Origin of the sequence: Streptosporangium subroseum, from assembly GCF_900188345.1 — a bacterium.
In the GTDB taxonomy this organism is placed as follows: Bacteria; Actinomycetota; Actinomycetes; order Streptosporangiales; family Streptosporangiaceae; genus Streptosporangium; species Streptosporangium subroseum.
The window spans coordinates 78,252-135,922 of record NZ_FZOD01000011.1 but is presented as its reverse complement, the minus strand read 5'-3'; the positions used below and the strand labels follow the sequence as shown (position 1 = coordinate 135,922).

At 68.7% G+C, this 57,671-nt stretch carries 49 protein-coding genes and 1 pseudogene (1 of these 50 only partly in view); 19 read left to right on the top strand and 31 right to left on the bottom strand.

Translation table 11 applies throughout. The features are described 5' to 3' along the window. On the bottom strand, nucleotides 1-469 hold the beginning of the coding sequence (locus tag CHC08_RS14175; protein ID WP_089207722.1) for a phosphodiester glycosidase family protein. The gene continues 1,166 nt to the left of window position 1, outside the view; only the first 469 of its 1,635 coding nucleotides appear in the window; the start codon lies at nucleotides 467-469; the stop codon falls past the left edge of the window. A 345-nt stretch (nucleotides 470-814) separates the two neighbouring features. Next, complete coding sequence (locus tag CHC08_RS14170) at nucleotides 815-1,705, bottom strand: LysR family transcriptional regulator (RefSeq protein WP_089207721.1); 891 nt, start codon at nucleotides 1,703-1,705, stop codon at nucleotides 815-817. 94 nt (nucleotides 1,706-1,799) lie between these two features. Between CHC08_RS14170 and CHC08_RS14165 the strand changes: the two genes are divergently transcribed. Beyond that, a complete protein-coding gene (locus tag CHC08_RS14165; RefSeq protein ID WP_089207720.1) occupies nucleotides 1,800-2,729 on the top strand; it encodes a DMT family transporter in 930 nt (309 codons plus the stop codon). A 161-nt stretch (nucleotides 2,730-2,890) separates the two neighbouring features. Here the strand turns inward: CHC08_RS14165 and CHC08_RS14160 are convergent, their stop codons facing one another. After that, nucleotides 2,891-3,355, bottom strand: a complete 465-nt coding sequence (locus tag CHC08_RS14160; RefSeq protein WP_089207719.1) for a hypothetical protein — start codon at nucleotides 3,353-3,355, stop codon at nucleotides 2,891-2,893. A gap of 138 nt (nucleotides 3,356-3,493) precedes the next feature. Between CHC08_RS14160 and CHC08_RS14155 the strand changes: the two genes are divergently transcribed. The 3 genes from CHC08_RS14155 to CHC08_RS14145 all read left to right on the top strand — a co-directional run bounded on the left by CHC08_RS14155 (nucleotide 3,494) and on the right by CHC08_RS14145 (nucleotide 6,917). Further along, entirely contained in the window at nucleotides 3,494-4,414 is a 921-nt protein-coding gene (locus CHC08_RS14155) for an aminoglycoside phosphotransferase family protein (RefSeq protein ID WP_089207718.1), read from the top strand. Between the two features lie 516 nt (nucleotides 4,415-4,930). Next, a complete protein-coding gene (locus tag CHC08_RS14150) occupies nucleotides 4,931-5,869 on the top strand; it encodes a nitroreductase/quinone reductase family protein (RefSeq protein WP_245878309.1) in 939 nt (312 codons plus the stop codon). Between the two features lie 142 nt (nucleotides 5,870-6,011). Then, nucleotides 6,012-6,917 carry an alpha/beta hydrolase gene (locus tag CHC08_RS14145; protein WP_245878308.1) on the top strand — a complete coding sequence of 302 codons (906 nt, stop codon included), beginning with the start codon at nucleotides 6,012-6,014 and terminating at the stop codon, nucleotides 6,915-6,917. Between the two features lie 203 nt (nucleotides 6,918-7,120). On the opposite strand, the gene CHC08_RS14140 is transcribed toward CHC08_RS14145, so the two are convergent. From CHC08_RS14140 to CHC08_RS49545, 4 genes are all read right to left on the bottom strand, one after another. Continuing rightward, the gene (locus CHC08_RS14140; protein ID WP_089207716.1) at nucleotides 7,121-7,618 is read right to left on the bottom strand and encodes an HAD domain-containing protein; all 498 of its coding nucleotides are present in this window, start codon (nucleotides 7,616-7,618) and stop codon (nucleotides 7,121-7,123) included. Between the two features lie 208 nt (nucleotides 7,619-7,826). Next, nucleotides 7,827-10,655, bottom strand: a complete 2,829-nt coding sequence (locus CHC08_RS14135) for a vitamin B12-dependent ribonucleotide reductase (protein WP_089207715.1) — start codon at nucleotides 10,653-10,655, stop codon at nucleotides 7,827-7,829. A gap of 88 nt (nucleotides 10,656-10,743) precedes the next feature. Next, on the bottom strand, nucleotides 10,744-11,205 hold the full coding sequence (gene nrdR / locus CHC08_RS14130; protein WP_089207714.1) for a transcriptional regulator NrdR: 462 nt from the start codon (nucleotides 11,203-11,205) through the stop codon (nucleotides 10,744-10,746). Nucleotides 11,206-11,545: 340 nt separating this feature from the next. Next, nucleotides 11,546-11,815, bottom strand: coding sequence for a LysM peptidoglycan-binding domain-containing protein (locus tag CHC08_RS49545; protein WP_179282035.1), 270 nt, complete (start codon nucleotides 11,813-11,815; stop codon nucleotides 11,546-11,548). Between the two features lie 160 nt (nucleotides 11,816-11,975). Between CHC08_RS49545 and CHC08_RS49540 the strand changes: the two genes are divergently transcribed. Together CHC08_RS49540 and lexA are read left to right on the top strand one after the other, a co-directional pair. Next, nucleotides 11,976-12,506 (top strand): hypothetical protein, encoded by a 531-nt coding sequence (locus CHC08_RS49540; RefSeq protein WP_179282034.1) that lies wholly within the window; start codon nucleotides 11,976-11,978, stop codon nucleotides 12,504-12,506. 72 nt (nucleotides 12,507-12,578) lie between these two features. Then, complete coding sequence (gene lexA, locus CHC08_RS14120; protein ID WP_089207712.1) at nucleotides 12,579-13,289, top strand: transcriptional repressor LexA; 711 nt, start codon at nucleotides 12,579-12,581, stop codon at nucleotides 13,287-13,289. Nucleotides 13,290-13,349: 60 nt separating this feature from the next. On the opposite strand, the gene CHC08_RS14115 is transcribed toward lexA, so the two are convergent. Together CHC08_RS14115 and leuS are read right to left on the bottom strand one after the other, a co-directional pair. Further along, on the bottom strand, nucleotides 13,350-14,216 hold the full coding sequence (locus tag CHC08_RS14115; protein ID WP_089207711.1) for an NAD(P)-dependent oxidoreductase: 867 nt from the start codon (nucleotides 14,214-14,216) through the stop codon (nucleotides 13,350-13,352). 302 nt (nucleotides 14,217-14,518) lie between these two features. Continuing rightward, nucleotides 14,519-16,987 carry a leucine--tRNA ligase gene (leuS, locus tag CHC08_RS14110; protein WP_089207785.1) on the bottom strand — a complete coding sequence of 823 codons (2,469 nt, stop codon included), beginning with the start codon at nucleotides 16,985-16,987 and terminating at the stop codon, nucleotides 14,519-14,521. A gap of 558 nt (nucleotides 16,988-17,545) precedes the next feature. Between leuS and CHC08_RS14105 the strand changes: the two genes are divergently transcribed. Further along, on the top strand, nucleotides 17,546-19,810 hold the full coding sequence (locus CHC08_RS14105; RefSeq protein WP_089207710.1) for a hypothetical protein: 2,265 nt from the start codon (nucleotides 17,546-17,548) through the stop codon (nucleotides 19,808-19,810). Between the two features lie 75 nt (nucleotides 19,811-19,885). Here CHC08_RS14105 and CHC08_RS14100 read toward each other — a convergent pair whose 3' ends face one another. The 3 genes from CHC08_RS14100 to CHC08_RS14090 form a co-directional block, all read right to left on the bottom strand. Continuing rightward, nucleotides 19,886-21,160, bottom strand: a complete 1,275-nt coding sequence (locus tag CHC08_RS14100) for a cytochrome P450 (RefSeq protein WP_245878307.1) — start codon at nucleotides 21,158-21,160, stop codon at nucleotides 19,886-19,888. A 76-nt stretch (nucleotides 21,161-21,236) separates the two neighbouring features. Further along, on the bottom strand, nucleotides 21,237-22,469 hold the full coding sequence (locus CHC08_RS14095; protein WP_245878306.1) for a cytochrome P450: 1,233 nt from the start codon (nucleotides 22,467-22,469) through the stop codon (nucleotides 21,237-21,239). Between the two features lie 288 nt (nucleotides 22,470-22,757). Next, a complete protein-coding gene (locus tag CHC08_RS14090) occupies nucleotides 22,758-24,302 on the bottom strand; it encodes a GMC family oxidoreductase (protein ID WP_089207708.1) in 1,545 nt (514 codons plus the stop codon). Between the two features lie 174 nt (nucleotides 24,303-24,476). On the opposite strand from CHC08_RS14090, the gene CHC08_RS14085 reads away from it, so the two are divergent. Next, nucleotides 24,477-26,012 carry a long-chain-fatty-acid--CoA ligase gene (locus tag CHC08_RS14085; protein ID WP_089207707.1) on the top strand — a complete coding sequence of 512 codons (1,536 nt, stop codon included), beginning with the start codon at nucleotides 24,477-24,479 and terminating at the stop codon, nucleotides 26,010-26,012. Nucleotides 26,013-26,177: 165 nt separating this feature from the next. On the opposite strand, the gene CHC08_RS14080 is transcribed toward CHC08_RS14085, so the two are convergent. From CHC08_RS14080 to CHC08_RS50690, 8 genes are all read right to left on the bottom strand, one after another. Beyond that, complete coding sequence (locus CHC08_RS14080) at nucleotides 26,178-26,945, bottom strand: glycosyltransferase family 2 protein (RefSeq protein WP_089207706.1); 768 nt, start codon at nucleotides 26,943-26,945, stop codon at nucleotides 26,178-26,180. Next, entirely contained in the window at nucleotides 26,942-27,568 is a 627-nt protein-coding gene (locus tag CHC08_RS14075) for a class I SAM-dependent DNA methyltransferase (protein ID WP_089207705.1), read from the bottom strand. The genes CHC08_RS14080 and CHC08_RS14075 overlap by 4 nt, the downstream gene beginning before the upstream one ends. Next, on the bottom strand, nucleotides 27,565-28,305 hold the full coding sequence (locus CHC08_RS14070) for a PIG-L deacetylase family protein (RefSeq protein WP_179282033.1): 741 nt from the start codon (nucleotides 28,303-28,305) through the stop codon (nucleotides 27,565-27,567). Before CHC08_RS14070 ends, CHC08_RS14075 begins: the two co-directional genes overlap by 4 nt. Continuing rightward, entirely contained in the window at nucleotides 28,302-29,282 is a 981-nt protein-coding gene (locus CHC08_RS14065) for an acyl-CoA dehydrogenase family protein (protein ID WP_245878305.1), read from the bottom strand. The genes CHC08_RS14070 and CHC08_RS14065 overlap by 4 nt, the downstream gene beginning before the upstream one ends. 258 nt (nucleotides 29,283-29,540) lie before the next feature. Then, entirely contained in the window at nucleotides 29,541-30,800 is a 1,260-nt protein-coding gene (locus CHC08_RS14060) for a class I SAM-dependent methyltransferase (RefSeq protein ID WP_089207703.1), read from the bottom strand. Between the two features lie 13 nt (nucleotides 30,801-30,813). After that, nucleotides 30,814-32,172 (bottom strand): FAD-binding oxidoreductase, encoded by a 1,359-nt coding sequence (locus CHC08_RS14055; protein ID WP_089207702.1) that lies wholly within the window; start codon nucleotides 32,170-32,172, stop codon nucleotides 30,814-30,816. Nucleotides 32,173-32,280: 108 nt separating this feature from the next. Further along, the gene (locus CHC08_RS14050) at nucleotides 32,281-33,279 is read right to left on the bottom strand and encodes an NAD(P)-dependent oxidoreductase (protein ID WP_245878304.1); all 999 of its coding nucleotides are present in this window, start codon (nucleotides 33,277-33,279) and stop codon (nucleotides 32,281-32,283) included. A 1-nt stretch (nucleotide 33,280) separates the two neighbouring features. Continuing rightward, a complete protein-coding gene (locus CHC08_RS50690; RefSeq protein WP_089207701.1) occupies nucleotides 33,281-34,924 on the bottom strand; it encodes a serine/threonine-protein kinase in 1,644 nt (547 codons plus the stop codon). A gap of 202 nt (nucleotides 34,925-35,126) precedes the next feature. Here CHC08_RS50690 and CHC08_RS14040 point away from each other — a divergent pair, with 202 nt between their 5' ends. The 4 genes from CHC08_RS14040 to CHC08_RS14025 all read left to right on the top strand — a co-directional run bounded on the left by CHC08_RS14040 (nucleotide 35,127) and on the right by CHC08_RS14025 (nucleotide 38,060). Further along, nucleotides 35,127-36,260, top strand: coding sequence for a CaiB/BaiF CoA transferase family protein (locus CHC08_RS14040; protein WP_089207700.1), 1,134 nt, complete (start codon nucleotides 35,127-35,129; stop codon nucleotides 36,258-36,260). 310 nt (nucleotides 36,261-36,570) lie between these two features. Beyond that, nucleotides 36,571-36,807 (top strand): helix-turn-helix transcriptional regulator, encoded by a 237-nt coding sequence (locus CHC08_RS14035; RefSeq protein WP_089207699.1) that lies wholly within the window; start codon nucleotides 36,571-36,573, stop codon nucleotides 36,805-36,807. After that, the gene (locus CHC08_RS14030; RefSeq protein ID WP_089207698.1) at nucleotides 36,804-37,343 is read left to right on the top strand and encodes a hypothetical protein; all 540 of its coding nucleotides are present in this window, start codon (nucleotides 36,804-36,806) and stop codon (nucleotides 37,341-37,343) included. Before CHC08_RS14035 ends, CHC08_RS14030 begins: the two co-directional genes overlap by 4 nt. Before the next feature lie 189 nt (nucleotides 37,344-37,532). Beyond that, entirely contained in the window at nucleotides 37,533-38,060 is a 528-nt protein-coding gene (locus tag CHC08_RS14025; protein WP_143653213.1) for a hypothetical protein, read from the top strand. 77 nt (nucleotides 38,061-38,137) lie between these two features. On the opposite strand, the gene CHC08_RS14020 is transcribed toward CHC08_RS14025, so the two are convergent. Further along, on the bottom strand, nucleotides 38,138-38,605 hold the full coding sequence (locus CHC08_RS14020; protein ID WP_089207696.1) for a GyrI-like domain-containing protein: 468 nt from the start codon (nucleotides 38,603-38,605) through the stop codon (nucleotides 38,138-38,140). Between the two features lie 137 nt (nucleotides 38,606-38,742). On the opposite strand from CHC08_RS14020, the gene CHC08_RS14015 reads away from it, so the two are divergent. Next, nucleotides 38,743-40,182, top strand: a complete 1,440-nt coding sequence (locus tag CHC08_RS14015) for a GuaB1 family IMP dehydrogenase-related protein (protein ID WP_089207695.1) — start codon at nucleotides 38,743-38,745, stop codon at nucleotides 40,180-40,182. A 37-nt stretch (nucleotides 40,183-40,219) separates the two neighbouring features. Here the strand turns inward: CHC08_RS14015 and CHC08_RS49535 are convergent, their stop codons facing one another. Further along, on the bottom strand, nucleotides 40,220-40,369 hold the full coding sequence (locus CHC08_RS49535) for a hypothetical protein (protein WP_179282032.1): 150 nt from the start codon (nucleotides 40,367-40,369) through the stop codon (nucleotides 40,220-40,222). Nucleotides 40,370-40,599: 230 nt separating this feature from the next. Here CHC08_RS49535 and CHC08_RS14010 point away from each other — a divergent pair, with 230 nt between their 5' ends. Beyond that, nucleotides 40,600-41,307, top strand: coding sequence for a YflT domain-containing protein (locus CHC08_RS14010; RefSeq protein WP_089207694.1), 708 nt, complete (start codon nucleotides 40,600-40,602; stop codon nucleotides 41,305-41,307). Between the two features lie 39 nt (nucleotides 41,308-41,346). Here CHC08_RS14010 and CHC08_RS14005 read toward each other — a convergent pair whose 3' ends face one another. The 3 genes from CHC08_RS14005 to CHC08_RS13995 all read right to left on the bottom strand — a co-directional run bounded on the left by CHC08_RS14005 (nucleotide 41,347) and on the right by CHC08_RS13995 (nucleotide 44,769). Then, on the bottom strand, nucleotides 41,347-42,297 hold the full coding sequence (locus CHC08_RS14005; protein WP_089207781.1) for a carbohydrate ABC transporter permease: 951 nt from the start codon (nucleotides 42,295-42,297) through the stop codon (nucleotides 41,347-41,349). 55 nt (nucleotides 42,298-42,352) lie between these two features. After that, nucleotides 42,353-43,327, bottom strand: coding sequence for a carbohydrate ABC transporter permease (locus CHC08_RS14000; RefSeq protein ID WP_089207693.1), 975 nt, complete (start codon nucleotides 43,325-43,327; stop codon nucleotides 42,353-42,355). Between the two features lie 83 nt (nucleotides 43,328-43,410). Further along, a complete protein-coding gene (locus CHC08_RS13995; protein ID WP_089207692.1) occupies nucleotides 43,411-44,769 on the bottom strand; it encodes an ABC transporter substrate-binding protein in 1,359 nt (452 codons plus the stop codon). Nucleotides 44,770-44,960: 191 nt separating this feature from the next. Here CHC08_RS13995 and CHC08_RS13990 point away from each other — a divergent pair, with 191 nt between their 5' ends. Both CHC08_RS13990 and CHC08_RS13985 read left to right on the top strand, forming a co-directional pair. Continuing rightward, nucleotides 44,961-46,340 (top strand): GH1 family beta-glucosidase, encoded by a 1,380-nt coding sequence (locus CHC08_RS13990; RefSeq protein WP_089207691.1) that lies wholly within the window; start codon nucleotides 44,961-44,963, stop codon nucleotides 46,338-46,340. A 65-nt stretch (nucleotides 46,341-46,405) separates the two neighbouring features. Beyond that, nucleotides 46,406-47,335, top strand: a complete 930-nt coding sequence (locus tag CHC08_RS13985; protein WP_245878303.1) for a LacI family DNA-binding transcriptional regulator — start codon at nucleotides 46,406-46,408, stop codon at nucleotides 47,333-47,335. A gap of 214 nt (nucleotides 47,336-47,549) precedes the next feature. Here the strand turns inward: CHC08_RS13985 and CHC08_RS13980 are convergent, their stop codons facing one another. The 6 genes from CHC08_RS13980 to CHC08_RS13955 form a co-directional block, all read right to left on the bottom strand. Continuing rightward, entirely contained in the window at nucleotides 47,550-48,545 is a 996-nt protein-coding gene (locus CHC08_RS13980) for a LacI family DNA-binding transcriptional regulator (protein WP_089207689.1), read from the bottom strand. Beyond that, nucleotides 48,546-49,973, bottom strand: a complete 1,428-nt coding sequence (locus tag CHC08_RS13975; RefSeq protein ID WP_089207688.1) for a GH1 family beta-glucosidase — start codon at nucleotides 49,971-49,973, stop codon at nucleotides 48,546-48,548. Then, nucleotides 49,970-50,821, bottom strand: a complete 852-nt coding sequence (locus CHC08_RS13970; RefSeq protein WP_089207687.1) for a carbohydrate ABC transporter permease — start codon at nucleotides 50,819-50,821, stop codon at nucleotides 49,970-49,972. Before CHC08_RS13970 ends, CHC08_RS13975 begins: the two co-directional genes overlap by 4 nt. Then, nucleotides 50,818-51,789, bottom strand: a complete 972-nt coding sequence (locus CHC08_RS13965; protein ID WP_089207686.1) for a carbohydrate ABC transporter permease — start codon at nucleotides 51,787-51,789, stop codon at nucleotides 50,818-50,820. Before CHC08_RS13965 ends, CHC08_RS13970 begins: the two co-directional genes overlap by 4 nt. A 99-nt stretch (nucleotides 51,790-51,888) precedes the next feature. Then, nucleotides 51,889-53,187 (bottom strand): ABC transporter substrate-binding protein, encoded by a 1,299-nt coding sequence (locus CHC08_RS13960; RefSeq protein ID WP_089207685.1) that lies wholly within the window; start codon nucleotides 53,185-53,187, stop codon nucleotides 51,889-51,891. Between the two features lie 332 nt (nucleotides 53,188-53,519). Continuing rightward, a complete protein-coding gene (locus tag CHC08_RS13955) occupies nucleotides 53,520-54,290 on the bottom strand; it encodes an SDR family NAD(P)-dependent oxidoreductase (RefSeq protein WP_089207684.1) in 771 nt (256 codons plus the stop codon). Between the two features lie 151 nt (nucleotides 54,291-54,441). Here CHC08_RS13955 and CHC08_RS13950 point away from each other — a divergent pair, with 151 nt between their 5' ends. The 3 genes and pseudogenes from CHC08_RS13950 to CHC08_RS49530 all read left to right on the top strand — a co-directional run. After that, nucleotides 54,442-54,816 carry an FKBP-type peptidyl-prolyl cis-trans isomerase gene (locus tag CHC08_RS13950; RefSeq protein ID WP_089207683.1) on the top strand — a complete coding sequence of 125 codons (375 nt, stop codon included), beginning with the start codon at nucleotides 54,442-54,444 and terminating at the stop codon, nucleotides 54,814-54,816. 305 nt (nucleotides 54,817-55,121) lie between these two features. After that, complete coding sequence (locus CHC08_RS13945) at nucleotides 55,122-56,648, top strand: ATP-dependent DNA ligase (protein ID WP_089207682.1); 1,527 nt, start codon at nucleotides 55,122-55,124, stop codon at nucleotides 56,646-56,648. Between the two features lie 388 nt (nucleotides 56,649-57,036). Further along, a pseudogene (locus CHC08_RS49530) lies at nucleotides 57,037-57,671 on the top strand (hypothetical protein); the annotation flags it as partial.

Here is a 57,671-nt window from a genome sequence, read left to right as displayed (position 1 = left end):
TCGCCGCGTCCTGGGTCGGGTAGGAGCCGACCCGGATCCGTACGCCCATGAGGCCGCGCGGCGTGTCGGTGTAATCCGGCCACGGCACCCGGGTCGTGTCAGGCTCGAAGCCGGCGGCGCGCAACCGGCTCACGGTCGCCGAGGCCCAGGACTCCGTTCCCACCACGGCCCAGGCCGGGGTGCCGAACCTGGACGTGACGGCGGCCTGCACCGTGACGGTCCAGCCGGGTGTGGCCGCGGGGTTCCTGACCGTGCCGGTGCGCACCTCAACGCCCGGCGCGACGGTCCGTGTCGTCCACTGCGCCGCGGTCCCGCCGTCGTTCGAGGCGGTGGACACGGCGGGTACGGCCGGCTCTGCCGCGGCGGCCACCCCGGAGATCGACAGTGGCGCTGCGACGGCCAGCACGGCGGCCACGCCGAGCGCGAGCCGTGCACGGGAACTGCGGCCGAGGCCTGGGCGGTTGTTCATGACACATCCTTGTGGCTCGGTGAACGACCGGAGTCATCCGAAGCACGGACGATTCCGATCAAGACAATCGAGTCGAAAGTCCAACGCACCAAGACAAACTGCGGGACTGAACCAGGAATGCATCCATGGTCAGGAAGGTGAACGACTCGATCCGATGTCTCCCGGCCCTCCTCGCCCAGGATGACACCGTCGAGCCGTACGTCGCGGCCGGGCTGCGAAGACGTTGCCGTTCCCGGTCTCGCCGGCCCGCACGGACGGCCTTGCCGTGCCCGGTCTCGCCGGCCCGCACGGGCGGCCGGCCTTGCCGTTCCCGACGCCCCGCCGGCTCGCGCGGGCGGCCGACGTTCACCGCGTCGCCGCGTCCCCGAGTGCGGCGAGCAGCCCGCCGAGCGCGGACTGGCCCAGCGAGGTCTCCCGCACCGCCGCGTGGATCACCCTGAGGGGCTCCGGTCTGCGAACCTTGCGCACGACGACGGCGGGGTGGCGGTTGGCCAGTCCCATCTCCGGGATGAGACTGATCCCCAGGCCCGCGGCGACGAATCCCTGCGCCGTGGCGTAGTCCTCGCTCTCCACCACGAAGTGCGGGCTGAAACCCGCCGCGGCACAGCCCTCGAGCATGGCGTCGAGGCACGGACCGGGGCCCTCGCTGCCGACCCACGGCTCGCCGGCGAGATCGGCCAGGTCAAGGACTCGTTCCGTGGTGAGCCAGTGCCCCTTGGGCAGGACGGCGCGATAGGCATCGTCGAGCAGGTGGACGAGGTGGACACCTTCGTGGAGCCGGTCGTGGGGCCGGACCACGAGGGCCAGATCGGCCCGGCCCTGCGTCACCTCCCCCAGCGGGTCCTCGGGGTCGGTCATCTTGAGGTCGACCTGCACGCCCGGATACTCCCGGCGGAACCGGGCGAGCGCGGGCGCCACCAGGGTGGCACCGGCCGTCGCGAAGTAGCGGATCGCCAACCGCCCCGTGCGCCCGGCTCGCAGGTCGGCCAGCGCCGCCTCCGCCTCCGCCACCTGCCCGCCGATGATGGCCGCGTGCTCGGTGAGCAACCGCCCGGCCGCCGTCGGCCGTACGCCCCGGCCGACGCGCTCGAGCAGCGCGAGCCCGACCTGCTTCTCCAGCGCCGCCACCTGCTGGCTGATCGCGGACGGGGTGTATCCCAGATCCGTCGCCGCGGCGGTCACCGACCCGCTGGTGACCACCGCGCGGAGGACCTGCATGCGTCGCACATCAAGCATGTAGCACAGCTTAAAGGTGCTGAAGAAGTTTTCACTTGTCCTGTCGGGTTGTCCTCGGGCACCGTTCATGTCGAACCGAACGAGGAGGCGAAGAGTGACCACCGGCGGACGTGGCTCGTTGGCCCGCATGACCGTACTCGCGCTGCTGTGGGGATCGGGTTTTCTCTGGATCAAGCTGGCCCTGAACAACGGGCTGACCCCGCTCCAGATCGCCTTCGTTCGCTCCGCGCTCGGTGCGGCCGTCCTTCTCGCCCTGGCCCGCCTCGCACGCCAGCGCCTCCCGCGAGATCGCGTGACCTGGGGCCACCTCGTCGTGGCCGCCCTCTTCTGCAACGCTCTGCCGTTCCTCCTCTTCGGCATCGGTGAGCAGACCGCCGACTCCGGGACGGCCGGCGTGCTCAACGCGACGACTCCGCTGTGGTCCCTGCTGATCGGCATCCTCATCGGCACCGAGCGCGGACTCCGCCCAGCCCGTCTGGGCGGGCTCCTGCTCGGGTTCGCGGGTACGGTGCTGATCTTCGCCCCCTGGCACGAGGCCGGGCTTCTGAGCTGGGGTTCCCTCGCCCTGCTCGGGGCGACGGCGAGCTATGCCATCGCCTTCGCCTACATGGGACGCAAGCTCATCCGGAAGGGCGGCGCCCCTCTCGCCCTGGCCGCGGCCCAACTCGTCGCCGCCACGGGACTGAGCGCGTCGGCCCTGGCCGCCGGCGGCACGGCGCCGGTGGATCTCAATGCGAAGGCCGTGATCGCCGTCGCCATCCTCGGGGTCTTCAGCACCGGAATCACCTTCTACCTGAACTACCGGCTCATCGCGGACGAAGGCGCGACCAGCGCCGCCACCGTCGGCTACCTGCTGCCGATCGTCTCGGTGGCGCTGGGGGCGATCGTGCTCGGTGAGGAACTCGGTCTCCGTGTCATCGCGGGAATGGTCGTCGTGCTCGTCGGTGTCGGGATGACGCGGCAGAAGCGGCCGCCGTCGCCGGCCACGGAGGACCCGGCGACGCTCGCCGCACCGAGGAACTGAGAACAGGCGACGGCGTCACCCCCCGTGGCGGACAGTGTTCGAGGCATCTGACGGCCTGGGAAACGCCCGGGCCCCTGGGACTCATGACCTGGGGGCAACCCTGCCCGGCCCGTCCACAAAGAAGATCAACGGCTCGTTCGGAGAGTTCGCCGGGCTCACCGTCAGGTGACATCATCCAGCTGTTCGGCCAGCCGCTCCAGGCCACCCTTGATGAGCTGACCGTATTCGTCATCGCCAAGCGCGCCGATTCCGGCCCGCGCCTGCTGGAGGTGCTCGCGGGCGCGGCTCAGATCGCCCAGCTTGCGATAGCACTCGCTCAGGTTGAGGTGCAACGACGGATACAGGCCGGCCACAGAAAGCGGCACCCCGGCCTGCGCCACCTGCTCATCGGTGACCAGATCGGCGGCGGCGAGCGCTCGCAGATCCCACATCAGCTCCTGGTGCACGTCGTCCTGCACGTCGGCCATCGAGTGGGCCAGGACGCAAACATGCAGCGGGTCGCCTTGCTCGCCGCCGATGTCGTCCCAGATCTGCGCGAACAGGTCGCGAGCGGCTTCACGCTGACCTTGGTGGTGATGCAACTCCACCCCCTGACCGATCCGGGTCATCGTTGAGTCGGTGGTCATCGGGGGGCTCCTTCACCGTCGCGGGCGATCACGGTCAGGCTACTTGCCTGACGCGCCTTAACGACCTTCAACCGGTTCGCCTGACAACCATCGAGCGGCTGGAGCGGGTCGGCTGCCATCCGGCTACTGTTGATCCGCATGACGCACACCGGGATCGAGATCACCGCGGAGTTGGTGCGGGATCTGCTGCGTGACCAGCACCCCGACCTGGCCGATCACCCTGTGAGGCTCGGTGCGCGCGGCTGGGACAACCAGCTGTGGCGGCTCGGCGACGACCTCGCCGTCCGGTTGCCCTGGGCGACGGAGTCCGCTGACGCGCTGCTGCGCAAGGAGCACACCTGGCTGCCCGCCCTCGCCCCGCGCCTTCCTCTGCCGGTTCCCGTTCCGCAGCGCCTCGGTGAGCCCTCCGCACGGTTTCCGCGGCCCTGGATCGTCACCACCTGGGTGCCGGGCGAGCCCGCCGACCGCGCCCCCGTCACGCGCGGCGCGGAGGCGGCCGACGCCTTGGCCTCCTTCCTGACCGCTCTTCACCAACCCGCCCCCGAAGAGGTGGACACCGCCGGCCGGGGCCGCGGAGGGCCGCTGGCCGGCTCCTCCGAGTGGGTCACCCAGCAGCTCGCCTCGGCCACCGAGCTGGGGCTCGTCCCCGACCCGGACGCCGTCCGCGCGGTCTGGGACGACGCCGCCACCGCGCCCGACTGGGCCGGCCCGGCACTGTGGCTCCACGGCGATTTGCATCCGGCCAACATTCTCACCGCGGACGGCACCATCTGCGGCGTGATCGACTTCGGTGACCTGTTCGCCGGCGATCCGGCCGTCGACCTCGCCGCCGCCTGGACTCTGCTGCCGGACGGCGCCGCCGACCTCTTCCATGCCGCCTACCAGGCGACCGCGGACGCGGCGACCCTGCGCCGCGCCCGCGGATGGGCCGTGATCCGCGCCCTCGTCGGCCTCCACGTCGGCGACGCCGGCGTCCACGGCCGCCCAGGCGGCAAGCCCACCTGGGGCCCACCCGCGCACGCCGCACTGCGACGCCTCATCGCAACGACCCATCGCTGAGCAATCGCTTCCCCACGCGCCAGAGAACCGTCGCGGCGTAGACAGTGCGATCTCACGTTCGCGCACGTCAGCCGACCATTCGTCGACGCCCCGAGCAGTCCACTCCCTAGGCCAGGCGCCCGACCACACGACAAATCCAGGGAGCATCCGCAGGAGCTTGCCGACTGATCGGCGATCCCTGCGGCAATAACAAAGAGGCCCGGCCACAAGGCCGGACCTCCTCCTCCAGCAAGACGGCGAAGAGCCTTGCGCCTTGACAACGTTTGCTGAGAGGGCCTGTAATGATCTGCATGTCGCGTGTCGCCGGCCGGGAGGACGGCGGTGGCATGGAGGCGCCGTATCAAGGGATGATGTCGTGACTTCACACTTCACAGGCCGCGCCTAACCGCATCGCGCCCGCGCGCCGTCCCCGCGCCCGGTAGTGCTCAGCACCACCGCCGCATGCGAGCTCTCCTCGAACCCGACAGGCCAGTGACCGACTCACGGCCCACCGTCCTGCGTGCCCATCGAGATTCCATGCCCGCAGCCCAGTCGGCGTGCGGTGACCTCGCACCGCCCACACCGCAGTCACCCACCACCACCGCGCACACCCGCGACTTCACTCACGCCTGGAGTAGGCAGAGCATGCCCAACAACTTCAACCAGCAGATCATCGAAGAGTTCCGCGCCAACGCCGGCCGGGTCGGCGGCCCCTTCGAAGGAGGCCGGCTCCTCCTCCTGACAACCACCGGAGCCAGAACCGGCACCCGCCACACCACCCCACTCGGCTACCTACCCGACGGCGAACGCATGCTGATCATCGCCTCCGCCGGAGGCGCCCCGACCCATCCGGCCTGGTACCACAACCTCCTCGCCAACCCACGCGTCACCGTGGAAGACGGAATCTTCACCTACCCCGCGCAGGCGACCGTCCTGAAAGGCCGGGAACGAGACCACCTCTTCGCCCGCGCGGTGCAGGCCGATCCCGGGTGGGCCGACTACCAGGCCAGAGCCGGGCGGGTCATCCCCGTCATCGCCCTCACCCCCCTCGGCGGCGGACCTCCCGCCGGACCGGCCGGCGACTTCCTCACCGCGATCCACGACGCCTTCCGCAGAGAGCTCACCCTCATCCGCGGTGAACTCACCGCATCAGGACCGAACCTGGGCGCGCAACTCCGCGTCAACTGCCTGACCCTGTGCCAGGGACTTCACCACCATCACCTCGGCGAGAACGGCGGACTGTTTTCCTCCCTGGAAAAACAGCACCCCGAACTCGCCCCGGCCCTGCAACGGCTGCGCCAGGAGCATGAGGCGATCGCACGGTTGCTGACCCGGCTGCAGACCCTGATCTCCGGTGAGGGAACCGACCCCGGCACACTCCTGGCCGAGGTCGACCGGCTCACCGCGGAGCTGGAGGCCCACCTGGATGACGAAGAGCAGCACCTGGTCCCGATTCTGAACGCGATGACCACCTAAACCATCGAGCACCGCCCGCGCGTGCCGCGCGCCATCCGATGACCGCTCTCATCACCATGCCTGCCGTATCACCGGACTTCAACCACGCCGGGCAGGTGGCGGACCAGACCCCGTCACCTGCCCGGTCGAAAGGGATCGCATCTTGAACGTCACGCACATCCCCACCACACCCGACGACAGCGCCGCGGTCATGGCGGAAATGAGGACCTTGCAATCACGTCCCCCCGTCCTGCCCGCCGACGCCGACCTCACGCCCGTCCTGTCGCACACCGGAGGCATTCCCGGCGCCTGGGTTGGCGCGCCCCGCCGCCCGGCAGGCCAGGCGGTGATTGAGATGGGGGTGACGATCTACGTCCACGGGGGCGGGTTCGAATACAAAAACCCCCACCTGGAACAGGTCATGGCTTATCGCTTGTCCCAAGCGACCGGCCGGCCCGTTCTGGCGGTGGACTATCGTCTCGCCCCCGCCCACCCATATCCGGCCGCGCTCGACGACGTGGTGGCCGCCTATCGAAGCCTGCTCGACCAAGACGTGCCCGCCTCACGGATCATTCTGGCAGGTGAGTCCGCCGGGGGCACGTTGCTGCTGTCGGCGCTGCTCGTGCTCAAGCAGGCGGGCGATCCCCTCCCCGCGGCGGCGCTGGCCATCTCCCCGCAGACCGATCTCACCCTGTCCAGCCCGTCCATCGACGCAAACGACGGCCAGGACTTCGTCAACCGGGCCGTGCTCGACCACGTCCGCACCCAGTATCTGGCCGGGGTGCGACCGGACCGAGCCCCTCAGTCTCCCCTCCACGGCGAGCTCCGGGGGTTGCCGCCGATTCTGCTCGCGGTCGGCTCGAAAGAGGTGATGCTCGACGACGCGCGGCGCTTCGCCGAAGCCGTCTCCGCCGCCGGAGGAGACGTCCGTCTCGACATCTACGACGGCATGCCCCACGCCTTCCACGCGACCGTGCTCCTGCCTACCCCGCTCTCCATCGCCACCACCCTGCTGCGCCGCATCGCGGCGTGGATCAACCAAGCGCCCGTCGCGCAGGACCGGACATGATGATCATCCTGGCTCTGAACCGCGCGTTTACGGTCCCCGATGCGTCGCCAGGGCCGCTCCGGGAAACGGCCCATCCATGAGGTGACCTCGTCTCATGAGCCGCCGCCGGCAGCGCGATCGGCGGAATCTCTGTCGTCCGCGGCTGCGGGCAGCGGCTTCACCTGCCGTCGAGCAATTGTCAGATCCTGTGGATTGCGGGTGATTTACAGGGTTCGAAGCCATTGATCGAGGACTGCGAAGTCTTCGTCGGCGAGTCCCCGGTACGACTCCACGTGGTGGAGGAGAGCCCGGCCGCTATGGTGCGCGGAGACCCACTCCCTGTCGGCATCGGTGATCTCGTCGTCGACCCAGGCGAACGGGCGTCCGCCCGCCCAGTTCACCAAGGTCCGGGTCTTCCAGCAGAGCCCGAACCACTGGTCCTCACGTTCATGGTGCCGGGTTGGCTCCGGCCAGCTCACGACGGGCAGCCGCGACAGCCCAATTCGAGGTGCTATCTCGACGTTCGCCTCGTCTTCCCAGGTTGTGGCCCAGACGAGTTCGCAGGGTAGCGCCGCCAGACGACGCCCCACCCCGAAGGTGAGCCGCGCCATGTGCGAGTCCGGCGCGGTAACCCGCGATGTGCGTTGCGGGTCCTCGCCGAACGGGAGAAGCGGCCCGTCGACGTCGAGGAAGAGCAACGGACGTTCGGTAAGGCCGGTCATGCTGCGGTGACCTCGTCACGTTCGGCGAGTACGCCGCGTTCGAAGCGGGCTCCGGCACGCACCAGAGCGACCGGGTGGGGCGCGTCAACTGAGCGCCCAAGGAGGATGAGGGGTGGCGAGCGATTTGCCTCGCCACCCCTCGTGACCTGCTGCTATCGGACTATGCAGACGCAGCCGAATGCTGCATTCACCGCAACCCTGCTTGTTATCAGCTGCAGCCGCTGGTGGAGCCGCAGCCTTCGCAGACGTAGCAGCTGCCGGCGGGTCGCATCTTGGTGCCGCAGGTCATGCAGAGCGGCGCGTCGGCGGTGCGGCCCTGGTGGGACTCCAGGGAACCGACCCGTTCCGGGGCCGCCACGGCGACCACTTCCCGGCGGAGCTGCGGCTGCTCCTCTATCGGGGCGGAGGTGGCGAGCTCGGCGATGACCTCGTCGGTGTGGATCGGGGCCGGGTCCTCGCCGCGCTGCTGGGCGGAGCGCTCGGAGGCGGAGAAGATGCCGAGGGCGGCTCGATCGTCGTAGGGCAGGTGGTCCAGGGCCAGGCGACGGAAGATGTAGTCCATCACCGAGGCCGCCATGCGGACGTCCGGGTCATCGGTCATGCCGGCCGGGTCGAAGCGCATGTTGACGAACTTGCCGACGTAGGTCTCCAGCGGCACGCCGTACTGCAGGCCTATGGAGATGGCCACCGAGAAGGCGTCCATGACGCCCGCGAGGGTCGAGCCCTGCTTGGACATCTTCAGGAAGACCTCGCCGAGACCGTCGTCGGGGTAGGACGAGGCGGTCATGTAACCCTTGGCGCCGCCCACGGTGAAGCGCGTGGTGGTGCTGGGGCGCTGGTTCGGCATCCGGCGGCGGGTCGGGCGGCTGATCTCCACGACCTGGACTTCCGGCTCCGCGGGAGCGACCTTCTCCTCGTTCTTCTTGCCGGCGACGGAGAGCGGCTGGCCGACCTTGCAGTTGTCGCGGTAGACGGCCAGGGCCTTCAGGCCGAGCTTCCAGCCCTCCATGTAGACCTGCTCGATGTCCTCGATCGTCGCGGACTCGGGCAGGTTGACCGTCTTGGAGATGGCGCCGGACAGGAACGGCTGGGCCGCGGCCATCATCCGGACGTGGCCCATGGGGGCGATCGCCCGCTCGCCCATGGCGCAGTCGAACACCTCGTAGTGCTCCCGCTTGAGACCGGGGGCGTCCACGACGTGGCTGTTCTGGGCGATGTATTCGACGATCGCCTCGACCTGCTCCTCCTGGTAGCCCAGCTGCCGGAGCGCGCGCGGGATCGTCTGGTTGACGATCTGCATGGAGCCGCCGCCGACGAGCTTCTTGAACTTGACCAGGGCGAGGTCGGGCTCGATGCCGGTGGTGTCGCAGTCCATCATCAGGCCGATGGTGCCGGTGGGCGCGAGCAGCGAGGCCTGGGCGTTGCGGTAACCGTTCTTGTCACCGAGCTTGAGGCACTCCGCCCACTGCTTGGAGGCCTCCTTGTGGATGGCGCCGTCGATCGCGTCGATCGTGTGGAGGGCGTCGTTGGCCGCGCTGTGCTTGTGCATGACCCGCTTGTGGGCGTCGGCGTTTCGGGCGTAGCCGTCGTACGGTCCGACGACCGCGGCCAGCTCGGCGCTGCGGCGGTAGGAGACGCCGGTCATCAGCGAGGTGATCGCGCCGGCGACGGCCCGGCCGCCGTCGGAGTCGTAGGCGTGGCCGGTGGCCATGAGCAGCGCGCCGAGGTTGGCATAGCCGATGCCCAGCTGGCGGTAGGCCCGGGTGGTCTCGTCGATCTTCTGGGTCGGGAAGTCGGCGAAGGTGATGGAGACGTCCATCGCGGTGATGACCAGCTCGGTCACCTTCACGAAGCGCGCGACGTCGAAGGAGTCGTCGTCGTTCAGGAACTTGAGCAGGTTGATGCTCGCCAGGTTGCAGGAGGAGTTGTCCAGGTGCAGATACTCCGAGCACGGGTTGCTGGCGGTGATGCGGCCCGTCTCTGGGCTGGTGTGCCAGTCGTTGATCGTGTCGTCGTACTGGACGCCCGGGTCGGCGCACTCCCATGCCGCCTTGGCCATCTTGCGGAACAGGTCCTTGGCCTCGACCGTCTCGATGACCTCGCCGGTGAGGCGGGCGCGCAGGCCGAACCGATCGCCCTTCTCCACCGCGTTCATGAACTCGTCGGAGACGCGCACGGAGTTGTTGGCGTTCTGGTACTGGACGGAGACGATGTCCTTGCCGCCCAGGTCCATGTCGAAGCCGGCGTCGCGCAGCGCGCGGACCTTGTCCTCCTCGCGCGCCTTGGTCTCGATGAACTCCTCGATGTCGGGGTGGTCCACGTCCAGGACGACCATCTTGGCCGCGCGGCGGGTGGCGCCGCCCGACTTGATGGTGCCCGCGGAGGCGTCCGCGCCGCGCATGAAGGAGACCGGGCCGCTGGCCGTACCGCCGCTGGAGAGCAGTTCCTTGGAGGAGCGGATCCGGGAGAGGTTCACGCCGGAGCCCGAACCACCCTTGAAGATCACACCCTCTTCCTTGTACCAGTCGAGGATGGACTCCATCTGGTCGTCGACGGCCAGGATGAAACAGGCGCTGACCTGCTGCGGCGAGGCGGTGCCGACGTTGAACCAGACCGGCGAGTTGAAACTGAAGACCTGGTTGACCAGAGCGTGCTTGAGCTCATGGTCGAAGATCTCGGCGTCTTCCTCGGTGGCGAAGTAGCCGTGCTCGACGGCGGTCCTGGTGTAGACGCCCACCACGCGGTCGACGAGCTGCTTGAGGCTCCACTCGCGCTGCGGGGTGCCGACCGCGCCGCGGAAGTATTTGGTGGTCACGATATTGGCGGCGTTGACCGACCAGGACTGGGGGAACTCGACGCCCCGCTGTTCAAAGTTGATCGATCCGTCGCGCCAGTTGGTCATGACGATGTCACGGCGCTCCCAGAGCACCTCATCGTAGGGATGCACCCCAGGTGTGGTGAAGATGCGCTTCATCCTCAAACCCTTGTGCACTCGCTTGCCCCCACGTGTAACCGCGCCACTGACGGTTTCCGTCATGACTTCCCCCTTCCGGGGCTCTTGCGGAGCCCTCGAGTCGGATACATCAACAACGCGCCGCCCTGTCCCCCGGCGCACGGGGTCTGATTCAGTCCTGCTTGATGGAACGCTCTGTCCTCAACTGCTCGATCTCTGCCTCGAAGTCGGCCAGGGTCTCGAATCCGCGGTAGACGGAGGCGAACCGTAGGTAGGCCACTTCGTCCAGCTCGCGGAGTGGGCCCAGGATCGCGAGCCCGACCTCGTGAGCGGCGATCTCCGCGCATCCGGTCGCCCGGATGCTCTCCTCGACCAGCTGGCCCAGCTGGGCCAGCGAATCCTCGCCGACCGGCCTGCCCTGGCATGCCCGCCGGACCCCGGCGACCACTTTGTCCCTGAAGAATGGTTCGGTCACGCCGCTGCGCTTACTCACCATGAGCAGCACCGTCTCCTGCGTGGTGAACCTGCGCCCGCACTCCGGGCACGTGCGCCTGCGGCGGATGGCGCCGCCGTCCTCGGTGGACCTGCTGTCGATGACCCGCGTGTCAGGGTGACGACAGAACGGACAATGCACGCGGTCGCCTCCTTGACCGGCTGAGCGGCTCATCCACCTCATGCACCTCGCGGCTCTCGAATCGAGACGCCTGCGCACGCCCCTCGAATAGTCGAGATGCGGTAATGGAAACACAATCTATGGTGAAGGATGTCGCCGAAGCCACTAGATGTTGTGGTCCAACGGTAGGAGTGTCGGACCATGAACGCAAGTTAGGAAGGCCCTTTGCAGCGAAGTCGCTGATCAGCCCTCATCGCCCGGCGTGTCGCCCCCCGAAGGCCCGTCGAACGACCTCCCGACTGCCCGCGGACCTTCCGGCAATCTTTCGAACGAAACTTCGGAGACCTCTTGGGCCACCCCCTCAGGGGGCCAGGCCGTCGGGCAGGTAGAGCCGCGTCCCGGGCTGGAGCACAGAGCCGGACAGCCCGTTGAGATCCATGATCCGGCGAGCCACCCTGCCGGGATCGACCTCTCTCGTCGCCGCGTCCGCGATCTCCCGCAACGTGTCGCCCTCGTGCACCACGACCCAGGGCAGGCCCTCGTGACCGCTCCGCTCGCCCGCCGAGGCGGCGTCGATGCGGCCCCCGATCCAGAGCCCCCCCAAAGTGATCAGCGCGAGCGCCGCCACCATCACGATTCTCCCACGCCGGGTGAGGCGGAGCGGCGCGTGAGAACGCCGGGCGTTTCCCCGCGGGCCCGGCCGCGGAGGCGTCACCGCCCGGGCTCGCGGCGCCGGCACGGATCGCAGGACCCTCGCCGGTCGTGGCGTCACCGCAGGTCGTGGCGTCACGGTGGGTCGCGGCGCCTTCGAGGATCTCGATGACGGCACGGATCGCAACGTCCTCGCGGACCGTGGCGTCGGCACGGATCTCGATGACGTCACGGGTTTCGACGGTGTCGCAGATCTCAGTGGCGTCGCGGACCTCGGCGTCGGAACAGACCTCGACGGTGTCGCGGACCCCGGCGTCGGAACGGACCTCAGTGGCGTCGCGGACCTCGATGACGGCACGGCCGGCGCGACCGGCACGGCGCCCGATGGCGGCAGAGATCGCCGCACCCTCGCGGGTGGCGGTGTTTTCGATGTTTGCGGTGTTCTCGGTGTTCTCGGCGTTCTCGCGGGCTCCGGTGGCGTCGCGGATCTCGGTGACGGCACGGATCGCAGCGTCGTCGCAGTCGGCTTCAAAATGGCCCCCATCCCTTCGACCTGGCCGAACACATGTCGAAGAAAGATCGGCGAATCGAACACGATGTCGATCGAACTCCCGTACGATGTTGTACACCACGCTGGCATCGATTTCGAGGACATTCGAACAATTGTTTGAATATGATCTTCGGTCGAGGTACGGTCGCTGTGTGCGACGTAATCAATACAGACCGGGATGCGAGGAGATCGCATGAGCGAACATGATGAGAACGGTTCGGCCACCAGCGACCTGGCGGTACGTAGGCGTGACTCTCTTGGCCTCACCCCCAGACAGCGGAAGATCCTTGAGGTTATCCGCGACTCCGTGCAGCAGCGGGGCTATCCGCCGTCCATGCGGGAGATCGGCGAGGCGGTGCAGCTCACCAGCACCTCCAGCGTGTCGCACCAGTTGACGGCGTTGCAGCGCAAGGGGTATCTGCGCCGCGATCCGCACCGCCCGCGCGCCCTCGAGGTGCGCCTTCCCGGCGAGCCCGCCCTGTGGATGGATCCCAGTGCCGGCGACGACGAGGCGCCGATCAACCGCCCGACCGCGGCCTACGTGCCGCTCGTCGGCCGGATCGCCGCCGGTGGCCCGATCCTCGCCGAGGAGAGCGTCGAGGACGTCTTCGCCCTGCCCAAGCAGCTCGTCGGCGAGGGCACACTCTTCCTGCTCCAGGTGGCCGGCGACTCGATGATCGAAGCGGCGATCGCCGACGGTGACTGGGTGGTCGTGCGCCAGCAGCCCGTGGCCGACAACGGCGACGTCGTCGCGGCGATGATCGACGGCGAGGCCACGGTCAAGACCTTCAAGCGCAAGGACGGCCACGTCTGGCTGGTCCCGCACAACGCGAACTACGATCCGATCCCGGGTGACGAGGCCACCGTCCTGGGCAAGGTCGTGGCGGTTCTGCGCAAGCTCTGAGACGACGCATCCGAGGGGAGTGGGCCGCCCGGTCAGGGCCGCCCCGCTCCCCTCCGTCGTTCAGCGACGCTGCTCCCGGAGCAGCTCCACGACCGCGGTGATGTCGGAGTCGCTCCAGCCACGCCCGGCGGCTTCCTCGTAGCGCTGTTCGACCAGCCGGGCGATCGGCAGCTCAAGGCCCTTCGACTCCGCGACCTCGGCGAGGAGTCGTACGTCCTTGGCACCGAGCGGCGTCGTGAACCATCCGCGATGGTCACCCCCGATGAGGTCGTCGAGCCGGTTGTGCAGGGCGGGCGCGATCGTCGGCCACTCGAAGAGGAAGTCCCGCAGTATCGCCTCGTCAAGCTCGGCCGCCTGGCCCGTGGCCACCACTTCCGCAAGAACGGCGATGCCGGACATCATCAGATAGTTGTTCAGGAGCTTGTACGTCAGGGCGCCTCCGGGATCGCCGCCGCAGTAGTACCAGCGCGCGGTGAAGGCATCCGACCAGATCGGCTTCAGCCGGTCCACGAGGTCGCGTTCACCGCCCACCAGGCCCACGGCCTGTCCCGCGACGACGGCCTGCGGGCCTCCGACGATGGGTGCGGCCACAAATCGGCCTCCCGGCGCCAGGTCCACCAGCGCGCGGGTCGTGACCGGAGAGACGGTGCTCATGTCGGCCACGACCGGTCCGCCGGGATCCGATCCGAGATCGGCCAGCCGAGCCATGACATCACGGACCGCCTGATCATCGGCGAGCGACAGCAGCACGGCCTCGGTCCCCCGCGCGGCCTCGGCCGGCGATGGGGCCTCCGCGGCGCCGGCGTCGACGACCTCGGACGCCTTGCCCGGAGTCCGGTTCCAGACCGTGACCGCATGACCGCGTTCGAGCAACCGCAGGGCCAGCGCCCGCCCCATGTTGCCCATCCCGAATACTGATATCCGCATGTCCCATCCCTCTGTCAGCGAATGTCTTCCTCCTTTCGCGACCGGCTACGCGGGGACGGCACGAAGAGGTGCGAAGTCTTTACGACAGGGCGCCGAGGATGGGCGAGTGCGATCCGCCCGACACGCCACGACCTCGCCACCTTGGACGGCGAAGACGGCGCGGCGGGCTCGTCGTCCTCGGCTGAGATCTCAGACCGGCGGACGGAGCCGTCAGGCGTCAAGCACCCGTGCCGCGTCACGCGCCCTGCGAGACGCCGCGTGACGCGGCACGGGAAATCTCCGGAGTCCGTCCGGAGATCAGATCAAGGGACGATGTTGACCAGCTTGGGCGCGCGGACGATGACCTTGCGCGGCACGCCGGACAGGAAGGGCTGGATCTTCTCCGAGGCCAGTGCCAGAACCTCCAGCTCCGCATCGGAGATCTCCGGGGAGACCTCCAGCCGGTCGCGCACCTTGCCGGCGACCTGGACGACGCAGGTGACGGAGTCCTGGACCAGCAGGGCCGGCTCGGCCACCGGCCAGCCGGCCGTGGCGACCGTGGCGGGGTGCCCCAGCCGCTCCCAGCCCTCCTCCGCGGCGTACGGCGCGACCAGCGACAGCATGACGGCCAGGGACTCGGCGGCCTCCCTGACCGCCGGGTCGGAGGCGCCGGGGCCGGAGTCGATGGCCTTGCGGGCCGCGCTCGTCAGCTCCATCATGCGGGCCACCGCGACGTTGAAACGATGGGACTCGATCAGCCTGGTGACCTCTTCGATGGTCCGATGGACGACCTTGCGCAGGCTCAGGTCACCGGTGGCGAAGTCCGCGCCGGGAGCCGACGCCGCGCCGGCTTCGGTCATGACGCGGAACGCGCGGGCCAGGAACTTCTGCGACGCGGCCGGGGAGAGGTCGGCCCAGTCGATGTCGTCCTCGGGCGGGCCGGCGAACACCACGGTCAGCCGGACCGCGTCCACGCCGTAGGAGTCGATCTGCTCGCCCAGGTCCACGCCGTTGCCCAGCGACTTGGACATCGCCTTGCCCCGGTTGATCACCTGCCCCTGGTTCAGCAGGCGGGTGAAGGGCTCGACGAAGTCGACCATGCCCATGTCGTGCAGGACCTTGGTGAAGAACCGCGAGTACAGCAGGTGCAGCACGGCGTGCTCGACGCCACCGACGTACTGGTCGATCGGACCCCACTTGCGCAGCTTCTCCACGTCGAAAGGACCGCCCTCGTAGGTGGGGTCCACGTAACGCAGGAAGTACCAGGAGGAGTCGACGAAGGTGTCCATCGTGTCGGTGTCGCGCTTGGCCGGGCCACCGCACTTGGGACAGTCGACGTTGACCCAGTCTTCGGCCGAGGCCAGCGGAGAGACCCCCTTGGGGGTCAGGGCCTCGCCGCGCAGGTCGGGCAGGGTGACGGGCAGCTGGTCGTCGGGGACGGGGACCTCGCCGCAGTCGCCGCAGTGAATGATCGGAATCGGGCAGCCCCAGAAACGCTGGCGGGACAGCAGCCAGTCGCGCAGCCGGAAGTTGACCGTGGGCCGGCCGGTGCCCCGCTCGCTCAGGACCTCGGTGATCCTCCGGATCGCGTCGGCCTTGGTCAGGCCGTCCAGCGGGCCGGAGTTGACCATCGCGCCATCGCCGGAGGTGGCGACGCCGGTCTCCCCGGGGTCGGCCAGGCCGGTGTGCACGACCACGCGGACGGGCAGGCCGAAGGCGCGGGCGAAGTCCAGGTCGCGCTGGTCGTGCGCGGGAACCGCCATGATCGCGCCGTGGCCGTAGTCGGACAGCACGTAGTCGGCGGCCCAGACCGGCATGCGCTCGCCGTTGACCGGGTTGATCGCGTAGCGGCCCAGGAAGACGCCGCTCTTCTCCTTGTCGGTGGACAGCCGGTCGATGTCGGACAACTTGGCCACCTCGGCCCGGTAGGCCTCGAACGCCTCGCGCCGATCGTCGGTGACGATCTCCGCCGCCAGCGGCGCGTCCGGGGCGACCACGAAGAAGGTCGCGCCGTACAGGGTGTCGGGACGGGTGGTGTAGACGGTGACCGGCTCGTCACGGCCCTCGATCACGAAGTTGACGTCGGCGCCCTCGGAGCGGCCGATCCAGTTGCGCTGCATGGTCAGCACGCGCTCCGGCCAGCCGTCCTTCAGCTGCTCCATGTCGTCCAGCAGCCGGTCGGCGTAGTCAGTGATCTTGAAGTACCACTGGGTCAGCTCGCGGCGGACGACGTCGGCGCCGCAGCGCTCGCACCTGCCGCCGACGACCTGCTCGTTCGCCAGCACGGTCTGGTCGTTGGGACACCAGTTGACCAGGCCGCCCTTGCGGTAGGCCAGCCCCCGCTCGAAGAAGCGGATGAACAGCCACTGGGTCCACTTGTAGTACTCGGCGTCGCTGGTGTGCAGGCGGCGCGACCAGTCGAAGGAGACCGCGTAGCGCTTGAAGGAGTGGGCCTGGGTCTCGATGTTGGCGTAGGTCCACTCGGCGGGGTGCGCGTTACGCCGGATCGCCGCGTTCTCGGCGGGCAGGCCGAAGGAGTCCCAGCCGATGGGGTGCAGCACGTTGTAACCGCGCTGGAACCAGTAACGCGAGACGACGTCGCCGATGGCGAACACCTCGGCGTGGCCCATGTGCAGGTCGCCCGAGGGATAGGGGAACATGTCGAGCACGTAGCGTCGCTCACGCGTGTCAGCGGGGTCGTCGGAGCCCCGGAAGGGGTCGAGTTCCTCCCATCGCTGCTGCCACTTGACCTGCAGTGCCTGCGGGTCGTAGTGCTGCGCGTCACTCTGCATGTCGGCTTGCTCGCTCACGTCAATCTTCCCTCGGTATAAGTCTGTGCAGATGATCAGGCCCGTTCTGCCCCAATGGAAAAACCCTCCGCTCACGCGGAGGGCAGCCGCATCGGCGGGGACTCAGAGCCAGGAAAGCCGATGCGGCCCGGTAAGCAGCAGGGTCGCGGCATGCATATCCCAAGCCTATCGCAGTCCATCACGTCATATTCGTGGCCTGGGGAAACAAGACCGATCATGGCGAAAGGGGGACAGGCGGACCGACAGGTCGACACAATAGGAACGTTCATACATCTGGACAAGACGAGACCAGATGGCGATACACCTGTTGTGACCTCGTACGTCCCCCCGCTTACTCTCTTTACCGTGGCATATTCAGTCGAGCCAGGGCAGGGCCCGGATCCTTCGGAGGTCGGCCTGCCCATGCAGGATCCACCAACCGACCCCACCGGACTCCAGTTCAGGGGGGCGTTCGCCAGTTTCCCTGCGAACTCCCCTGTCTCACGTGAGACCATGCCCAATACCCTTAATTCGGGCACCCGCGCGGGAGGTAAGGAAAGCATGGCCTCGGAGCAGTCCAGCCAGTCCCACCCGCCTCGGGCATGGCCGGAGGCAGAAGAGCCACCGCCCACCTGGGCGCAGGATCCCCTTGGCACCAGCAGCCCCCGACTTCCTCTCCCCCAGGACGAGCCCCGAGTCGACGGCTCCTGGCAGACCTCCCCCGGCACCACTTCTCCCGGCAACGGCTGGCAGCAGGCCGCCGCACCGCAGGGAGGCAACGACGGGTGGCAGCAGACCCCCGGTCCCCAGGGAAACGGCGACGGCTGGCAACAGGCCTCCTCCGGTGCCTCTGCCCCCGGTAACGGCTGGCAGCAGGCCGGCGCCCCTCAGGGAGGCAACCCAGGCCGCCTGCCGGGAGGCGGCGACGGCTGGCAACAGGCCGCCGGCTCTCAGGGAAGCGGTGACGGCTGGCAGCAGGCCGCCGCACCGCAGGGAGGCAACGACGGGTGGCAGCAGGCCTCCGGCCCCCAGACCGACGCTTCCTGGCAGACCTCTCCCGGCAATCCTTCTCCCGGGAACGGCTGGCAGCAGGCCTCCGGCCCTCAGGGGGGTAACCCGAGCCGTCTGCCGGGAGGCAGTGACGGCTGGCAACAGGCCTCCGGTCCTCAGGGAAACGGCGGATGGCAGCAGCCCGCCCCCGGCGCTCCCTCCCCCAACGACGGCCGGCAACAGCCCTCCCCGGGCAACGGCCGGCAGGTCTCCTCCCTTGAGAACGTGTGGCTGCCGGCCACACCGGCGCAGGGAGGCAACGACGCCCGTCAGCAGGCCTCCGGCCCCCAGGGAGGTGGCCAGGGCCGCCCGCAGGCTCCCGGTTCACCGCCGGCCGAGCCCTGGCAGACCTCCGCGGCTCCGAGGGAGAACCTCGGCTCCTGGCCGCCGGCCCAGGGGGCCGAGAACGGCGCGTGGCCCCCTGCTCCTCCGGTGGAGAGCACGGCGTGGAACGCGGGTCCCCCCGCATCGCGGGATCCGCTCTTCTCCCCCCCTTCCTGGGCGAATCCTCCAGCCGAAGCCCCCGCCTCCTGGGCGAACCCCCCGGCCGAGGTCCCCGTCGCTCCGTTCGGCGGTGCTCCCTCCGGCAACGGCGCCCCTCTCGGCAACGGCAGGAGCAACGGCGGCACCAATGGCACCAACGGCGGTAACGGCGCCGGCCCCGCACCGCGGCGCAGCTACGGCGTGCCGGACAATCCCGCCATGTGGGCTCTGGCCGCCGCGACCGCCGCGGCCGCGTCGTCGGCCGCGTCGGACGTCCCCGTCTTCCCGCCTCGGGGGCCCGACGTTCCTCCCGGCAACAACCCTCATACCCAGCAGACCGTGCAGATGCAGCTCCCACAGGCTCCGCCGACACAGCCGGGCCAGCCAGGGCAGCAGGGCCAGCCGGGCCACCACCTGAGCCGGGATCCGTCCGACCCGAACAAGCCGTTTGTCACCGCGGGCCAGATCAGCGGCCCGAAGACCCCTCCGCCCGAGCGTCAGCAGGAGTTGTGGAACACGGTCTTCGGTGAGAACTACCAGGCCATGGACGAGGAAGAGGATCTCGAGGGGCAGGGCAGACCCGTCTGGGTCTTCGCCCTCGCGGGCTCCGTGGTCCTCGCGCTGATCCTCGCGCTGCTCTGGGCGTTCATCGCCGGACCGCTGGCCTCCACCGAGGAGGAGCCCACAACCTCGACGGCCAAGCCCGCGGCCACCGGCAAGAGCGCCGCCAAGCCCAAGCCGGTGGGCCGTCTGCCGCGCTTCCCCGGAGAGGCCTCGCCCGTCGCCGGCACCCTCACCGACCAGGGGGCCGGGATCACCCTGGCCAAGCTCAGCACTCCCTGGCGGCAGGACCAGCGCCCGACCGTGCCCACGGTCTTCGGATTCTCCACCCGCCAGTATCTCCCCGCGGGCCCGGACTCCACGGGCAAGACGCAGTTCGCCCAGGTGATGTCGGGGCCGCTCTCGCCCCGGCTGAAGAGCAAGTACACCTCACCGGAGAACCTCGCCCCCGTGATCAACGCGGTCGCGTCCGCCGGCCGTAAGAAGTTCTTCCCCGAGGACAACACCGCTCGCAAGACCGCCCAGCAGACCCTGACCGTCAACGGCCTGCCGGGTCAGCTCGCCGCCTATGAGATCACCTCTGGCGAGGCCAAGACCACCATGGTCGTGGCCGCCGTGAACACCGGCGCCGACCTGCCCGCGATCGTCTACATGTCGGTGCCGGACAGCAAGAAGGAGCTGCTGCCCGACATCAACACGGTCTTCAAGTCGATCAAGGCGTCGACCTCTTGACCTCCTCCCCGGTTTTGCGAACCGGGGATTCCGGCACTCGGCCTTCCAGCCGGGTGCCGGCGGGTCGCGGGTGACTCAGAACTCGCATTTCATGTGCTTGATCCCGTTGATGAAGCTGGAGTAGAGCCGTTCCGGGCTGCCACCCTCGATCTGCGGAACGCGGCGAAGCAGTTCCCGGAACATCACGGTGATCTCACGGCGGGCCAGATGGGCGCCGAGGCAGAAGTGCGGGCCCGGTCCGCCGTAGCCGACGTGCGGATTGGGGCTGCGGGTGATGTCGAAGCGGAACGGGTCGGGGAAGACGCGCGCGTCCCGGTTGGCGGCCCAGTAGTACAGGACGACCTTCTGGCCCTTGCGGTAGAGCTGGCCGTTCATCTCGTGGTCGCGAGTGACCTTGCGGCGCATGTAGTTCACCGGCGAGGCCAGGCGGACGATCTCCTCGACCGCCCCGGGGAGGCGCCCCTCCAGATCCTCCAGCAGCAGGGCGCGCTGGTCGGGGTTCTGGGTGAGGAGACGCAGGCCGTACGAGATGGCGTTGCGCGTGGTCTCGTTGCCCGCCACGACCAGCAGGATGAAAAACGAGCCGAGCTCCTGGGCGGTGAGCTGCTCCCCGTCGATGTTGGCGTTGACCAGCGATGAGATGAGGTCGCTCGTGGGGTGTTCGGCCCGCTGCGCGGCGAGGTCCTGGACGAGCTGCTGCAGCTCCATCCCCGCGGTCAGCAGCTTCTCGGCGACGGTGGACATGTCCTCGCCGCCGTATTCGGGGTCGAACCCTCCGAGGATCATGTTGGACCGGTCGAAGACCGTGCCGTAGTCCTTCTCCGGGATCCCCATCATGTCGCAAATGATCTTCAGGGGCAGCTTGGCGGCCACCTCCGTCACGAAGTCGCACCCGGACCCCTTGGCGATGAGGTCGTCCACGATCCGGGCGGCCGCCGTGTCGACGTCGGCCTCGAACTGCTTGATCATTTTTGGGGTGAACGCCCGGGAGACGATACGGCGGAGCCGGGCGTGCCTCGGGTCGTCCATATTGATCATCGAGCCGAAGTACTCGGTGAACTCCGGCGGCATGTCCGGGATGTTGGTGGCTCCGCCCTCTCCCGAGCAGAACACCTCGGGGTTGCGGCTGGCCTCCAGGATGTCCGCGTGCTTGACCAACGCGTAGTATCCGGGACCCTTCGGCGCGTAGGTGAGCTCCATCTCCTCGTAGAAGGCGGGATGCTCCAGATCTCGCAGGAGCTGGAAGGCATGCTCCCGCTCCGGCATGGGCCTGGCCCAGAAGTCGTAGTCCGACAGGTCGAAGTCGGCGGCGGAGATGATCGGCTTCCGCTCGGCTGGCGTCACGCTCATGGCGCCAATCATTTGCGAAAGCAACCACTTACGTCAATGGATCGAACCATAAGCCATGATTTAAGAGGCTATGGCTTTAGAAATCACAGTTGAGATGCTTGATGCCGTTGATGAAACTTGAACGCAGACGGTCGGGTTCACCGACGGAGCGGATCTCCGGGATCCGGGTGAACAGCTCCCGGAACATCACGGTGATCTCACGGCGGGCCAGATGGGCGCCGAGGCAGAAGTGCGGGCCCGGTCCGCCGAAGCCCAGGTGCGGGCCTTCGACACGCTGGATGTCGAAGCGGTAGGGGTCGGAGAAGACGGCCTCGTCACGGTTGGCGGCCCAGTAGTAGAGCAGGACCTTGTCGCCCTCGCGGTAGAGGTGGCCGTTCATCTCGTGGTCCTGGGTGAGACTGCGGCGCATCCAGGCGACGGGTGAGGCCAGCCGGACGATCTCCTCGACCGCTCCAGGGAGGCGCCCCTCCAGATCCTCCAGCAGCAGGGCGCGCTGGCCGGGATTCTCGGTGAACAGGTGCAGACCGTGCGAGATGGCGTTGCGCGTGGTCTCGTTGCCCGCCACGACCAGCAGGATGAAAAACGAGCCGAGCTCCTGGGCGGTGAGCTTCTCCCCGTCGATGTTGGCGCTGGTCAGGGAGGTGATGAGGTTGTCACCGCCCTCGGCGGCCAGGGAGACGACGAGGTCCTGCAGGCGCTGTCCCGCGCCGAGGAGCAGCTCGGCCGCACGGCTGATGTCCGCGATGAACTCGGGATCACCGCCCGACAGGATGATGTTGGACGCGTCGAGGACCATCTGGTAGTGCTCGGAGCCGACGCCCATCATGTCGCAGATGATCTTCAGGGGCAGTTTGACGGCCACCTCCGTCACGAAGTCGCATCCGGACCCCTTGGCGATGAGGTCGTCCACGATCCGGGTGGCCTCAACCTGCACGTCGGCCTCGAACTGTTTGATCATTTTGGGGGTGAACGCCCGGGAGACGATACGGCGGAGCCGGGCGTGCCTCGGGTCGTCCATATTGATCATCGAGCCGAAGTACTCGCCGAAGTCGGCCCCCAGGTCCTGGATGGAGGTCGTGCCCCGGCCCGAGGAGAAGACATCGGGGCGGCGGCTGGCCTCGACGATGTCGGCATGCCTCACCAGGGCGTAGAAGCCGGGCCCCGGGGCGGCATAGGCGACCGGCGGCTCGGGGAACAGGATCGGGGCCGGCTGCGCGCGCAGCAGCGCGAAGGCCTCCTCGCGTTCGGCCATCGGCCGCTCCCAGAAGGTGATGTCCGACAGATCGATGTCCGCGAGTGAAACCGTCACACCAGCCTCCGTTGGAATCTCATCCCGTTCACCGAGTCCCCCCACATGATCTTCACCTCAACCGCTCCAGGACGAGATCGCCGACCTTTCGAGGCCCCTGGGCTTGGGAGGGGCCCGGTGCCGAGAACATGTTCCACCCTGGAGCCCGGCGAAAGGAAGCCCGCCGCCCCCCGCCTGTTCCGGACACGGCGGCCCTCACGCGCTCCACGGGGACGGGAACGGCGCCGGGCGCGCTCGGTGGCATGACGACGGACGGCGGACGCCACCGTGCCGGCCCGGTCGTCACCGTCACCCGTTATCCATGATCAGATCGGCGGCCTTTTCGGCGATCATGACGGTGGGCGCGTGGGTGTGCCCGCGGTTGATGACCGGCATGACGGAGGCGTCGACGACCCGGAGGGCGTCGATCCCCCGGACCCTCAGGTCGGGATCCACCACCGAGTCGGCGTCCTGCCCCATCCGGCAGGTGCCGACCGGGTGGTAGAGGGTCTCGCTGCGCTCCCGGATCCAGCGGGCGAGCTCCTCGTCGGTCCGCGCACCCCAGTACGGGTCCATCGGCGGTCCGGCGAGCGGTCCGAGCGCCGCGGTCTCGAACAGCTCCCCGGCCTTCTTCAGCCCGGCGACCAGCCGCCGGAGGTCGGCCTCCGCCGTCAGGTACCCCGGATCGATCACGACCTCCCCGCCGTCCAGGGAGACGCGTCCGCGGCTCTCCGGCTGGAGCAGGATCACGGCGATGGTCAGGCCGTGACCCGGCGGCGGGGTGAGCCCGTGGTTGATGAAGGGACCGGGAGCGAAGATCAGCTCGATGTCGGGAGCGGGCTCGTCGGGGGAGGTGCGGATGAAGGCCACGGCCTCACCGACATTGGAGGTGAGCATGCCCCTACGGCCGACCAGGAAGCGGAGCAGGTTGCCGACCGACTCCGCGCCCGCGAGCGTGATCGACTGGGGACAGTGCAGGAAGATGCCCGAGGCCAGGTGGTCCTGGAGGTTCTTGCCGACCTGGGGAAGCTCGTGGACCGGCTCGACGCCGCCCGCCCGCAGCTCGCCGGCCGCGCCGATGCCCGACAGCATCAGCAGGTGCGGGGAACCGATCGCGCCGGCCGACAGGATGACCTCCCTGCGCGCCCGCACCACCGTGCCGTCGCCGTACTTCACGCCGGTCGCGCGCCCGTCGGCGACGAGTATCCCGTGCACGTGCGAGGAGGTCAGCACGGTGAGGTTGGGCCGCTTCGCCGCGGGCCGGAGATAGGCGTCGGCGGAGCTCCAGCGGCGGCCCCTGTTCTGGGTGACCGGGGTCTGGGAGTAGCCCTCGTTGGAGGGGCCGTTCAGCTCCGGCAGGCGGGTGAGCCCCAGCTCCCCGCACGCCTGGAGGAAGGCCGCGGTGGCGGGGTTGGGGGTGCGCAGCTCCTCGATGTGGATCGGGCCTCGCGTGCCGTACACACCGCCGTGGTTGGAGCCGACGCGGCGCTCGATCCTCTGGAAGTACGGGAGGACCTCGTCGTAGGACCAGCCGGGAACGCCCCAGCCCTCGTAGTCGGCCCTGTGCCCGCGCACCCACATCTGGGCGTTCATCGACGAGGAGCCGCCGAGCATCCGGCCTCGCGGCCAGTAGAGCTCGCGGCCGAACATCTCGGCCTGCTTGGCGGTGGTGAAGTTCCAGTCGACGTCGGTCTTGAAGAGCTTGCCGAACCCAGCGGGCATCCGGACCTCGATCTTGTCGTCGGATCCGCCCGCCTCGATCAGCGCGACCGTCACCCCCGGGTCCGCGGAGAGCCGGTTGGCCAGCACGCACCCCGCCGATCCGGCGCCTACGATCACATAGTCGTACTCCATGCCCACTGACCTTTCCTCGCACAAGACGGTCAGCTCGCCTCCCCGTAAGCGGGCTCTTACGTATCTACCCTTCCATTGCCTGCCCGTCAATTTGTAATGACAGTTACCTACCGGTAGGTATCCCGATCTGGAAATATGAGCGAAATCAAGGGCTTGCTCTGAGGAGGACGCACCATGCTCAACCTGTCGATCGTGCTGGAGGACAGCACCCGGGAGTTCCCCGACCGCACAGCACTGGTCTTCGGCGACCTGCGGCTGCCGTACTCCCTGGTCGACACCGTCGCGAACCAGGTCGCCAACCTGCTGGTCTCCCGGGGCATCGGCAAGGGCGACAAGGTCGCGCTGGCCTGCCCCAATCTGCCCTACTTCCCGTTCGTCTACTACGGGATCCTCAAGGCCGGGGCCACGGTCGTACCGCTCAACGTGCTGCTGCAGTCGAGGGAGATCGCCTACCACCTCGACGACTCCGACGCCAAGGCGCTGTTCTGCTTCGAGGGCTCCCCGGAACTGCCGCTGGGCGAGCGAGGGCGGGCGGGCTTCGAGAACGCCTCGTCGGCGGAGCACTTCTTCGTGCTGCCCGCCGCCGCGTTCGCCACGGAGTCCGAGTACGGCGAGACGCTGTGGGCGGCGCTGGAAGGCCTGCCCGGCACGTTCGAGACCGTGCAGACCTCGCCGGACGACACCGCGGTGATCCTCTACACCAGCGGCACCACGGGCCAGCCCAAGGGCGCCGAGCTCACTCACCAGAACATGCTGCTCAACGCCATGGTCTCGGATGAGATGTTCCCGCGCACCGAGGGCGGCGACGCCTACCTCGCGGTGCTGCCGCTGTTCCACTCCTTCGGCCAGACGGTCGTCATGAACGCCGGGTTCCGGCGTCACGCCACCGTCGTGCTCATGCCGCGCTTCGAGCCCGGCCCCGCCCTGGAGCTCATCCGCCGCGAGAACGTCACGCTGTTCGCGGGCGTGCCGACCATGTACTGGGCCATGCTGACGAAGATCCACGCCGACGGTGACGAGGTGCCCACCTCGCTCAAGATCGCGTCGGCGGGCGGCGCCTCCTCCCCCGTCGAGGTGCTCAGGGACTTCGAGGCCACCTTCGGCATCGGCATTCTCGAGGGCTACGGCCTGTCGGAGACCTCACCCGTGGCCAGCTTCAACCAGCTCGGCAGGCCCACCAAGCCCGGCACGATCGGCACGCCGATCTGGGGCGTGGAGATGAAGCTCGTCGACGGCGACTGGAAGACGATCGAGGGCGAGGGTCCCGGCGAGATCGCGATCCGGGGTCACAACGTGATGAAGGGCTACTACAACCGGCCCGAGGCCACCGCCGAGGTCATGAACAACGGCTGGTTCCGCACCGGCGACATCGCCACCCGCGACGAGGACGGTTACTACTCGATCGTCGACCGGGCCAAAGACATGATCATCCGGGGCGGCTTCAACGTCTACCCGCGGGAGATCGAAGAGGTCCTGATGACCCACCCCGACGTCTCCCTCGTCGCGGTGGTCGGAGTCCCGAACGACTCGCACGGCGAGGAGGTCAAGGCCTATGTCATCCGCGTCCCCGGAGCGACCGTCACCGAGGAGGAGCTGGTCGCCTGGTCCAGGGAGACCATGGCCGCCTACAAGTATCCGCGGATCGTCGAGTTCCGTGACGCGCTGCCGATGACCGCCACCGGCAAGATCCTCAAGCGCGAGCTCCGCTGAGCGCACCGCGGCCGGGGCCGTCGCCCCTCGGCCCGCGCGGACATGGCGTCGTGTTCGAGTCCCCTTTCAGCCGGTGCTCGGCACGGCGCCGTGCTCGTGGCGCCTTCTCCGCCCGTACCTGGGCGTGACATCGCGTTCGAGGACCTTTCACCCGTGCTGGGCACGTCAGCCCGTGCTGGGCATGACCTCGTGTTCGAGCCAGGTGAGGAAGTGGCCGAACCCGCCCGGTGCTCGTGCGGCGCGGCGCGCCGAGGTCACCACGGCCACGTCGGTGGTGCGCAGAACGCGTCTCCCCGCCGATTCCAGGGCGCGGACGAGAGCGTGGTCCTCACCGGTCCGCAGCGCGCTGAACCCGCCGGCCGCCAGGTAGGCGGCGGCGGTGACGCCGAGGTTGGCGCCGTGCACGTGCGGATGCCATCGGGTGGCACCGTCCGCCCCCACCCCGGCCGCCCCCTCACCGGCCATCCCGGCATCGGCCGTCTCCACGCCGACGGCGTACCGCTCGGTGTAGACGGCCTGGTACCGCGGGGAGTACTCGGCCCAGTCGGTGACCATCACGGTGCCGACGACGGCCTCCCACCCGTGGCGGGCGTGCCTGAGCTGGCGGCTGAGCCAGCAGGGCGGGACGAGGGTGTCGGCGTCGGTGGTGGCCAGCCAGACGGTCGCGGGATCCAGGGCGCGGGTCCGGTGCAGGAGTTCTTCCGCGCCCGCCCGCCGTGCCTGCCCGACATTGGCCATGGTGCCCTCCACGACGGTCGCTCCGGCCTGCGCGGCGAGGGACGCCGTGTGATCGTTGCACGTGTCGGCGACGACGATCAGGTGAACCGCCATACCGGTGATCATGCGCGCGGCCAGGTCCACCGCTGCCAGGCATGAGGGCAGCAGGTCCTCCTCGTCGCGGGCGGGTACCACGACCCCGATGGCTTGGATCACACAAGTCCTTCGGTCTCGGCCACCGAGGGAGCCGTGGAACCGCGGAGATAGACCTCGGCGAGGAAGTCCGGTTCGCGGTGGTCGACGAGGCGGGTGAGCTCGGTACGGCCGGCGAGGGCGTGGTGCACCTCTTCGCCGCTCCGCGGATACTCGGCGACGGGATGTCTCCAGTGCACCGCGAGGAGGGTGCCGCTGGGGCTCAGCGCGGCGGTCGCGAGGTCGAGCATCAGGTCCAGGTCCTCGCCGCCGAAGTAGTAGAGCACCTCGGACAGCACGATGAGGTCGAATCCGCTCTCCTGTCGCGGCCAGTCGCCGGGCATGGTGCGCCGTTCCACCCGCGTCCACGGGTAGCCGGCCGTACGCTCGGCGGCCGCCGCGACCGCGACGGGAGACAGGTCGCAGGCCAGCAGACGATCACAGCGCGGGGCGAGCAGCGCGGTGAACACTCCGATGGAGCAGCCGACCTCGAAGGCGTCGCGGTAGCGGCGGGAGGGCAGCAGCGCGGCGCTGATGGCGTATTTGCGTTCCTCGTACCAGCGGGAGGTGAACCCCCACGGGTCGGGTGAGGCCGAGTACATGTGCTCGAAGTACTCCGGCCCGAGGGTCGACGCCTCGGCCGTCATCGGAAGAGCACCTCGTGGTCACGGGTGAAGTGGGCGAGGATGCCGGGTGGGAGCACGGCTTCCAGGCCGTCGCGAGGCTCCAGCTGGCTGGCGAAGCAGCCGATGGCCGCCAGCTTGCGCGCCCGGTCCGGCGGTGGCAGGGGGATCCGCAGCGCCCGGCTCCAGGGCAGCCGCACGTCGCCGGGCCGGGCCCAGTGCCAGGTCCAGATCGGATAGAAGCAGGGCCGCAGCCCGGCCGCCACCGCGGCCCGGCCCGCGGCCTCGTGATCGGAGTGCACGTCCGCCTCCCACGGGGCCAGGCACACCTGAAACCCGGCGGCCGCCTCCTTCAACGCCTCGGTGAGCTCGCCCTCGTGGGCCGCCAGTCCCGTGTCGGGCATCCCCAGCCGCACGATCTCGACGGCGTGGGCGCCGAGCGCCTCCAGTGCGGACTCGCTCTCCTTCACCCGTCGCGCCGCCAGCGCCGGCACATCGGCGATGCCCGGGTGGGAGGCCTCTCCGTCGGTGACGGCGATCAGTCGGAGCCGTACGTCCGCGGCCGCCAGCAGCGACAGCAGCCCGCCCACTCCCAGCACCTCGTCATCGGGGTGAGCGGCGATCACCACCACGCTCTGCCAGCCGCCGTACGCGAGCGCGGGAAGGGCGCCGAGCCCCGGCCACGCGCGCCACTCGGCCTCCGGGGTCCCCGGGGCGTCGATGGGGTTGAGGGCCGGCCGGCCGGCCTGTTCCGCGTTCACCAGACCGTCCCCTGCTCGGCGATGAGCGCGCCCAGCGCGGCCAGGTCCCGTTCGGCGTGATGCTGGCGCAGATAGACCGTCAGGTCGGCGACCCTGCGCCCATGTGCCCTGTCGCGGGCGAGGGGCCCGGCTCCCAGCGCCCTGCCCACCCGGCCCATGACGTCGGTGGACACGGCCTCCACCAGTGCCTTGAGACGCAGCGAACGCAGCCTTCCCGCGTCCTTGAGATCGTGGGGATCGGCGTCGATCTCGTCGGCCGCCTCCTTCAGGGCGGCCCTGGCGGTCCGCAACGCCACGTCGGTCGCGCCCAGATGGGCCAGGGCGTGCGGGCCGACGTCCCGCTCACCTGCGGCGACCAGCAACGTCTCGGCCACTCCCCTGGCTCCTCCGTACCAGCACGCGGCGACGCCCGCACCGCCGTGGTGGAAGCCGGGTCGTTCCACGTATCCGCCCACCGGTCCTACCGGTTCGGCGCGAACCGCGTCGAAGAAGACGTCCAGGGTGTCGCTGGCGGCCATTCCCGTCGCCCCCCAGCTGTCGGCCACCGGTTCCAGGGCCTCGACCGCGACGGCGAAGAGGCGGGGGCCGTCCGGTGCCTCGGCGGTCACCAGGGCATGGGTGCACACCCGCGCTCCCGAGCAGTACTGTTTGGTCCCGCGCAGCCGCCATCCGCCTCCCTCGAAGGTCGCCGTGAGGGACGGGCCCGGAGGCTGTGCCGCCCACACGCCCCACCGGCTGTCCGGTGAGGGGCCCGGGCCGTCAAGCTCGGCGAGGATCGCGACGGCGTCGGCGTGGCCCTCGCACAGTCGCGCCAGCGACAGGTCACGCTGGGCCAGCGAGGCGAACGCCTCCCACCGCTGCATGGTCCGGCCCGCACCGGGCAACGGAAGCTCCAGCCGCCCCGACTTCACCGCGGCGACGAACTCCCCGCCGACCTCGCCGTACCGGGCGGAACTGCCTTGCTTTTCCCCGTTCACAGGCTGGGGACTACCCCGCCGAAGGCATTCCTATCACCCGGCGCGGGCGATGAAGAAGGCAGCGTTCTTCGGGTTCTCCGAATGGATCGTCAGGTCACGGGTGCGTACGGCCCCTTCCCACGAAGTCTTCGTGGGAAGGGGCCGTACGCGATCCGGGACGAGCTCGCCCGCATTCCGCCTTACCCGCTGTCCTGTAAGTCAGCGCCCTGCACGTCAGAACGAAATACGTTAAAACGCCATGTTTCAGGGCACTGTGCTTCAGGGCCAGTCGAGCGAGGGGCGGAGGGGCATGTGAGCCTTGCCTTCGGAGTCGAGTTTCACCCCGAGAAGCTGGTGGAGCTGGATCTTGTTACGTTCGAAGCCGACCACGCAGCCGGCCATGTAGAGGCGCCAGACCCTGGCCCTGCCTTCGCCGACCTCCTCAACCGCCTCGTCCCAGTGCTCGTCGAGGTTGGCGCACCAGTAACGGAGGGTCTCGGCGTAGTGCTCGCGCAGGTTCTCCTCATGGCGGATCTCAAAACCGAGATCCTCCATCTGACGGACGAGGTAACCCACCGACTCCAGCTCCCCGTCGGGGAAGACGTAGCGGTTGATGAACCCCTTGGTGTTGATGGTCTTCTCGGTGCCCGTCGGCCGGGTGATGCAGTGGTTGAGCAGCCGCCCGCCCGGGACGAGCTTGTCGTAGAGGAACTTGAAGTAGAACGGCAGCTGCTCCTTGCCGATGTGCTCGGTCAGTCCGATCGAGCTGACGGCGTCGAAGTCGGTCTCCTTGACGTCCCGGTAGTCCGTGTAGCGGACCTCGGCAAGCTCGCCGAGTCCCGCCTCGGCGATGGCCTTCTGGGCCCACTCGGCCTGCTGGCGCGAGAGGGTGACGCCCAGGGCCTTCACCCCGTACTCACGGGCCGCGTGGATGACCATGCCGCCCCAGCCGCAGCCGACGTCCAGCAGCCGCATGCCGGGCTTCAGGTCCAGCTTGCGGGCGACCAGGTCGAACTTGGCGTACTGCGCCTCCTCCAGCGTGGACTGCTCGCTGGGGAAGACCGCACAGGTGTAGGCCATGGAGGGGCCCAGCACCCACGAGTAGAACTTGTTGGACACGTCGTAGTGATGGTGGATGGCCTCGGCGTCGCGCTGCTTGGCGTGCCTGCTGCCCATCTTGGCCAGCATGCTGCGCCGCATCTCCTGCGGAGGCGGCGGCACCCGCTTCAGCAGCGGCCGTACGCCGAGAGCGCGCACCGCCGCCGCTTTCTGGCTCATCGGCAGGTCGTTCATGGTGAGCGACCACATCCGGGAGAGCAGGGCGTAGACGTCTCCGTGGATGTCGATGTGCCCGGACACGTAGGCCCTGGCAAGTCCCAGCTCGCCCGGCGCCTGTGCCAGGTAGGCTACGGCGACGGGGCTCTTCACCTCGATACTGATGTCCGAGCTGACCGGTCCAGCCTTGCTTCCGTCGTAGGCGATGAAGCGGACGTCCGCCTCAGGGCCCATGACCTTCTCAAAGATTTCTGCGAGCATCACAGAAACAACCTCCCTAGCGCCCCCGTACACACTTGTCGTAGAGGTCGAGCAACCGGCCACCCCCGTCGTATGCCCGCTTGACCGGCCAATAGGCCTTACCGTTATAAAACTTCCAGAATTCGTCCCGGGGATAGAACGAAGTGGAGTATAGAGACTTGTGCCCGTCCAGCTCGTGCACCTGGTGCTCGATGAGGCGGTTGTAGTAGCCGTCGAACTGGCCTCGGGGCAATGGGACCATCCCCCAGAAACCGAAGTTCACGTACAGCCGCCCCTGCTCCAGCGGGTAGAGAGGCCACTCGCCGTTGGACTTCAGCGGGCACATCCAGACCGGCGCCATGCCGACCTTGTCGTGGAAGAACTCCAGGAACTCGGCGCCCCGCTCGACGGGCACCTCGATGTCCTGGATGACCGACTCCTGCAGAGGCTGGCCACGCCAGCGGTCCACTCGGGCGATCACGCCGTATTTGTGGTCGAGCCCGACGAGCTTGCGATAGACGTCGGAGCGCATCCACTTGCGCGGCATCAGCGAGCGCACGAGCGCCCCCTGCACGCCGAAGGCGCGCGAGCACCAGAACCAGTCGGTGTCCCAGCGCCACAGGTAGTCGCGGACGGTCAGCCAGTCGCGAGCCCTGGTCTGGATCGACCGGTAGTAGATGCGCATGCCGGTGTAGTCCGACAGGTACGGGGCACGCTCGGCGAAGCGCCCGACGGTGATGTAGAGCTCGCCGGGGCCGAAGAACGTGCCGTCCACGAAGTCGACCCGCTCCCCCTCGTGCTCGCCGCTCTCGCAGATCTCCTTCATGGCGATCATGCACTTGTCGGCGTCGGTGAAGGGGATGTGGCTCAGCCGGACGTACGGCTGCACGGCCCTGAGCTTGATCCGGATCCGCAGCGCGTAGCCCAGCGTGCCGTAGGAGTTGGGAAAGGCGCGGAACAGGTCGCGGTGCTCGTTGTCGTCACGGGCCACGACGATCCGGCCGTCGCCGGTGAGGATCTCCAACTCCTCCACCGACTCGTGCGGCAGGCCGTCCCTGAAGCTGCTGGACTCGATGCCCAGCCCCGTCACCGCACCGCCCAGCGTGATGGTCTTCAGCTGCGGCACGACGTACGGCATGAGCCCGTGCGCCAGCGTGGCGTCCACCAGATGCTCGTAGGTCGTCATGCCCTGGACCTCGGCGGTCATGGTGATCGGGTCGACCTCAATGACCTGGTCCAGGTCCCGGGCCGACAGCTTCGCCGCCTTCGCACCCTCCCTGAACCGGAACAGGTTCGTGGTGGCCTTGGCCAGCCGAGGCACCGCGTCGGCGGGGAGGGCGGCGTAGGACTCTCTGATCTGGTCCACCGCCCGCCGGTGTGCCGACATCTGTGTCATCTGTTGCACAGTAATCACCCCCATGACCTTCATCGAAAGATCGCCCCTAGCACGGTATAACTCGGATCTCTCCGGAACCAGGCGGGGCGCGTTAAACAAGGGAAAACTCTACGGACGTGTCACTCGGGAGTGGCGCCTGACCACCGTATCCACTCCGTTGACGACGTTCGTCACCGGGCGGCCGTTCACGGCGGCCTCCAGGTTGTCCAGCACGAGGCGGATCATGCGTCCGGTGGACTGCGGGGTCACTCCGGCCACGTGTGGCGAGAGCAGCAGCCGGGGGCTGTCGCGCAGCGGATCGTCCGGCGGCAGCGGCTCGCTGTCGAACACGTCCAGCGCGGCACCGCCCAGGTGCCCGGAGTTCAGGGCGGACAGCAGCGCCGCCGAGTTCACCACCGCCCCACGCGCCGCGTTGACGAGCAACGATCCCGCGGGCATCCGGGACGGATCGACCAGCCCCCTCGTCTCCTCCGACAGCGCGATCACCACGACGAGCACGTCGGAGCCGGCGATCAGCTCGTCGAGTTCGCGGTAGGCGTAGGGCACCTCGCGTGGGGTGCGGCTCCAGTAGGAGACCTCGCACCCGTAGCCGCCGAACATCCGCGCGCAGGTCTCCCCGATCGGGCCGAACCCGACGACGCCCACGCGCGAGCCGTACAGCTCTCTGGGCCCGAGGTCCAGCTGCGGCCAGCGGCCCGCCCGGACCGCGGCGTCGGCGTCGAGCAGCCGTCTCGACAACGCGAGCGCGGCGGCGAGACACCACTCCGCCACCCCGATCGCGCTCACACCGCCCGCGTTGGACAGCGGCACGCCCGCGTCGGCCAGCGCGCCGAGGTCGTGGCCGTCCACGCCCACCGAGGGCTGCTGCACGAACGCCAGGCGCGGAGCCGCGTGGACGGCCTCGGCGTCCAGCGAGAGCTCGGCGGTCCAGTCGCCGACCACGATCTCGGCCTCACCCAGGGCGTCGAGCAGGGCAGCGCGATCGCGAGCGGCCGGCACCGACAGGCTGATCCGCTCGCCCAGCGGGCCGAGCAGTCTTCTCAGCCCCTCCTCGGGAAGCGGGGGTAGGGCGACCACCTTCCAGGCAGGGCCGGCTTCCAGGGACACGTCACTCGCCTCCGCGGGGGTGGAAACTGTTGAACACGCGGTTCATCAGGCCCTGCTGTCCGGTCCACGCCGAGGCATGGGTGGTCCAGCTGAGCACCATGATCTTATCGCCGACCGCGATGAACCTTTGCTTCTCGTGATATGTCACCCCGGCGGTGGCCCACGGCGCCCCGCCGCTGTCCTTCATCGTCCAGGTGAACTCCCACTGGAGCCCGGAGCCGTAGGCCAGGGGGATCTGCGCCGTGTCCTCGGACAGGATGTCGCTCCACCGCGCCACGTTGTCCCTGACCCCCGCCTGAAGCGACTCCATGGTGTCGAGCGAGCCGTCGAGCACCTCCACCGACATGTGCGCGGCTCCGTCGGGACGCAGCCACTGGGTGTAGCCCGTGGGAGCCCAGTCGCCGGTCCAGTCGGCCGGATACTGGATGGACCAGTTCTCCGGCGCCTTGGCCTGCCACACCTTCAGCTGCGGCCCGGATTCGGCGACCACGGTCTTCGAGGGCTTGGGGGTGGGAGAAGGACTGGGCTTCTTCGTCTTCGTCTTCTCGGGCTCGGCGGTGGACGGGGCCGTGGCCGGTTCGGTCTGCGCGACGGGCTGCGACTCCGGCGACGACACCGCCATGGCCACCGCCCCGCCTCCCACCGCCAGGACCACCACGGCCGCCACGATCAGCGGGATCCGGCTCCGGCTCCGGGGCCGCCGGCGACCGTGCCCCGAGGTGGCGGGGCTCGCCGTCGTGCCGGTGGTCCTGTCAGCCCTGTTAACCCTGGTGGCGCCGGTGCTCCCGACGCTCCGTCTCTCCCAGTCACCGGTACGGCGAGCCGGCGCCGACGGGTCACCGCTCGCCTGCGCCAGCAGCATGTCGGCCTGATCGACGGTCAGCCGGTGGGCGGGATCCCGCTGGAGCATGCCCGAGAGCACCTCCCGCATCGCCGGAGGCACCGGGCCGAAGTCGGGCTCCTCGGTGAGCAGGGCGCCGAGGGTGGAGATGGCGTCGCGGCGCTCGAAGGGACCGTGGCCCACCAGGGCCGCGTAAAGGGTGGCGCCGAGTGCCCACAGGTCGGACCAGGGACCCGCCTCGACGCCCATCGCGCGTTCCGGCGGCAGGAAGCTCGGCGAGCCCGTCACCATGCCGGTCTGCGTGAGGGAGCTGTCACCCTCGATGGTGGCGATGCCGAAGTCGGAGAGCACGGCGCGGCCCTCGGCGTCGAGAAGGATGTTGCTGGGCTTGACGTCCCGGTGCAGGATGCCCGCCTCGTGCGCCGCCCGCAGGGCCGACAGCACCTGACGGCCGATGTCGGCGACCTGCTGTACGGGCAGCTGCCCGACCTCGTCCAGCCCGCGGGCCCTGACCAGCTCCATGATGATCCACGGGCGGTCGTCCTGCTCCGCCACGTCGTAGATCGCCACGATGCCCCGGTGATTGAGCCGGGCCGCGGTCCTGGCCTCACGCGAGGTGCGAGTCAGCTGAAGCTGGTGCTCGGCCGGGGAGAGATGCGGCGGGAGCAGGACCTCCTTGACCGCGACCGAGCGGTTGAGGAGGGTGTCGTATCCCTCCCACACCACCCCCATGCCGCCTCGGCCAAGCTCTCGCAGCAATCGATAGCGCCCAGCGACCACCCGTTCACTGTGCGGATATGTCATCTCAATTACCCCTAGACCTCGTTCAGAGAGGGCGCAAGTTTCCCATACCACCTGAGCGTCACGTGGCCTCAAGACAGATGTCTTGCCAGGGAAAGCCGAATGTTGTTCTACTTGGCCGTGGGGGAGGGACCGCGGATCGCCAGGCGACCGCCTGCGTACGCCGTACCGAACCGGAGTCGGAGTCGCACTCGAGGAGATGTCGATGGAGCGCGTGACCAGAAAAGGCCCGCTGGCCGGAGTTCGCGTGCTCGAACTCGCCGGCCTGGCCCCCGGGCCGTTCGCCGGAATGATGCTCGCCGACCACGGCGCCGAGGTGTTGCGGGTGGAGCGTGTCAAAACCGTCGCCGCGGCCGGGGACAGACCCCGCGCCGACGTGATGGACCGGGGCAAACGGACGGTCGGCCTCGACCTGAAGTCTCCCGATGGGGTGGCCGCACTCAAGGAACTGGTCAGAAGCGCCGACGTGATCATCGAGGTCTTCCGGCCCGGGGTCGCGGAGCGGCTCGGCATCGGCCCCGCCGACCTGCACGCGGTCAACCCCCGCCTGATCTACGGGCGGATGACCGGCTGGGGCCAGGACGGCCCGCTGGCGCCCACCGCCGGGCACGACATCGACTACATCGCGATCTCCGGCATCCTGTCGATGCTGGGCCGCGAGGGCGAGAGGCCGACCCCGCCGATCAACATCCTGGGCGACTTCGCCGGCGGCGGCCTCATGCTGGCGTACGGCGTGCTGCTGGCGCTGCTGGAGCGGGAGCGGACCGGCGAGGGCAGGGTGATCGACGCGGCCATGGTGGACGGGGCCTCGACGCTGTTCGCGATGTTCTACCACGGCGTCCAGACCGGCGCCTGGGGCCCGCGCGGCACGAACCTGCTCGACACCGGCGCGCCGATGTACGACACCTACGAGACCTCCGACGGCAAGTTCCTGGCGGTCGGCGCGCTGGAGCCGCAGTTCTGGGCGGAGATGGTCTCGCTCATGGGCCTCACGGACCTGCCCGACCGTGGCGACAGCGCCCAGTGGCCCGCACTGCGCGAGCGGCTGGCCGAGGCCTTCAGGTCCAGGACCCGGGCCGAGTGGGAGGCGGTGTTCGACGGCACGGACGCGTGCGTCTCCCCCGTGCTGGAGATGGACGAGGCCGCCGACCATCCGCACAACAAGGCCCGCGGCGCGTTCGTCGAGGTCGGCGGCGTACGGCAGCCTGCCCCCTCACCGCGTCTGCTCGGCGCGCCCGAGCAGGATCTCTCACCCGCCACCCGGCTGGCGGACCTGTCCTCCTGGGGCCTGTCCGACGAGACCGCCGCCAGGCTCCGCGCCGCGGGAGTGCTCGCATGACCTGATCCCCGCGCCATCCCCGGTCCGAGAGCGCTCACGCGCCCCGGCCCTCTGGGCCTGGAAGATGCCCGGGCCTGGCCTGGACCTCATGGTCCGGGGAGTGCTCACGGCCTGATTCTCGCAGCTCAAGGGCGGTGTACCTGGCACAGGTACACCGCCCTTTGTCATGGGGGTTGTAGATAATGTAGTAGATGTACTACATTAATAAACATGAGTACTGCGGTAGATGTTCGCGGGCCGTGGACGAAGTACGGCGCGGCCGAGCGCCGACTCGCCGCCCAGGGCTCATGAGCGCTGGGAGACTACAGACATGGCCGCGGAAGACGTATTCAACCGGATCCCGATGCTGAGAGCCGAGCGCGGAGTGTCGCGCAAGGATCTGGCAGCCGCCCTGGGCGTCCACTACCAGACGATCGGTTACCTGGAGCGCGGCGAGTACAGCCCGAGCCTGTATCTCGCCCTGCGCATCGCCGAGTACTTCGAAGTACCGGTGGAAGTCGTTTTCTCGTTGAGGTCGTTCCCACGGCTGGGAAGTGAGGCGAAGTGACGGGCAACCTGTCGGAGCGCTGGCAGCAGGCACAGGCCAAGGCCATGGAGCACGATCTCCTGCCCGGCTGGTACGCCACCCGGGGCCGCCGGCGGATGCTCGCCGCGGCCGGCACGTTCGCGGTGGGGCTCATGTGGGTCGACGCCGCCGTGTCCTGGAGCATCGGCCCGAGCGACGACGCCGCCCGTATCAGCCTCATCCTGCTCGCGGTCATGTTCGTGATCTACATGCCGGCCGTCACGCTGCTCAACATCGCCACTCGCGGTGTCAACGAGTTGGCGGAGCGCCGGCTCGACGAGCGTCAGGTGGGTGAGCGCCTGCGCGCCATCGCCCTCGCTCACCGGATCATGCTGGGCATCCTCGTCGCGCTCGTCGCCGTGGCACTGGCGGCGGGCCTGGCCCGCGGCGGTCCCGGCTCCTCCGTGCCGACGACGACGGTCGTCCAACTGTCGATCGCGCTGGCGCTGACCCACTTCGTGCTGCCGCTGATCGTCTCGGCCTGGCGGCTGCCCGACCCGCCGCCGGACGACGAATGATCGGGGCGGCGAGAACAGGATCCCGGCGTGGAGATCCCCCCGGGGGCGGACCTCCACGCCGGTGGTGAAGGACCCGCAGCGATGCGTGGTCCGAACCCGTCCCCCGCGCATCGCCGAGTACGTCGAGACGCCGGCGAAAGTCGTTTTCCCTTCGAAGCCGTTCCCGTGATTGGACAGTGAGGCGAAACAGTGAGCGAGCTAACCCCCAAGCAGCTGGAAAACCGCTATCGCAGCTGGCCTCCGCCCACCTGGTACGCCACCCGTAGGAGCCGTCGAATCCTCGCCGGCGTGGGCGCCGCATCCGCCGGAATGATCTGGGCCAGCGCGATCGTGTGTTTCTATCTCGCGCCGAGCGTCACCGCCATGTGGATCACCTTCGCCCTGGCGGGGATCGCATCGGTGATCTACGTCGTGTTCTACAGCGCGCTCATCGGGGCCACCCGCGGCACGGTCGGCCTCGCCGAGCGCTACCTTGACGAACGCCAGTCCCGTGAACGCCAGAAGATCCAGGCCGACGCCCGTCGAGGAACTATGTGGGTCCTCATCGCACTCGGTGTGTCGCTCTCGCTCGCGGTGCCCAAGGGCGAGCTCGTCGTCCAGATCCCCTCGGCGGCGATCACCGTACTCGTGTTCGCCATGATCGCGACGCATCTGATCCTGCCGTCGCTGCTGGCGGCCTGGCGGTTGCCCGACCCGCTGCCGGACGACGAGGACTGATCCCGATCGGCATGCCGTCCGGGGCAGCGCGCCATCACGATCAGCGCATCGCCCCGATCAGCTCCCCGGAGCGCCGATCATCCCATCGAGGGGAACACCGCCACGTAGAGGTCCACGCCGTCCCGGTGATGGATCTCCACGTCGGTGGTGAAGGCACGCGGCGGGGTGCCTCCGGACTCGGTGTGCTTCCACACCTGCTGCCACGCGTCGAGCAATGCGTCCGGCATCTGCCCCCGGGCCTCCAGCTTCATCGACGGCACCCCGGACACCCGGACCGCGACCATGCCCTCGGGCAGCGCGGCGGCACTGCGCACGGCCACCCCGACGATCTGGGTGTAGGAACCGTGGTGGTCGTTCTCGTAGTCGGTCAGCACGGCGTAGAGGTTCTCGTCCACTCGGCCGGGCACGTGCGCGAAGGCTCCCGGAGAACCCGCCCGCGCCCACAGCGTGCCGAGCCGTCCCCGGCCCTGCTCCATCTCGTCGGCGTTGGAGGTCCGTACGGCATGGCCCACGACGAGCATTTCAGGCCGATCAACAACGATCACAGCTACTCCTCATGGCCACACCGTTAAATTCACGCAAACCGGATCCTAGTCCCCGCCCTGGCCAGGTCGATCCCCTTCGGGGCAGCGCAGACGAGGAACATCCGGTTTTGGTTATTCACCCGTTAAGATGGGCGAACGTGAAGTTTCTTAATGAGATGGCGCCGGCTTACGACCTGACCTACAGCGACGTGTTCATGGTCCCCTCGCTGTCCTCGATCGACTCGCGGCTCGCCGTCGACCTGTCGACCCACGACGGGACCGGCACCACCATCCCCATCGTCGTCGCCAACATGACCGCGGTCGCGGGACGCCGTATGGCCGAGACCGTCGCCCGGCGGGGCGGGATCGCCGTGATCCCCCAGGACATCCCGATCGACGTCGTCGCGAACGTCGTCGACTGGGTCAAGAAACGCGACCTGGTCCACGACACGCCACTCACGCTCACCCCGCACGACACCGTCGGTGAGGCGCTCAACCTGCTGCCCAAGCGCTCCCACGGCGCGGTCGTCATCGTCGACTGGGACAACCGCCCGATCGGCGTGGTCACCGAGAGCGACTGCTCCGGCGTGGACATGTACACGCAGCTCTCCCAGGTCATGTCCGACCACCTGCTCAGCCTGCCTGCGGGGCTCGACCCGCGCGAGGCCTTCGACCGGCTTCACGGGGGCCGGCACCGGCTCGCCCCGGTCGTCGACGACGACGGACGCCTGGTCGGCATCCTGACCCGGACCGGCGCGCTGCGGGCCACGCTGTACAGGCCCGCGCTCGACACCTCCGGGAGGCTGCGCATCGCCGCCGCCGTCGGCGTCAACGGCGACGTGGCGGCCAAGGCCGAGGAAGTGCTCGAGGCCGGGGTGGACTGCCTGGTCGTGGACACCGCCCACGGCCACCAGGAGAAGATGATCAGTGCCCTGAAGGCGGTCCGCGCGCTCAATCCCGGCGTGCCGATCGCGGCGGGCAACGTCGTCACCGCCGCCGGCGTGCGCGACCTCGTCGAGGCCGGGGCGGACATCCTCAAGGTCGGCGTCGGACCCGGCGCCATGTGCACCACCCGGATGATGACCGGCGTGGGCCGCCCGCAGTTCTCCGCCGTGCTGGAGTGCTCCGCCGAGGCCCGCCGCCTCGGCCGTCACGTCTGGGCCGACGGCGGCGTCCGCCATCCTCGCGACGTGGCCCTGGCCCTGGCCGCGGGCGCGGCCAACGTGATGATCGGCTCCTGGTTCGCCGGCACCTACGAGTCTCCCGGCGACACGCGCACCGCCGCAGACGGCCGCAAGTACAAGGAGAACTTCGGCATGGCCTCGGCCCGCGCCGTGAAGCTGCGCACGGCTGACGACTCCCCCTTCGACCGGGCCCGCAAGGCGCTGTTCGAGGAGGGCATCTCCACCTCCAGGATGTATCTCGACCCGGCCATGCCCAGCGTCGAGGACCAGATCGACGCCATCGTGGCCGGCCTGCGCTCCTCCTGCACCTACGCGGGCGCCTCCGACCTGGAGGAGTTCCACGAGCGCGCGGTGGTCGGCATCCAGAGCTCGTCCGGCTACACCGAGGGTCTGCCGCTCCACCAGAGCTGGTGACCTCGGGGGCGGCGGCGCCCGGCGCCGTCGTCCCCACTCACCCGCAGGAAGGGGGCTCCATCACGCGTCTGCGGTCGCGAGGGTCGTCCGGGGACAGCGGTCTCGCCCGGTAACGGGTGAGACGGCACAGGGCGATCAGCCCCATGAGCGCGAGTACTGCCTCGATCACCACGATGAATGCGATCATTCAAGCTTCCTTCGCGGGCCCGGCCCCTGATGTCCCTTATACATCCATCGCAGGCACCATTTCGTAAGAACCTTAACAGTGGACAATCCCATTTGTCGCGTAATGTCCACTTTTGTTCTTACTGTCTTTCAAGATTTTCGCGCGACGCCAGATCCACGGTGGGACCGCGCATCGACACCCCTCCGGGGGGTAGTCCGCAAGTCGGACCATCACCCACCCTGGAGAGGCACATGGACATGGCAAACATGCCCACGAATCTGGACGCGCAGGTCGTCGTCGACCGTAGGGTCCTGTCCGGCTACGACAACTATCTGGCCGCGCAGCGGACCGTGGACACCCTCTCGGACGCGGGGTTCCCCGTCGAGAACGTGGCGATCGTCGGTAGCGACCTGAAGCTCGAGGAGACCGTCACCGGCAGGATGACCAACGGACGGTCCGCGCTCGCCGGAGCGGGCAGCGGCGTGATCTTCGGCGCCGTGGCGGGGATGTTCCTCGGGCTGTTCACCTCGACCACGCTGTCGTTCGTCGTACTCGTGCTGTGGGCGGCGCTCTGGGGCGCCGTGATGGGCGCCGCGTTCGGGTTCATCAACCACCTGTTCACCGGTGGCAAGCGCGACTTCGCCTCGCGCAGCGCGATCGTCGCCGGCCGCTACGACGTGCTGGTCGCGGCCTCGCACCTCGACCATGCCCGCGCCATCCTGGACGGGACCCCGGGTCCCGCCGACACCGTGGTCGTCGAGGTCCCGCGGTCCGCCGGAACGTACGATCCCGCGGCCGCGCAGCCGACCGCTCCAGACCACCCCTTCCCTTCGCAGCCAACCGCTCCGGACCTCCCCGCCCCCGAGCGGGGGATCACACCGGAACGCCCCGCCCCGACGCAGACGATCACGCCGGAGCAGGCCGTTCCCGCACAGCCGGCCACGTCCGACAGCCCCTGACCGTGAGGGGGCGGCGGATCCTTCACGGGCTCGCCGAGCTCAGCCCTTGACGCTGCCCGCCAGCAGGCCTCGGACGAAGTAACGCTGCATCGACAGGAAGACGGTCAGCGGGATGATCACCGAGACGAACGCGCCCGCGGTCAGGCGCTGCCACTCGTTGCCGCGGGTGCCGGCCATCTGCGCCAGCCGTACCGTCATGGGAGCGCTGTCGGGGGTGCCGCCGGCGAAGATCAGGCCCACCAGCAGGTCGTTCCAGACCCAGAGGAACTGGAAGATCGCGAAGGTGGCCAGCGCGGGGAGGACCAGCGGAAGGACGATCTTGCGCAGGATCACTCCGTGGCTGGCGCCGTCCACCCTGGCCGCCTCCATGAGCTCGCCGGGAAGCTCGGACATGAAGTTGTGCAGCAGGAAGATGCCCAGCGGCAGGGCGAAGCAGGTGTGTGCGAACCAGACCTGGATGAAGCGGGCCGGCCCCTCCAGGTTCCAGGCGGGTGACAGCTGGAGGCCGAAAATCTCCACGCCCTGGGAGAAGAAGGACAGCAGCGGGACGAGCGACATCTGCAGTGGCACGATCTGGAGTGCGAAGACGCCGATGTAGATCCACTCGCGTCCACGGAACGGCAGCCAGGCCAGCGCGTAGGCGGCGAAGGCGGCCAGGGCCAGCGGGAAGAGCACCGAGGGGACCGTGATGACGACCGAGTTGATCAGGAAGCTCATCATCTGACCGGAGGACGAGGAGGTGCCGAACAGCACCTCCCGGTAGTTCTCCAGCGTGAGCTGCGGATCGGCGAAGAACGTCCACCAGCCGGTGGTCTTGATCTGGTCCTCGGGACGCAGCGAGGACAGCAGCAGGCCGAAGGTCGGGGTGGTCCACAGGACCGCGATGACGATCGCGACGGCGCTGGCGATCCTGCCGCTCAGACGCCACCGGACACGCTGCGGCGCCGTCGTGGTCTTCGCCCGCGCCGTGGTCTGGGCCAACGTGGTCACGCTGCCTCCTTCGTCGGCCACGTTCCCGTAGCACTGTGCCTGCCGGTTCGCTCACTCATCGGGCGGCCTCCCGGCGCTGGCGGATCTGGTAGACGACGATGGGCAGCACGAGGACGAACAGGAAGACCGCCAGCGCCGCTCCCTTGCCGGTCTCGCCGTACCGGAACGCCTGGTTGTACATCTCGTTGGCGATGACGCTGGTGTCGAACTGGCCGCCGGTCATGGTCCGGACGATGTCGAACAGCTTCAGCGTGCCGATCGACTGGGTGACCAGCACCACGACCACGGCGGTGCGGATGGAGGGCAGCGTCACCCGGAAGAACATCTGCAGCGGGCTCGCCCCGTCCAGCTTGGCGGCCTCGACGATCTCGGCGGGGATCCCCTTGATCGCCGCGGAGAGCACGACGGTGGCGAAACCGGCCTGGATCCAGACCATCACCACGATCAGGAACAGCGTGTTGAACGGAGGATCCTGGAGCCACTGCTGGGGCTCCCCGCCCACGGCGACCACGAGCTGGTTGAGCAGGCCGATCTGATCCTGGTCTCCGGAGCGGTAGGCGTAGACGAAGCGCCAGATGATGCCCGCGCCGACAAAGGAGATCGCCATCGGCAGGAAGACCAGCGACTTGGCGATCGACTCGAAGCGCGTACGGTCCACCAGGACCGCGTAGACCAGCCCGACCGAGGTCACCAGCAGCGGGACGAGCAGGACCCAGACGAGCGTGTTGCGCAGGACGGTCACGGCCTCGGGCTGGGTGAACATCCAGGCGTAGTTGTCCAGACCCACCCACTGCCTGCTGTCGCCGCTCATGAACGACAGCAGGGTCGTTCGGATGGCGGGAATCACCAGGCCGATGCCGAGAAGCAGGAGCGCGGGCAGGAGCAGGATCGTCGCGTGAATCCAGGCCCGCCGCCGCATCGGGGCGCGGTCGACCAGTATCAGGACCACCGCGACCACCACGAGGAAGGCGGCGACGCCGATCAGCAGTTGGACGAGTTTGGGTTGTTCGGCGGCGAAGTCGAAGTCCATCGGAGGGATCTCCCGGAGGGAACGGGCCAAGACGGACGATGTGTCCGGTGCCGGTCACCCGGCACCGGACACATCGCTATATATCAGGACTTAGGCCAGGAAGCTTCGATGTAATCGAGGACCGTCTTGGTGTCCTTGCCGTTGATCCAGTCGGTCATGCCCTTCCAGAAGGTGCCGGCGCCGACCGCGGCCGGCATCAGGTCGGAGCCGTCGAACCGGAAGACCGTGCTCGGGTCCTGGAGCATCTCCATGGAGAGCTTGTCGATCGGGTTCTGGGCGTTGGCCGGGTCGACGCCCTTGCGCGCGGTGACGTAGGTCGCCAGCTTCATGCGGGTGGTGGGGAACTCCGCGCCGGCGAGGTAGGCCTGAACGGCCTGGACCTCGGGACGGTCGGTGAAGGCCGCCACGAACTCACCGGCGCCGAGGACCGGCTTCTTGGAGGGGTCGTTGCCCGGCAGGTAGAACGCGAACACGTCGCCGTCCTCACCGACCTTGGTGCCCTCGGGCCAGAAGTTGGCGTAGAAGGACGCCTGGCGGTGCAGGGCGCACTTGCCCTCGGTGATCGGGACGCCGCCCTCCTGGAAGGCGGTGCTGACGATCGACTTCACCGGGCCGTAACCGCCGTTGACGAACTTCTCGTTCTTGAGGATCGCGCCGACCTTGTCCACGGCCGAGACGATCTTGGGGTCGTTGAACGGGATCTTGTGGGTCACCCAGTCGTCGTAGCCCTCGGGACCGATCTCCCGGAGCAGGATGTCCTCGATCCAGTCGGTGGCCGGCCAGCCGGTCGCGTCACCGGACTCCAGGCCTACGCACCACGGCTTGATGCCGGTGCCGGCGATCGTGTTGGTGAGCGTCATGAGCTCGTCCCAGGTCTTGGGGACGGCCCAGCCCTTCTCCTTGAACATGCCCGGCGAGTACCAGACGAAGGACTTCACGCTGGCGCCCAGCGGGGCGCCGTAGAAGACGCCGTCGACGGTGGAGTACTTGGCCCAGTCAGCCGACCAGCCCTCCTCGGCCAGCTTCTTCACCTCGGCCGAGGCCGGCTTGAGCTTCCCGGCCTTGGCGAAGCGCTCCAGCAGACCGGGCTGCGGGAAGAACGCGATGTCCGGCGGGTTGCCGCCGTCGGCACGCACCTGGATCTGAGCCTCGAACTCGCCGGTGCCCTCGTAGGTGATCTTCATTCCGGTGCACGTGGCAAATGGCTTCCAGGCTTCCTGGAAAAGGTCGGCCTCGGCATCGCGGATGGGGGAGTAAATGCTGACGGTCTTGCCCGCGTGGTTGCCGTATTGGGTGAAGGCGGCGCATTCGGGGGCCGCGCTGGCGCTGCCGCCACCCGCCGATGGCTTGGCATCCGTGGAGGCGCAGGCACTGGCGACCAGAGCGAGTCCGATGGTGCCCGCTGCCAGAGCGACGCGATGAGGCCGTGAGAGGAGTGACATGAACCTTCCTCCATATACGTTGCCGGGGAGTGTGAGAGCGCTCTCTGGAAGAATTGTCTGCACACAACGCGATGTCAATAACTGTGATATTACGGTTACGGGCCCATTTTTCTTGACACGCTCCTTACGCTAACGTGATGCTCCAGAGAGCGCTCTCACATGACTGCGAAACAGAATGGGGCGGTGAGGACATGACCATGTCCGCCCAAAAGTCCTACAATCTTCAGGACTCCGGCGTACTGAGGTTTCCCGAGGGCTTCGTCTGGGGCGCCGCCACCGCGGCCTACCAGATCGAGGGCGCGGCCCGGGATGACGGCAGGGGACCCTCAATCTGGGACACCTTCTCCCGGACCCCCGGCAAGGTGCACGCCGGCCACACCGGCGACGTCGCCTGCGACCACTACCACCGCTATCCCGAAGACGTCCGCATCATGGGCGACCTGGGCCTGCACGCCTATCGTTTCTCCATCTCCTGGCCTCGCATCCAGCCGGACGGCGCGGGCCCGGCCAACCCTCGCGGCCTGGACTTCTACGACCGCCTGGTGGACGAGCTCCAGGGCGGCGGCATCACCCCGATCGTGACGCTCTACCACTGGGACCTGCCGCAGACCCTGGAGGACCGGGGCGGCTGGACCAACCGGGAGACCGCCGAGCGGTTCGCCGAGTATGCCGCGATCATGTATTCCCGTCTGGGCGACCGCGTCGAAACCTGGACCACGCTGAACGAGCCCTGGTGCTCGGCCTTCCTCGGCTACGCCTCGGGCATCCACGCGCCGGGCCGTACCGAACCCGAGGTGAGCTTCGCCGCCGCCCACCACCTGCTGCTCGGCCACGGACTCGCCGTCCAGGCGCTGCGCGCCGCGGGCGCGAGCCAGATCGGCATCACGCTCAACCTCGCCCCCGTCCTCAGCGACGACGCCGAGGCGGCGTCCATCGTGGACGGCCTGCAGAACCGGATCTTCCTGGACCCGGTGCTCCGCGGCGAGTATCCCGCCGACGTGGTGGAACGGGCCGGCCGCTTCACCGACTGGTCCTTCGTCAAGGACGGCGACCTGGAGATCATCAGCCAGCCGATCGATCTGCTGGGCGTGAACTACTACAACCCGCAGACCGTGACCGGCCGCGCCGGCGAGCCCGCCAACCCGGTCTACCCGGGCAGCGAGGGAGTCGCCTTCCCCGGCGCCGACGCGCCGAAGACCGCGATGGGCTGGCCGGTGCAGCCGTTCGGGCTGACCGATCTGCTGGTAAGGCTGTCGCACGACTATCCGGGCACCCCACTGATCATCACCGAGAACGGTGCGGCCTTCGACGACGTCGTGGAGGACGGCCAGGTGCACGACGTCGGCCGCCTGTCCTACCTGGACGGGCACCTGCGCGCCGCGCACGCCGCCATCGAGGCGGGCGTCGATCTGCGCGGTTATCTGGTCTGGTCGTTGCTGGACAACTTCGAGTGGGCCGAAGGGTATCGCAAACGTTTCGGTGTCGTACATGTCGACTACAACACCCAGCGCCGCACACCCAAGGACAGCGCCCTGTGGTATCGCGAGGTCGTCCGCCGGAACGGGCTGTGAGGGCCCGTCCGACTCTGGAGAAAGTGGCCGCCCGGGCAGGAGTTTCCCGGGCGACCGCCTCTCGCGTGATCAACGGCTCCACCCGCGTGGCACCGCAGATCCGCGAGGCGGTGAACCGCGCCGTGGAGGAGCTGGGCTACGTCCCCAACCAGGCGGCGCGGAGCCTGGTCACCCAGCGGGCCGACTCGATCGCCCTGGTCTTCCCCGAGCCCGCGACCCGCGTCTTCTCCGACGACCCGACCTTCGCCGGGATCATCCGGGGAGTCAGCATGGAGATCGAGAAGGCCGACAAGCAGCTCGTGCTGATGCTCACCGGTCTGGAAGGCGGCTACCAGCGGGTCGAGCGCTACGCCACCAACGGGCACGTGGACGGCGTGATCATCGCGTCGATGCACGGAACCGATCCGCTGCCGGCGATCCTGACCCGGCGCGGCGTCCCGGTGGTCTGCAGCGGCCGGCCGGGCGCGCCCAACAGCCTCCCGTACGTGGACATGGACAACTCGGGGGGCGCCGAGCGCGCCGTCGCGCATCTGGTGGAGCAGGGACGCCGCCGGATCGCGACCATCGCCGGACCGCAGGACATGATCGCCGGGATCGACCGGCTCAACGGCTACCGCGACACCCTGCGTGACTCCGACCGCCGCTCGATCATCGCGGTCGGCGACTTCACCCGCGAGTCCGGGGTGATCGCGATGCGGCAGCTGCTGGCCGACGACCCCGAGATCGACGCGGTGTTCGTGGCGAACGACCTGATGGCGCTGGGAGCGCTGCGGACCCTGCGGGGTGCGGGCCGCCGGGTGCCCGACGACGTCGCCGTCGTCGGTTTCGACGACATCCCGGCCGCGGCCTACGCCGAACCGCCCCTGACCACGGTCAGGCAGTCGACCGTCGAAATGGGCCGCCGGCTCGCGCGCATGGTGCTGGATCTGGAGGAGAAGGCACAGCTGGTGCTCCCCACGGAGCTGGTGGTACGGGAGTCCACCAAGAAGCCCTGATCACGCCGGCGCGAGAACGAGAACCTCCGAAGAAACCCTGACCACGTCGGCATGGGCGGGAACCCACCAAGAGGTCCCGACCACACCGGTGGTACGGAAACCCGCCAAGAGGTCCCGTCCATGCCGGTGGTACGGAAACCCGCCAAGAGGTCCCGTCCATGCCGATGAGCGGGAACCCACGAGGAGGTCCCGACCACACCGGTGGGGCGGGAGCCTACGAAGAGGTTCTGACCACGAGCTCGGTGGGCATGATCACCGGTTCGACCGGTTCGCCATCGAGCAGTCCGAGCAGCAGGCGGACCATGGCCGCGGCCTGCTCCGCGTGCGGGTTGTGGATGGTCGTCAGCGGCGGGTCGGTGTAGCGGGCGGACTCTATGTCGTCGTAGCCGACGATGGCGACGTCGTCCGGGATCCGGCGGCCGGCCTGACGGAGCGCGTGCATGGCGCCGATCGCCATCAGGTCGTTGGCGGCGAACACCGCGTCGATGTCGGGGTCGTCGGCGAGCAGCTGCCGCATCGCGACCGCGCCGGACTCGCGGGTGAAGTCGCCGACCGCGATGATCGAGCGGCGGTCGGAGTCGCGCAGCACCTCGCGGTAGCCGGTCAGGCGGTCCTGACCGCCGATCATGTCCAGCGGCCCGGCGATCGTGGCGATCCGCCGCCTGCCTCGTTCCAGCAGGTGGCGCACGGCCGTGGCGGCGCCGTTCACGTGGTCGGTGTCGACGTACGGCATGGCGACCGGCACCGCGGGCCTGCCGTACGAGATGACCGGGACACGCAGCCGGGTCAGTGCGACGGGCAGCGGGTCGGCGCCGTGGCTCGACACCAGCATGACGCCGTCCACGTGCCCTCCCGCGACGTAGTTCTCCACCCGGGCGTGGCTCTCCGGCGACCCGGCCAGCAACAGCACGACCTGCTTGTTGACGGCCTCCAGCTCGATGCTGGCGGAACGGATGACCGTGGAGAACATCGGGTCGTCGGAGAACACCCGGTGCGGGGACTCGGAGACGACCAGCGCGACGGAGTTGGTGCGCTGGGTGGCCAGGTTTCTGGCGGCGCCGTTGGGGACGTAGCCCAGCTCGTTCACGGCGCGCATGACCAGGTCACGGATGTCGGAGGTGACCGTGGTCTGGCCGTTCACCACCCTGGAGACGGTCGAGCGGGAGACCCCGGCACGGGCCGCGACCGCCTCCAAGGTAGGTCGTCTCATCTAGTTCCCCCGCAGTCCGTTCTGCTTGATGACCTCGCGATACCACAGCGCGCTGTCCTTGAACAGGCGCCGCTGGGTGTCGAAGTCGACGTGAACGATCCCGAACCTACGCCCGTAGCCGTAGGCCCACTCGAAATTATCCAGCAAGGACCAGACCAGATATCCCCGGACGTCCGCACCGTCGGCGATCGCGGCGTGCACCGCGCGCAGGTGATGGTCCAGGTAGCCGGTCCTGCCGACGTCGTGGACGCGGCCGTCCTCCACGACGTCCTCGAAGGCCGCGCCGTTCTCGGTGATGACCAGGCCTGCCTCCGGGTAGTCGTCGGCCAGCCGTACCAGCAGGCGGGAGAGCCCGTTCGGCACGATCGGCCAGCCCATCGCGGTGGCCGGCACATCGTCGACCGAGCAGAACCGGACGTCCTCGCTGCCGGGCCATGCCTCGTCGGCGGCCTGGCCGGGCCCCGACTCGACCACGCACGGGTTGTAGTAGTTGATGCCGATCACCTCGATCGGCTGATTGATGATCTCCAGGTCCCCGTCCCGGATGTGGGCCAGGCCGCCGTTGCGCTCGATCATCGCGAGCAGTTCGGCGGGATACTCCCCGCGCAGCGCGGGGTCGAGGAACTGCCGGGTGAGCAGGGTGTCGATCCGGCCGACCGCCTCCGCGTCCTCGAGCGACGCGACGGCCGCGGGGTCGCCCACCTGGGCAGGAGTGATCACCGGTGAGAGGTTGAGGGCCAGTCCGATCTCCTCGGCCCCCGCCTCGCGCAACGCCCGCGCCGCCAGCCCGTGCCCCAGCAACAGGTGGTGGGCCGCCCGGAAAGCCGCCGCCGGCTCTCGCCTGCCCGGTGCGTGCACCCCGTTTCCGTAGCCGAGAAAGGCGGCCACCCACGGTTCGTTGAGCGTGGTCCAGTGCTGGACGCGGTCCCCCAGCCGCGCGTGCACGGCCCGCGCGTAGTCGGCGAAGCGGTAGGCGGTGTCGCGCTCGGGCCAGCCGCCGGCGTCCTCCAGGGCCTGGGGCAGGTCCCAGTGGTAGAGGGTGACGTAGGGCGTTATCCCCGCTTCCAGCAGCTTGTCGACCAGGCGGCTGTAGAAGTCCAGGCCGCGCGAGTTGACGAGACCGGTTCCGTCGGCCTGGATCCTGGGCCAGGCGACGGAGAAGCGGTAGGCCGCCAGGCCCAGGTCGCTCATCAGCCGGACGTCGTCGGCATAGCGGAAGTAGTGGTCGCAGGCCACGTCACCGGTGTCTCCCCCGGCGACCTTGCCCGGCGTGCCGGAGAAGGTGTCCCAGATCGAGAGCCCCCGGCCGTCCTCCTTGGCCGCGCCCTCGATCTGGTAGGACGCGGTGGCCGCGCCCCAGACGAAATCGGCAGGGAAGTCCGCACGCCCCTCTGTAAGGGTGGCCCCCCGTGTGCTGACGACGGTCATCCCTTCACAGCTCCTTGCATGATTCCTCCGATGATCTGCTTGCCGAGAAGAGCGAACACCAGGACCAGCGGCAGGGTGCCGAGCGTGGTGCCCGCCAGGCCGAGCACGTAGTCGTTGACGTATCCGCTGGCCAGTGTGGACAGGGCGACCTGCACCGTCGGATCCTCCGGGGTCAGGACGACCAGCGGCCAGAAGTAGTCGTTCCAGACCGACATGAAGGTGAGCATGCCGAGTACGGCCGCCGCCGGGCGGGCGGCCGGAAGCACGACGTGCCAGAACAGGCCCCAGGTGGTGCAGCCGTCGACCCGGCCGGCCTCCAGCAGTTCGGTCGGCAGCGCCCGGGAGAGGTACTGGGTCATGAAGAACACGCCGAACGCGTTGACGAGCGCGGGCACGATCAGCGCGTACATGGTGCCGGTCCACTCCAGCTTCACCATCAGCATGTAGAGCGGGATGATGCCGAGCTGGGTCGGCACCATCATGGTCGCCACGGTGAGCAGGAGCAGGGCGTTGCGTCCGCGGAAGCGCAGCTTGGCGAAGGCGAACCCGGCCAGCGTGGAGAAGAACATCACCGCGATCGCGACGGAGCCGGAGACCAGGACGGAGTTGAACATCGCCAGGGCGAAGGGGACGGTGTCGAAGACGCGGGCGACGTTGGCGAAGAAGTTTCCGCCGGGCACCAGCGGCGGCGGGATGTCCGCCAGGGCCGCGTTGTCGCGGGAGGCCACCACGACGCTGTAGTAGAGCGGCAGCAGCGAGAAGAACGCCACCGCGGTCAGTGTGAGGTAGGTGAGCCTGCGAGCGGCGCCGGAGCGCCGGGCCGAGGAGACGGCGGTGCGGACGCTCACGTCAGCCCTCCCTTCCCGCGACGGGTGAACAGGTAGTTGACGCCAGCGACCAGGACGATGAAGAGGAACATCATCCAGGAGATGGCCGAGGCGAAACCGAAGTCGAGCTTGGTGAAGTTCTCGTAGATGAACAGCGAGAGCGTCTGATACTGCCGGTCGGCCCCGCCGGTGATGCTGTAGGAGCCGAACAACAGCGGCTCGGCGAGGACCTGCATGGCGCCGATCGTCGAGGTGATGACGACGAAGATGATCGTGGGCTTGATCATCGGGATGGTGATCTTGCGAAGCTGGGTCAGCCCGTTCGCGCCGTCGATGGTGGCCGCCTCGTACAGCTCACGCGGTACGGCCTGCATGGCCGCCAGGAAGATCAGGGCGTTGTAGCCCGTCCACCGCCACATGATCATGGTGGAGATGGCCGCGTGGGAGGTCAGCACCCCCTCGTTCCAGGCGACGCCCTCGACGCCGAACAGCGACAGCACCCAGTTGATCATGCCGAAGTCCCGGCCGAACAGCTGGCTGAAGATGACCACCACCGCGACCACACTGGTCACGTTGGGCAGCAGCAGCGTGATGCGGAAGAAGGTCTGCGCCCGCAGCGGCCGGTTGAGCAGATGGGCCAGCCAGATGGCCAGCAGCAGCTGCGGAGCGGTGGACAGCACCCCGATGGACAGGGTGTTGAAGGTGGCGTTCCAGAAGTAGTCGTCGGCGAGCAGCGTCCTGAAGTTGTCCAGGCCGATGAAGGTCTGCTCGTCCGACAGCAGTGTCCATTCGTGCAGGCTCACCCAGGCGGTGTAGGCCAGGGGAAACAGCCCGAACGCGGAGAAGAGCAGGAAGAACGGGGCCACATAGGCGTACGGCGAGCCCTTGACGTCGAGCTGGTACGCCAGGTGGCGGTGGAGGCGACGGCGAGGTCGCACCGGCCTTTTCGGGGGGACCGCCGCCATGCGATCCGGTGCGCGGGTGGCCATGGCAGCTCCTTTCGGCGATTCGTCGGGCAGGATTCTTCGGGCGAAGGGCGAGGGGAAGCAGGTGGCCGGCCGGTGCGAGACCGGCCGGCCGGAGGGCGACTACTTGATCCTGCTGACGTCCTTGAGCACCTGCGCCCAGGCTTCCTCGGCGTTCTGCTTGCCCTGGTCGACCCGCTGGAGGCCGTTGTTGAACGCCTGCAGGACGTCACCGGCCTTGGGGCCCGCGGGCTGCGGCTGGAGCGCCTTGGCGGCGTCGGTGAAGATCTTGCCGATCGGCGCGTTGCCGAAGTACGGGTTGACGTAGTCCTTCACCGCCGGGTCGTCGTACAGCTCGGGCAGCGACGGCAGTGCGCTGGCCTCCGTGAAGAGCTTGATCTGGCTCTCCTTGTTGGTCAGCAGGTCGATCAGCTCCGCGGCCTCCTTGGGGTGCTTGCCCTGCTTGGGCAGCGCCAGGTGGGTGCCGCCCTGGTTGCCGCCGCCGCCGGGCACCGCGGCGATGTCCCAGGTGCCCTCGCCGGGCTTCTGGTCCTTGATCGTGCCGGTCTTCCAGGCCGGGCAGACCATGGTGGCGAAGGTGCCCTTGGCGATTCCGGTGTTCCACGGCGGGGAGAAGGCCAGGAGGTTGGCCGACAGACCGCTGTCGATCATCTTTATGCCCATGTCGTAGGCCTTGCGCACCTCGGGGTTGGTGCCGGCGACGATGTTGTACTGGGCGTCGTAGAAACCGACCGGGGCCTGCTCGACCATGGCGCGGAAGTGCTCACCGGCGCCGTCGGTGAACTTGGCTCCCTCCACCTTGGCCGCGACGAACTTCTTGCCCGTCTCGATGTAGGCGTCCCACGTCGGCCAGAGCGCCGACACCTCGTCGCGGTCGGCGGGCAGGCCGGCCTTCTTGAACAGGTCGGGGCGGTAGCACATGGCCAGGCCGCCGACGTCGGTGCCGATCCCGATGAGCGAGGTGCCGTCGTTGGAGACGCCCAGCTTCCACTTCCAGGGGAGGTACTCGCTCTCACGCTTGCCCAGGCCGTAGTCCTTGAGGTTGTAGAACTTGTCGGGCACGGGCGTGAAGGAGCCGATGTAGCCGCCCTCGATGGCGACCACGTCCGCGGCCCCCGCTCCGGTGGTCAGCTGCGTGATGAGGTTGGTGTGGTGGTCGTTGAACTGCGCGCGACGCTCCACGATCTCCACGTTGGGATGGGTCTTCTTGAACTCCTCGTACAGCGGCGCGTAGTGGAAGTCGCTGAACAGCCCGACGGTCAGTTTGATCTTCTCCGCCGGCTGGGAGGCCGCTCCGCTGCTCGCCGGGGCGCCACCGCCGCTGCCGCAGGCGGTGAGACCCAGGGCCAAGGCGGAAACGGCGACCATCGGGACAAGGAACCGGTGGCGTAACTTGCGCATGGAACCCTCCTAGGGTCCTCATAAGTGATCATGAAGAGAGCGCTCCCTGAGCAGATTGATGGCATCCGGGTAACGTGTCAACGACCTTCCAGATAACGATCGCCGTTATCCACCGCGACCTATCGGGAGAGCGCTCTCCCAAAAAAGACAATGTTTTCGCAGCTCAAAGGGCTATTAATAGCCCCAGAATGGAATTAATGGAGCGCTCCCACGGTGAAAAGTCACGTTAAGGTCGCGTTTCGGTCAGGTTCCACAGGCCGGATAAAGGGCCTTGACAGCTCACCCACGCCCGGTCAATCTCTCTTTCAGAGAGCGCTCCCCAACGTCTCTCCTCAGGGCTCCACGCGCCGCCAGCCGCCTGCGGCGTGGATGCCGCCGTCCACGTGCAAGGTGGTCCCGGTGATGAATCCAGCCATCTCACTCGCCAGGAACACCGCGGCGGCCCCGGCCTCGGCGGGATCGCCGAGGTAACCGAGCGGTGGCAGCCGTACCGGCTCGAAGGGCAGCTGGTCCTCCAGTACGCGCACCCGGACGCCCTCCTCGCCACCCGTGGGCAGCGCGTCGGGCGCGATGGCGTTCACCCGGATCCCGCGCGGGGCCAGCTCCAGCGCGAGTGAACGGGTCAGGCTCTCCACCGCCGCCTTCATCGCCGCGTAGACCGCGAACCCGGGTGCCGCCTGGTGCGCCTCGCTGGAGGTCAGGTTGACGATCGACGCGCCCGGGGACATCAGCGGCAGAAATCGCCGGATCATGGCGGTGACCTGAGTGAAGTTCTCCGCTATCAGCGTTTCCTCACCCCTGGGCGAGGTCTCGGCGAATGCCGCGTGGAACGTCCCGCCGACATTGTTGACCAGCAGGTCAACCCGTCCGAACCGCTCCCGCACCGCCTGGGCGAACACCTCCAGTGCCGCCGGATCCCGCACGTCGACGGTCAGGGTGAGCGTGTCGAACCCGTCGATCGCGTCCCTGTCACACAGCGCCAGCTCGGCGCCGAACTCCCGCAGGGTCTCCGCGATCGCCCGCCCCAGCCCCCTCGCGGCCCCTGTGACGACGGCGACCTTCCCCGTGAGAAGGATGTCCTCCGGGGTGTACGGCTTGCGCATAGCGCCTCCAGTCGGTCTCCCCGAGTGGTCTTTTCGAGCGTACGACGTGAGGGCCGCCTCGTCCCGTTGTCTCTCACACTGCCCCGGGACCACGTAGAGTCATTCGGCCGGTCGGAAAGCGGCCGGCGCGCATCCAACCAAGGAGAACCACGTGGCACTGGAGAAGCCGGAGATCGACTTCCCGGAGGGCGACCCTCCCAAGGATCTGCAGATCGTCGACATCGTCGAAGGAGACGGACCGGAGGCCAAGCCGGGTCACCAGGTCAGCGTGCACTACGTCGGTGTGGCCTTCTCCACCGGCGAGGAGTTCGACGCGTCCTGGAACCGCGGCGACGCCTTCCAGTTCCCGCTCGGTGGCGGCAGGGTCATCGCGGGCTGGGACCAGGGTGTCGCGGGCATGAAGGTCGGCGGTCGTCGCCGCCTCACCATCCCCGCCCACCTCGGCTACGGTTCCCGCGGTGCGGGCGCCGCCATCAAGCCGGGCGAGACCCTCATCTTCGTCGTCGACCTGCTCGGCGTGAGCTGACGACCCGACAGGTTCCGTCGAACGGGCCGTCCCTCCCCTACGGGGCGGCCCGTTCGACTTCCCCGTGACCCGTCCACCGTACGGAGCGGGGCGGCCCACCTGAGTTCCTCCGTGGCCCGTCCACCGTACGGAGCAGGGCGGCCCCGTGGCCCATTCACCGTACGGAACACGGGCTTCCACGGCGCCCCGCCGATCATGCGGAACACGGCCCTCACGGCGCCCCGGTAGCGGTAAGAAACGTGAATCGCTCCGAAGTGAGCGTTCGCTTTTCCGAAATGTCACATGTAGCTCCTAAGCTGGCCCTTGTGTTGTTGATCGACCTTGCGCGCACCTCGGCGGCCGTGACCGCCAGCTCCGCCCGGCTGGCGAAGATCGTCCATCTCGCGGAGCTGCTCGGCCGGGTCGAACCGGACGAGGCGGAGATCGCCATCGCCTATCTCTCCGGCGAGTTGCCGCAGCGCAACGTCGGCGTGGGCTGGGCCGGCCTGCAGGACCCTCCCGAGCCCCGGCTGGCGGCGACCGCCACCCTGCGCCAGGTCAACGACCTCCTGAGCCGTATCAAGGCCCAGGCCGGGCCGGGCTCCCAGACGGCCCGCAAGGCCCTGATCGTCGAGCTGTTCGGCGCCCTGACCCGCCAGGAGCAGATGTTCCTGTCCCGGCTGCTCCGCGGCGAGCTGCGGCAGGGAGCGCTGGACGGCGTGATGATCGAGGCCATCGCGAAGGCCGCCGGGCTTCCGGCCGCCGAAGTACGGCGGGCGCTGACCCTCCGCGGCTGGCTGCCCGCCGTCGGCGCCGCCGCCCTGAGCGACGGGATCGCGGCGCTGCACGCCTTCCATCTGGAGGTCGGCCGTCCGGTGTCGCCGATGCTCGCGCAGAGCGCCACCTCCATCCCCGCCGCGCTGAGCAAGCTCGGCGGGCCGGTCGCGGTCGAGTGGAAGCTCGACGGCGTCCGGATCCAGGCCCACCGCTCCGGCGACGAGGTGTCCGTCTTCACCAGAACCCTCGACGACATCACCGCGCAGGTGCCCGAGCTGGTCGAGGCGGTCGGCGCCCTGCCCTCCCGGGACCTGGTCCTCGACGGGGAGGTCATCGCGCTGCGCCCCGACGGGCGCCCCGAGCCCTTCCAGATCACCTCCGGCCGCGTGTCCAGCCGCACCGACGTGTCCGGCGTGCGCGGCAAGGTCCCGCTGAGTGTGTTCTTCTTCGACGCGCTACGGGTGGACGGCGCCGACCTGCTCGACCTGCCCGGTGAGGTTCGTCACGCGGCCCTGGCCGGGGCCGTGCCCGCGGAGCTGGTGACCCCGCGGCTGGTCACCGACGACGTCGCGGAGGGTGAGGCGTTCTTCAAGGACGCGATCAGGAGTGGCCACGAGGGCGTGGTGGTCAAGTCCCTGCAGACCCCCTACGCCGCCGGCCGCCGCGGAGCGGGCTGGATCAAGGTGAAGCCCAGGCACACCCTCGACCTGGTCGTCCTGGCCGCCGAGTGGGGTCACGGTCGCCGCGAGGGCAAACTCTCCAACCTGCACCTGGGCGCCCGTGATCCGGGGACCGGCGGGTTCGTCATGCTGGGCAAGACCTTCAAGGGGCTGACCGACGAATTGCTGGCCTGGCAGACCGAGCGCTTCCTCGGGCTCGCGGACGGCCCCACCGACGGCTGGACGGTCGCCGTCCGCCCCGAGCTCGTCGTCGAGATCGCCTTCGACGGAGTCCAGCAGTCCAGCCGCTACCCCGGCGGCATGGCGCTGCGTTTCGCCAGGGTCATCCGCTACCGCCCTGACAAGAACGCGGATGAGGCCGACACCGTCGAGATGGTGCGCGCGCTCCTGCTCTGACCGGCAGCTCCGAGACGATCCACACACCCCTGCTCTGACCCGCACCTCGGAAACGATTCGCGCACCCCTGCTCTGACCAGCACCGCGGAGAGGATCCCCGCGCTCCTCGACGAACACCTTGGGACATGGCGAGCAGCCCCTTGCATGACCGGCGCTTGGAAGACAGCGCTCGTCTCCCCCTCTGACCTACCGTTTCTTTGCCAAAACATGCCCCACCTTTGCGATATAAACATACCTTTACTAGCTGTTTGTCGCATATTGTCAACCACATTCTGACGGACAGCACCCCCTGTGCTCCGTCGATGGGACCGGTCGGCGCGGATCCCCGCTCTCCCCCGCCCCGCGCGGCCCTCCCATGCCTTCTCCCGATTTTGGATCGTGGTTTCCCTTGGGCCGACACATCTTCACTCCCTCTTCCGACGCCACTCCCTCCCCCGACCGGTCCACCCCGAAGAAGCCGATGCCGGCCAGGCGATACGTGATCGCCCTGGCCGCCGGTTTCACAGCACTGACCGTGGCCTCGATTACCGTCGGAATAGTCTCGAGCGGAGGAGACAGCCTCTCTCAGACGGCCGCGTCCGCCGCCCTCATCGGCGCCCAGCAGACCGGCGACCCGCTCCCCTCCGCCGCCCCTGATGACGGGCTCTCTGAAGATGCGACGGTCGCCACCGAGACGATCGAGCCGTCCGACGCTCCTGAGACCGCGCCGCCACAGGCCACCGCCGAGGCGAGCGCCACGCCGGACGACACCGCCGCCCCGGACGACACCGCCACCCCGGACGAATCCTCTACGCCGGACGACCCCGCGCCGTCTGATGACCCCTCCACGCCGGACGACCCCGCACCGTCCGACACCGCTACCCCGGACGACCCCACGCCGTCCGACGACCCCTCCACGCCGGACGACCCCACCACACCGCCGAACGATCCCTCGCCATCCGACACCGCCACCCCAGGCGACCCCACGCCGTCCGACGACCCCTCCACGCCGGACGACCCCACCACACCGCCGAACGACCCCAC

Coding starts and splice junctions, on each gene's coding strand:
- CHC08_RS14170 (WP_089207721.1), bottom strand. CDS start 1,705: ATGCTTGATGTGCGACGCATGCAGGTCCTCCGCGCGGTGGTCACCAGC.
- CHC08_RS14160 (WP_089207719.1), bottom strand. CDS start 3,355: ATGACCACCGACTCAACGATGACCCGGATCGGTCAGGGGGTGGAGTTG.
- CHC08_RS14155 (WP_089207718.1), top strand. CDS start 3,494: ATGACGCACACCGGGATCGAGATCACCGCGGAGTTGGTGCGGGATCTG.
- CHC08_RS14150 (WP_245878309.1), top strand. CDS start 4,931: ATGCCCGCAGCCCAGTCGGCGTGCGGTGACCTCGCACCGCCCACACCG.
- CHC08_RS14140 (WP_089207716.1), bottom strand. CDS start 7,618: ATGACCGGCCTTACCGAACGTCCGTTGCTCTTCCTCGACGTCGACGGG.
- CHC08_RS14135 (WP_089207715.1), bottom strand. CDS start 10,655: ATGACGGAAACCGTCAGTGGCGCGGTTACACGTGGGGGCAAGCGAGTG.
- CHC08_RS49545 (WP_179282035.1), bottom strand. CDS start 11,815: ATGGTGGCGGCGCTCGCGCTGATCACTTTGGGGGGGCTCTGGATCGGG.
- lexA (WP_089207712.1), top strand. CDS start 12,579: ATGAGCGAACATGATGAGAACGGTTCGGCCACCAGCGACCTGGCGGTA.
- CHC08_RS14115 (WP_089207711.1), bottom strand. CDS start 14,216: ATGCGGATATCAGTATTCGGGATGGGCAACATGGGGCGGGCGCTGGCC.
- leuS (WP_089207785.1), bottom strand. CDS start 16,987: ATGCAGAGTGACGCGCAGCACTACGACCCGCAGGCACTGCAGGTCAAG.
- CHC08_RS14105 (WP_089207710.1), top strand. CDS start 17,546: ATGGCCTCGGAGCAGTCCAGCCAGTCCCACCCGCCTCGGGCATGGCCG.
- CHC08_RS14100 (WP_245878307.1), bottom strand. CDS start 21,160: ATGAGCGTGACGCCAGCCGAGCGGAAGCCGATCATCTCCGCCGCCGAC.
- CHC08_RS14090 (WP_089207708.1), bottom strand. CDS start 24,302: ATGGAGTACGACTATGTGATCGTAGGCGCCGGATCGGCGGGGTGCGTG.
- CHC08_RS14085 (WP_089207707.1), top strand. CDS start 24,477: ATGCTCAACCTGTCGATCGTGCTGGAGGACAGCACCCGGGAGTTCCCC.
- CHC08_RS14075 (WP_089207705.1), bottom strand. CDS start 27,568: ATGACGGCCGAGGCGTCGACCCTCGGGCCGGAGTACTTCGAGCACATG.
- CHC08_RS14055 (WP_089207702.1), bottom strand. CDS start 32,172: ATGACACAGATGTCGGCACACCGGCGGGCGGTGGACCAGATCAGAGAG.
- CHC08_RS50690 (WP_089207701.1), bottom strand. CDS start 34,924: ATGACATATCCGCACAGTGAACGGGTGGTCGCTGGGCGCTATCGATTG.
- CHC08_RS14040 (WP_089207700.1), top strand. CDS start 35,127: ATGGAGCGCGTGACCAGAAAAGGCCCGCTGGCCGGAGTTCGCGTGCTC.
- CHC08_RS14035 (WP_089207699.1), top strand. CDS start 36,571: ATGGCCGCGGAAGACGTATTCAACCGGATCCCGATGCTGAGAGCCGAG.
- CHC08_RS49535 (WP_179282032.1), bottom strand. CDS start 40,369: ATGATCGCATTCATCGTGGTGATCGAGGCAGTACTCGCGCTCATGGGG.
- CHC08_RS14010 (WP_089207694.1), top strand. CDS start 40,600: ATGGACATGGCAAACATGCCCACGAATCTGGACGCGCAGGTCGTCGTC.
- CHC08_RS14000 (WP_089207693.1), bottom strand. CDS start 43,327: ATGGACTTCGACTTCGCCGCCGAACAACCCAAACTCGTCCAACTGCTG.
- CHC08_RS13995 (WP_089207692.1), bottom strand. CDS start 44,769: ATGTCACTCCTCTCACGGCCTCATCGCGTCGCTCTGGCAGCGGGCACC.
- CHC08_RS13990 (WP_089207691.1), top strand. CDS start 44,961: ATGACCATGTCCGCCCAAAAGTCCTACAATCTTCAGGACTCCGGCGTA.
- CHC08_RS13980 (WP_089207689.1), bottom strand. CDS start 48,545: ATGAGACGACCTACCTTGGAGGCGGTCGCGGCCCGTGCCGGGGTCTCC.
- CHC08_RS13975 (WP_089207688.1), bottom strand. CDS start 49,973: ATGACCGTCGTCAGCACACGGGGGGCCACCCTTACAGAGGGGCGTGCG.
- CHC08_RS13965 (WP_089207686.1), bottom strand. CDS start 51,789: ATGGCCACCCGCGCACCGGATCGCATGGCGGCGGTCCCCCCGAAAAGG.
- CHC08_RS13960 (WP_089207685.1), bottom strand. CDS start 53,187: ATGCGCAAGTTACGCCACCGGTTCCTTGTCCCGATGGTCGCCGTTTCC.
- CHC08_RS13955 (WP_089207684.1), bottom strand. CDS start 54,290: ATGCGCAAGCCGTACACCCCGGAGGACATCCTTCTCACGGGGAAGGTC.